Source organism: Streptomyces sp. NPDC001194, assembly GCF_042896985.1.
In the GTDB taxonomy this organism is placed as follows: Bacteria; Actinomycetota; Actinomycetes; order Streptomycetales; family Streptomycetaceae; genus Streptomyces.
Genome location: NZ_JBIAXU010000011.1, coordinates 1 through 57,671 on the forward strand (window position 1 = coordinate 1; position 57,671 = coordinate 57,671).

The following is a 57,671-nucleotide window of genomic DNA, read 5'->3' on the forward strand; positions in this document are numbered from 1 at the left end:
CCCGCGGAGCGGGTACCCAGGCGCTGCGCGCCTGGGAGAGAACCGCTTCGCTTCGCTCAGCGGTGGCGCCTGCGGCGCCAAACCCTCCGCTTCGCTACGGGTACCTAGGCGCTGCGCGCCTAGGAGAGACCGGGGGCGCTTCGCGCCCCCATAGCTCCCTTCGGGAGCTGACCCTCCGCTTCGCTACGGGTTCTTGTGCGCTGCGCGCACAAGAGAGAACCGCCCTCGCTGCGCTCGGGCAACGGACCGCTTCGCGATCCTACGACCGGCCCCTCGGGCCTGTGTCCTGCCCTTCGCTCCGGACTGGTTCGGAGTTCCGCTTCACTCCACCCCGAACAGCCTGCTCCGCAGGCTTGAGTGACCCCGTTTCACGAGGTCGGGGCCTACGGCTCGTTGGGGGGTTCGCTCCGCTCCCCCACCTGGGTCCTTCCCACTCCGTCTCCAGGACTTGCCCGCTCCGCGGGCAGGTGACAGTAAAGGGGGTTAGCCCTGGAAGGTAACTCAGAGAGCTCCGTACTGTCCGGCACAAGACTCATGACCAGTATCCGCCACAGTCGCATTCATCTGGGCGGGCCAAGTTGATCTCTTAATCCGTGTCCCTACGGAAGCAGCTGGAAGAGGCAAACTTAGGAAGATCGTTGCGGAAGAAGCGGATCGTCTGATCGGGTGGCTCTGGGTTCGTCAGCTCATTGACTGCTGACTCGGAAATAATCAGACAGAACTTCTTGGTCAAGGCCTTATGGGCCCCTGAACGAATTAGCTCCAGAGAACCTTCGTACTGGCCCGCCTGGTACATCCAATTGTTAGCCCGGAACTCGAATGACGGCTGTTGAGGTTTGTCCTGGCTGACAATAAAGGGGGCTGGATCGCCACTCCAGCGACTATTAACCGTATCCGAAGATGGTTCGTAATACCATACGACGCTCTCTCTCCAGTAGAAGACCGGACGCTTCGAATAAGAGACGGAGACAGTTGGGGTAAGCTGTAGGCGCGCGTCACGGATTACCTCGACCTCCTCGCTCTTGACCCTGGTGGAAATCGTCGGCTGCACATAGAACCGCACGTCATTTCCCAGCTTCTCGAGACGCAAGAGATGAGGAATTTCCAGGTCGACGTCCGGCTGACGCTGCAGCTCGGCGAAATTAAAGGACGAAATAGCCAGGGCCGCGACAGCTGTAGCCGTGGCAGACCACTTGTGCACGGCCTCGAACCGTCTCCTCCTACGAGACCTCGCCGGCCTCCTCAGAGCGTCTTCCATTCCTCCACTCTGCCCGCAGGGCCCAAAATTTAGTCTGCAGCTTACTCCGAATGGTCAGCAACTTACATCTGACCGTCGGGCTAACTGGACCGGTGGCGGCGTCTTCGCCGCCACCGGTGCCGCTGGAAATTCCGCTTTGCCGCGCCGCAACCACTGGCTCCGTACTGTCCGCCCTGTAGAGGTGTGGCGCACCCCAGGTGGAGTGTGGCAACCGCCCCCCGAGTGGCGCCTCATCAGCGCCCCGACGGCGGTCGCGTAAAGATCTCCCGGCGGCCCGTGCCTCGTACTCCAATCTCCACGGCGGTTCAGTCTCCCGCCTTGCTTCATTTTTACCACCAGATTTACTTTGGAACGAGGCACCTCTGGGATCAGGCTCGCCGTGGTCTCGTATCGCGGCTCACTGAACCTGCGCAGCACTCACACTCAAAGATCCACAGGTCAAACGGCTGCCCTACCCAGGAACTGCGCAGATTCAGTGAGCCAACGTAGCTGCAGCCCGCTCATCAGCCGGCGGGCCGAGAACGAGATCACCGGCCTCCACGCCGTCCCGTACGACGTGGAGGCCGAGGTCGGTGTCACCAAGGCGTTCCCCCCTTGGCCGGTGGGTACACCAACAGCGCAAAGCCGCCCTGAGGGCCGGGGAGCTCGAGGACCGGCGCAAGGTCCTCCTGGACGCGCCGGAAGCCGGAATGCTGTGGGAGCCCGGCGAGGAGGCGTGGGAGGCCAAGCTCGCCGCGCTCCGCTCCTACCGGCGGGCCACCGGACACCTCGCACCCCGGCAAGACGCCATGTGGGGCGAGGACGACACGATGGTGCCCATCGGGCAGCACATGGCCAACCTCCGCCGGAAAGGCGCGAAGAACGGGCTCGGGAGGGACCCGGACCGGGCGGCGGAGCCCGCGGCGCAGCTGACCTCGGTCGACAAGGACTGGGACTGCCCGAACAGCAGGCACGGCTAACCAAGCTCGGCGTACAGCCCAACCAGACGCCCCCTCCCGCCCCTGCAGCCAGCCGTGCGGCGAAGGGGCCAAGCAAGGCACAGCAGGCATTCCAACGTGGCCTGGGAGCCCTCACACAATGGGTAGAGCGAGAAGGCACCCACCGGCCCGTCCCCCGCGCCCACGGCGAACAGATCACGGTCGACGGTGAGGCGGAGCCGATCGTCGTGAAGCTGGGTGTGTGGGTCTCCAACGCCAAGAGCCGGCGGGACAAGCTCACCGCCGACCAGCTCGCCGCCCTCGCGAAGCTGGGCGTGGACTGGGCGTGACAGGCTGCGCGGCCCGTCGTTGAGCGGGGAGGTCAGCGAAGTGGAGGCCCTGGGGCGTCGTGACCCCCGGGGCCTTCGGCTTGTCCTCCGGCACCGAAATGGTGGTGCAACACGGCCCCTTGACAGCTGTTGGGTCACGTTTCAGCGCCGGTGTTGCACGGCCGGACGGGTGCGTTGCAGCGGTGGCGCGATCGTCACCGCTTCGGGTGGCGCGTTCGTCGCGGCCGGAGGTGCCTTGCCGGGGAGCACGCGCCACTGTCCGTCTAAACCACGGATTAGGGGTAGGGGTCGCCGACGTGGCGGCGGGCCCAGGCCATCGTGCGGCCGGTGGCGGGGTCGACGACGTCCCAGCCCGCGGCGGCGTACGCGCGCAGGGTGTCGTCCGTTCGGTCGGGCGCCGCGACTGCCCGAAGGCCGATCCGGGCGCCCGCCTGGGGCACGGCGTCGGCGAGGGTGATGGCGCAGCGCACGACGTCTTCGCGGGGCGCCGGAGCGGTGCGGGGCATCAGTTGGTCGACGTGCCACTGCCGGCCGGTGCGGAAGGCCTCCAGGCGCGCGGCGGCGTGGCGGAAGCGGTGGACGGTGCTGGAGGCGCCGGCCCGGTAGACGACGCGGCGGCGGAGACGGGGCAGCTGCTCGGAGGTGGGGGGTAATGGACATGCTGGCACTCCTGGGGTCGGGCGCGCGTGGCCCTTCGGGGCGGGTGCGGCAGGGGTCGCCGAGGCGGGCGGCGGCTGTCGGGCCGCCACCCAACCGGTGAGTGGCTCAGCTGGTGGGCGGCAGGAACTGCCGGTCCGGCTGAACGCGGCAGGTCAGGCCGGGGAACAGGCGGCGGACCTGCCGTTCGGCCCAGGGCCGGACGGTGTCCCAGGCTTGCTGCGTCGGCTCATTGGCCCAGGTGTGCCAGCCCTCCCCGCAGTTGGCGATCTGCTCGCCGAGCGAGGCCATGAGGGTCTCGGTGGTGACTCCTCGGGCAGTTCCGTGTTGTTCTCGGTGGTCCCTGGTCGTGACATCGGCCGTGCGGAGGCCGAATGGTGGATCTTGCTTGGTGAACGGCAGCTCCCTCCAGGTCGCGGGGCACCAATTGGGTGCATGTCCTGGCAGCGGACCGGGCCGTTGGTCGCAGCGCGTAGCGAAAATGAGGGGTCTCTTGATGTCCTGGCAGAACTTCCGAGCGAAGGATCCAGCCCTCGGTGGTCGGCGATCGCGTCCGTCCCTGCCGCTGGCCATGGCTGGTCTCGGACCCACCAGGCCCGGCACGATCGCGGCCGCCGCGTTGGGTCTGGCCGCCAGCCTGCTCGGCGGCGTGGCGCACGCCGACATCCCCGGTTCCGGCGGGGTCTACACCGGCTGCTACGCCGCGAGTACCGGACTGCTACGAGTCATCGATTTCGAGGCCGGACAGCGGTGCCGAGCCAATGAGCTCCAGGTCTCCTGGAACCAGACTGGTCTCCAGGGGCCTGCCGGACCTCAGGGTCCTGCGGGTCCTGCCGGACCTCAAGGCGATACTGGTCCACAGGGGCCTGCTGGACCGCCGGGTACCGCTGGCACCGTCAGCCTCATTGAAGTTAGGGCAGTAACCACAACTGTGTTGCCGGGCGAAACTGCGGCGAGCACGGCCATCTGCACGCCCGGCCATGAGGCGATCTCCGGCGGCTTCGAGCTGGGCAGCGGGGTTGAGCTATTGGAGTCCAAGCGGATCAATGTCGGTAGCCCCGACAACCTCGGCGACAGTTGGCAGGTCCGATTCCGAAACACTGCTTCGGCACCACGAACTGGCTTTGCCATCGCGTATTGCAAGCGCTGATTTGTGCCGCAAGGCCCGCAAGGGTCCAGGACATCGTCGAGATCACCGAGCTGGAAGGCCTCAAGGAGATCCGGGACACCCTGGCCGGAGCAGCGCACGGGCGACGGGGGCGGCGGCCAGGCGGGGTCGTGCGACGGCTTCTGTCCGGGCCCGCCGCCCGGCCCGCTCCCGTTGGCCGCAATGCGTGATTGCTCCGCACCGAATCCATACGGTCGTGCCCAGTTGTGTATTTGAGCGAAGGAGAACGTGACAGCCGTGTCCGCATCGGAGACCGCCCGAATCCTCGAACTGATTGCTCACCTCGATCCTCGGCTGTGGGAGATCCTGCACCCACACCAACCCGTGCTCGCCGCTCAAGTGGTACATTCCGCAAACCCTGACCCAGAGACGAGGCTCAATCCACAGCCGCTCCCACCGCGCGATCTGCTGCGGCTGGCAATCCAGAGCACGGTCAACTCCGTGGCGACCACGGCGATCGCGGTCCAAGCGGCAGGCCAGAACGCACAGGAAGTGCTGCAGGAGGTCGGGGACGACTGGTGCACCCCTGTCGACGACCGCCTCCCCTGGCCGCGCCACTGGCCTTCACCGCCTCTCAGCCGCTTCGGCCCTATCGAGCACAACACCTTGGTGGCAGCTGTCCAGGCCCAGGCGGCCCTGGCATTCCAGTCATATGCACACGGAGTCGCTGACAAACAGCTCAGCGCTGGCTTCGCCGCGCTGGCCGACCGATTGTTGAAATCGGCAGCAGATGAGAACGCCTCCGATCGATGACGGTGCGCCGATAGCTGACTGGTCGTCTGTGCGCAGAGCTGGGAGACTGTATTGGGGGCCTTCGCAGGCACCGGGCTACAGCGCAGCAGCGGGGGATGTGCCCGCCCGAACCTCTGCGTCCCGTCTACCCAGACAGCAGGGTCATCGGCGAGTGCCGCTGATGCCTGCGCGCAATCAGGGAGGACGTCAATGGCGCCTCGAACCAGGGCCCTTGCATTGGCCGGAGTGGCCGTCATCACTGCACTGCACCTCGCGACCTCGCCACAGCCCCAAGCAGCGGCAGCGGACAAAGCTGACCCTATATACATCACACTACAAAATGGGGTACTGAAAGTCAGCGCCAGCCCGGGCGTATCGATTAACCCCGTGGTTGCCAACGATGGCGACCGATTTATTATCATCTTCGATAGGGGAAAGCGCCCAATCGAAGTGCAAACACCCTTGACGGGGTGGTGGATCGTCCTCGATCACGCCTTCTTCAAATCGACTACTGACGGAGTTCGCGGCATCATTGTATCCGGCGGGGACAAGAGCGACTGGATGAGCAACGAAAGCAAGGAGCGCACCTGGTTCTACGGGGGATCGGGCAACGATACCCTGTACGGCGGCAAGGGAAAGGACACGCTCATCGGAGGTCCGGGGGAGGATAAACTGTACGCCGATGGTCCGGCCGGGGACTTGCTCAGCGGCGGACAAGGGAACGACTACCTCGAGGGTGGGGAGGGCCCCGACTATTTGCAAGGCGGAGCCGACATGGACGTCGCAGACGGAAAAGGCGGAACCGATCAGTGCGACGCCGAGTGGATGAAAAATTGCGAATCTGGTATCCGCCTCGACCCAGACCCCAACCCAGTTCCTCCTCCTAATATCCCGTTCAGCCGTCCCCCTGGCTGAAAATGCGAGGATGCGGCCACCCGGATCCTGCAGAGTGAGGCCCCCACGGCCCTACCGGCCCTGATCGCCGCCGGATGTGCCCAGCCCCCGGACCGCTCGCATCCGGACCAGGCAGGTGGAGGGCCGGGGTGCGGGTCGGCAGCGTCAGCGCCGACCGTTACGAGCAGATCGTTGCGGAACTGCGCGCAATCGTTGAAGCCCAGACCCGGGGCCAGTTTGCGTTCGGGACTACGCCTTGAAGATCGAGCCCATGCGGGAGCGGGGCCCGCAGGACAGAGGCGACGAGTTGTTCACGGTCAAGGGCTCGCTGTTCCGCTGGGCCGAGGACATCGGCTTGTCCCACTCAGCAGCGAACGAAGCCCGCTGGGTCGCTTCGCGGTGGCCCGAACTGCACTGGCAGCCCGCGTGTCTTTCACAGTCCAACGAATCCTATGACCCTGTTCGCCTGTCCCGGGCCTTCCCTCCCGTACGAGACGAGACGAGACGAGACGAGACCCAAGCATGTCGTCCTACCGCGATGTCGACCACGCCCTCGCCTCCCCGGAAACCGCCGCCCTCGCCGCTCTGGCACCGCACCGGCCCCGAGCCCTGCCTCTCACGCCCGGCCAGCAGCAGCACAACTGCGAGCTGCTGCTCCGCGCGCAGTACACCCCCCGCCCTCGCACCCCGCCCACCACCAAGACCCACCGGATCGCCCCCGACGCACCGGGCGCGCCGGCCCGGGCTCACCGTCGATGCCCTGGAGGTCCTCGAGACGGCCCCGCTGCCCGTGCTGCACGACCTTGTCCTCGAGTGCCGGGGCAGCATTCTCGTGTCCGGTCAAGGCACATACTGCTCATGGCATCCCGCCCTGGGGCCCTCGGACGCCTTTGCGGCCCGGTCACCACCGTCAAAGCTTGAGCAGCACGCCGCGCCAGGTCCAGCTGGCGCTGAGGACGGCTCGCTGCAGGGGGTTCCTCATGTCCTGGGTGCTGAAGCGAAACGTCTCGGCCTTGTGTCGGCGGCCGTCCGGCCCCGTGGTGGTCTCCCACTGCCGGTACACCGTGTCCGCCGGTCCGCGGCCGTACTGCCTGCGGGCGCCGTCGGCCGACGGCTCCCACCGCTCCTCGAGGGCGCGCACCTCGCGCGCCGCCGGGTTCAGACGCATCCGGGTCCTGAGGGTCAGGTCCAGCGCCGGATACTCGAATTCCGCCACCAGGTCGGCGCCTTCCTTGGGGGTGCCCTCGCGTACGACGAACCGTACGTCCGGGCCGTTGACCGCGAGCAGCGCAGCCCGGACCTCCGGGGCGGGCCGTACTGCGACACCGCTGCGCGGGTACCTGGTCCCGGTCCACCGGTCGGTGATGCGGCCCACGGCTACGCCTCCGCCCCGGTGTCCGGACGCACGCTGCGGACGAAATCCTGGAACGCTCCCAGAACCGCGTCGTGCTGAGCGGCGGTGGCGGTCAGGGCGAGCCGGATCACCGCACGCTTGTGCGGATCCACGACGTCCTGCAGCAACAGGTACACCTGGGACTGCACGAGGTCACGGCGCACGCCGCCGGCTGTGGTCGTGAGGGCCAGGCGCTGGGTCAGGGCCGGTGCGTCGGGGGAGCCGGCCTCGCGGCGGTGGGTCACCTCTGCCGCGTAGGCACCGTTGCGCAGTCGCTCCGCCGATGCGTCGGCGAGCCCGTCCAGCGTCTCGGCCTCGGCCAGGAACCCGCCGTCGACGGCGATGCTGGCGGCGAATCCACCATCCGGATCAGGGTGCACCGCGGCGAAGGCCACATCCTCCGCGTCCACCCCGTTCGGCTTGGCCGGGAGCCAGCCCTCCGGCAACCGGAATTCGATGGGCACGGGCAGTTCTGTGGGCATTCAGAGCCCCCTTTCCACGGAAACGTACATCAGTCGAACAGGTCGGCCAAGGCGTCGGCGGCGTCGCCGACGGCGTTGGACACCTTGCGCGGATCAACGGTGATTTCGAGTCCCACTTTGCCGCCGAGCAGGGGAGAGACACCCGCGTCACCGCCCAGCTTCCATACGCCGGTCTCCTTGTCCTTCTTGTAACCCCACCAGGCTTCCGCACCGGGGCCCGCCCACCCCTCGGCGTTCACACCGACGCCGAATCCGAAAGCCTCGGCGCCTCCGGCGAGGGTTCCCTTGGCGCCCACGAACCCTTTCGCACCGACAGAAACCTCCTCCTTCGTGGCCTTGGCGCTGACGCTGCCCTCGATGCCGGCGAATCCCTCCGCCCGCGCGTACTGCCCGACATAGCCGTACTCGGCCCGGCCTTCGGCCAGTGCCCGTACTCCTGCGGATGCCTCTGCTTTGGAGGAAAGGCCCTGGTCGGTGAATCCGAAGTTCGCGGTGGCTCTGGCCCCGCCGTAGATGTCGGCGGTCCCGGAGAGCGTCAGGTCTCCCTCGGCTATCGACCCCTTCGCGGTTTCGTGGAACAGGTCCGCGTACGCCTTGACCGAGGCTTCCTTGCCGTACTTGGGCCCGGTGACGGTGACGCCCGTCTTGCTGTCCGGCTTCGTCCCGACGCTGGATTCATCGGGCTTCATGGCCTTGGCCAGATCGCCCTCGGCGCCGGCGTTGAATCCGCTGAGGGTTTCGTCGGCGCCCTTACCGAAGGCGTCCTTGTTGCTGTCGACACTGGCCCGGCCGAGGGCGACCTTCACACCCTCGTCGAGCTCGGAGAGGGCTTTCACGCGGTCGTCGATGTGGTTCTGCCACTTGGTGACGGCAGTGCGTATGGAGGCTTCGCCGTCGGGGTCATGGTGGTAGGCGCTGCGCTCAGCAGGGGTGAGCTTGGCGTAGTCGAAGGCGACTTGGCCCTGCTCGGAGACGGTCATGCCTGCGGCTACCGCATCGTCCCGGGCGCTTTCGAGCTTCTTTCTGAGCTCGGTGAACTTCTCGTAGGCGCCCCGCAGCAGACTCGCGATCGCCTTGGCTTGGATCTGTGCGGCGGAGAACTCATACCGGGTCCCCGCGAAACTCGATTGGGCGACACCGGAGCTGACACCGGACCAGCTCCCGCCCAGGGTGATCTTCTGGACGCTGCCCCGTAGCGCGTCTCGACCTTCTTCAGCTCACCCGCCATTTCCTCCCACTTGGATGCGGCTGTCGTCAGCACACCCAGATCGGTGGTCATGGCTTTGTGATACGTCAGCACTGCAGCCCCCTACAGACCGTTCAACTCGACCTCAGGACCCGGTCAACCCCCGTCGACGGAGTCCGATCACATGCACGGCAACCGCACCAAGACCGGCAGCCTGGACTTCAGGGTCAGAGTGAAGTGCCAGCCGATTGAGGATGCCGCGCGAGTACAGCGGGTACGACCGTCTCGCTCCGGCGCTCTTCCTCCGGAGCGAACGGGTCCGGGCGGCGAGCGTGGCACGCGCTGACCAGTGCATTCAGCGGGGATCCTGCGAGAGCCTTGCAGCGCCCCTGAAACGAGCGTTCCGGATGGCGGTCTGCTTCATGACCAGGTCGGCGCGATCCCCCGCCGATGTCTTGCCCGCCGAACCCCGCCCGAGCTCCGGCCGTCCGCCGTGGAATCGCGGTGGGGTGGGCGAACCGCGGCGGTGGTCCGGGCCGCGGTGGCGCCTACGGAGCAGATGTTCCAGGCAGCCGAGAGAACTCCGGAGTTCGTCAGTTCAATGCTGACGGATGACTTTCGTGACGATCAGCCCACAGTCCTCCAGCGGAATACCCCACGGCCGGCCTCGCGGAGCGATATCGGCACCTTCGCACCGCAGCGCACGCACCACCCGGTTGAACTGGCGGAGAGCCACGCCAGCGAACGGGGCCATCCGGACACCTCAAGCGCCTAACTCGTCAAACCGCGCTCCTCGGCCCGCTCTGTAGCCTGTCGATCTGCTCGAACGGGATGAGGGTGGACATGGGGACGCTGGTGGAGGGAACCGTCTCGGAGTCGCTCCGTGACGTGTCCTGAGGCCATGCGGCGCTCACCGCCATGTGCATGCTCGACCAGAACGTTCCAGGGGCGCGCTTCCTGGCCGAGGAACAACGGCTCCAGTCTCTCTCGATGTGCGGTGACCCCTCAGGTCTGTGGGACGCGAGCCCGTCCGCACCGAGCGCTGAACACGGTGGAGGAGCGCGAGGCTCTCGCCGCGCGGCGCAGGCCACCGGCCGAGCCGCCCGCGTTGGCTGACCGAGCACGGCATCGGCGCGGGCCGGCTCCCGGTCCGCGTCCACGCAGGCGCAGGCGCAGGCTGGGACACCTGGCAGCGCGGCCGGTCCGCGGATACCGGAGCCCGCCGGCGGCCGGCGCGGTGGGTCTCAGGCCGCGGTGTTCGGGTTCGCCGATTCGGCGGCGCGGCGGTAGTCGGCGTTGATGCGCTGGGCTTCCTCGAGCTGGTCTTCGAGGACGATGATGCGGCAGGCGGCCTCGATCGGGGTGCCCTGGTCCACGAGCTCGCGTGCGCGGGCGGCGATGCGCAGCTGGTAGCGGGAGTAGCGGCGGTGCCCGCCCGGTGAGCGGAGCGGGGTGATCAGGCGGGCTTCGCCGAGAGCGCGGAGGAAGCCCTGGGTGGTGCCGAGCATCTCGGCGGCCCGGCCCATCGTGTAGGCGGGGAAGTCGTCGTCGTCCAGGTATCCGCCGAGCGGGCCGGTAGGACTATCTGCTGTCATCGAACCTCTCTCGTGGAACACGTGGAGGGGGCCTGGTGCCGTACGGCACCAGGCCCCCGAAGGAACAGTTACACCATCTGCCGGCCCTGATACGGCGCCGGGCTACTGTTTTCCGCTGACCCGTCCGAACGGGAACGAGTGCTGCGGGGATCGCGGTGCTTGACCGGAGACCACCTCGCTATCGATGTCCTGCGGTACCCGGACTCGCGTGGCGTCCGGGCGATCCTGATGGCGTCCCAACTCCTCCGTTCTTCCCTCTAGTGATCAACTACTTACCTGCAGGGAACTGCCGTACTGCTGATACTGCGAACTGCGGGTACTGCTCCACTCGGCACTACTGGTACTGCGAACTGCGGGTACTGCTCGCGGCCTGACCAAGCGCCACGCTCCGGCAGCCAGCCCCGTCGCCCATCCTGCATCTGCTCTGGCTTAGAACCCCACTGCCGAACTTCCCGGTGCGCGCGCCCGCAGCCGACGCCATTCACCGAGGTACTGCTCACTGACTTCACTGCTGGGTACTGCCAACTTCACCACTGCGTTAACTGCGGTACTGCTCACGGCGGCCCCTGATCACTGCGGGCCACCCGGTCCGGCCGTCAGCCCCGTCACCATCCTGCACAATCCCGGCTTCGGAACTCCACCACCGCACCGTCCTGCGCACTGCAACTACCTGCACTGCGGGTACTGCTGCCCGGCAGTTCGTCTCTGCCGGGCCCTTCTCGACTGGGCTACGAGAGAAACCTTAACCACGTCACAGCCCAATGTCTACTCCGACCGACATAGATTTTTAGGTCCGTGTCTTCAAAATAATCGAGTGCCGTCGGGGTTTAACTGCTGCGGCCAGGGGCACAACGACCGGGCAGGCAGGGCGGGATCCCGACCACAGGCCCGGAGGGCGTTATGGCCACGACGAGCGCCAGGCGCACGGCTCCTCGTCCTCTGGCCGCCGTCGCCGAGGCGCGCCGGGCCGCTCGGCGGTTCCTCGAGGCCCTCGGGGAGCCGGCCGTCGGTCGGGAGCAGGCCGACACGGTCGTCCTGGTCGTCTCCGAGCTCGTGACGAACGCCCTGCGCCACGGCGGTGGCGCCTACACCCTCCGCCTGACCGCGCATCCCCACTGCATCGAGGTCGCCGTCGAGGATCCCAGCCCACGGCTGCCGCGGACACGGACCCCCGACCTCGTAGACGGGACAGGGGGATTCGGCTGGCACATGGTCAACGACCTCTCCCTCGCCACCGTCGTCACTCCCGGGCCCGAAGGCGGCAAGACCGTCCGCGCACTCCTCCCCCGGTAACGCGTCGGCGAGCGGCCCCGTCGCCGCCGACTCCGTTTAAGAACGCTCGCGGCGGCCATACGGGGTTGCGTAAGGCGTTTCCACCCAAAAGGGAGTGATCAGCTGTGTCTGGTGAGCAGAAGGCCGAAGCAAAGGGCGAGCAGGCCAAGGGCAAGCTCAAGGAGACCGCTGGCCGCCTGACGGGCAACGAGCGGCTGACCGCCGAAGGCCGCGCGGAGCAGGCCAAGGGCGACGCACGCGAGGCCAAGGAGAAGGTCAAGGACGTCTTCAAGCACTGAGCGTCATGGGGCGGGGCCGGGACCGCAGGAGCGGTCCCGGCCCCGCCCCATGTCCGTGTGCTGTTCGGCGTAGCCACGGGGGCGAGCTCGGGCCGGACGCGGCGCGCAGGGTCCGGCAGCTGAGCAAGGTCATCGCGGCGGCCTGGGGCCTTGCCGCGCGCGTCCCCGAAGAAGAGGCCCACGCGCTTGGCATCGACCGGAAGACGCCGGTAGCTGGCGGGATCCGGGACGGTTGAAGCCCCGTCCCGCTGTGACCGGGTCGACGGTGGTCGGCCTGGCTAAGCGGTGAGCATGCCGGTGCGCAGGTGGGTGAGGATGCGGGTGAGCAGGCGGGACACCTGCATCTGTGAGATGCCGAGTTCGGCGCCGATCTCGGACTGGGTCATCTCCTGGGCGAAGCGCATCCGGAGGATCCTGCGATCGCGTTCGTCGAGCGCGCGCAGGAGGGGGGCGAGGGTGTGGAAGTCCTCGAAGAGGGCGATGGCCGGGTCGAGGTCGCCGGCTGTGTCGCTCAGCGGGCGGCCCTCGCGGCGTGCGGCCGTGCGCTCGGTGGCGCCGGTGGCCGAGTCGATGGAGTCGCTGGTGTAGCCGTTGGCGGCCACCAGTCCCTCGATGACGTCCTCCTCGGAGAGTTCGAGGTGCTCGGCGATCTCCTTGACGCTCGGTGCACGTCCGAGAACCTCGGTGAGGGTCTCCTGGGACTTGGCGAGCTCGACGCGGAGTTCCTGCAGGCGGCGGGGGACGTGGACGGCCCAGGTGGTGTCGCGGAAGTACCGCTTGATCTCACCGGTGATGTAGGGGAGGGCGAGGGTGGAGAATTCGACCTCGCGGTCGGGGTCGAAGCGGTCGATGGCCTTGATCAGGCCGATCGTGCCGACCTGGATGAGGTCGTCGAGTTCGATGCCGGCGTTGATGCGGGCGGTGAACCGGCGGGCCGCGAAGCGGACGAGGGAGATGTTCATCTCGATCAGGGTGCTGCGCGCGTACTGATAGTCCCGGGTCCCCTCTTCCAGCTCCCTCAGCCGCACCAGGAACAGACGCGACAGCTCCCGCGCGTCCGCCGGCGCCACCTCACGGGCGTTGTCGATCCGCGGCAGGGGCTCCGCGAGCTGCCCCGTGGGGGCTGCGGGTTCGGCACGGGTGAAGGCATCCGGGGCGGTCTCCAGGGCGGGAATGGCGGCCGTGGCGATCTGAGACATGAAATCGTTCCTCCCCTGCACGAATGGCTTGCGCGGCCGTCTGCCCGCACAAGCGGAATCCCAATCAGACGGACGTCGAAGTCGTGGTCCGATCACAGCGTCACCGGCAGGAGTGCTTCAAGCCGAAGCCGGGCCACACTTCGGCCCGGCCACGCGTGTGTCCGGGGGCGGTGCCGAGCCCTCAGGCGGCTGAGCCGCGCAACTGGGGCTGGCGCAGTTCGGCCTGGCCGAAGAGGAGGGCGTAGCCGCCGGGGAGCCGGCGCAGGATGCGGGCGAGGAGGTCGGGGCCGGCGAGGCGGGCGACGACGGCGAGTACGGCGCCGGTGTCCCAGCGGGCGACGGCCGGGCTCATGCCGGTGAGGGCCGCCAGGTCTTTCACGAAGCCCCAGCCGGTGAGGTGACGGGTGTCGGGGATCTGGGCGGTCAGGGTGAGGGCGGCCTCGACGGGCAGGCACTGGGCGAGGTCGACGCGTTCGTCGCCGGTGAGCTGGCGTCCGAGGGCGGCCAGGACGTGGTGGACGGCCTCTGCGGCGCGTTCGCGGTTGGGGTAGGCGCCTTCGTAGCGCACGCGTTCCAGCACCTGCTCGAACGTCATGGCGGGGGTGGCCCGGTTCGGTCGAGGCTGGTCGTACATGATGCTGCGGCTGCCTTTCTCTGCGAAGGGTCCGGCCGCCGGCCGGTGGAGGTCAGGGGTCTGGTTAGTCAGGTGGGCTGGGGGTGGCCGAAGAGGAGGTCGTAGCCGTGCGGGAGCTGGAGCAGGACCTCGCGGGTGAGGACATCGCCCGCGGCGGCGGCCGCTGTGGACAGGACCGCGCCGATGTCCCACAGGGCCGTCTTCTCGGTGGCGCCCTCGATCCAGGCCGCGGTCGCGCGGACGAAGCGTTCAGGCGAGAGCGGCTCGGCGGCCTGGAGGGGGTTCAGGAGGATCAGGGCGTAGGTCTCGGGAAGGCGGGCGGCGAGTTCCGCCCGTACGGTGCCGACCAGGTGTGCGCCCAGCAGTGCCAGGACGACGCGGGCCACGCGATCGGCCTCTGCTGGCGTCTCGTACTCGCCGCGTTCCTGGACGTGAGCCAGGAACGACTCCCTGCGCATCGACATCACGTCACCTCCGGGGAGGGGTGAAGAGGCCTGTAGAGGGGTGCGGAGGGCGGGGTGCCGGAGGGGGGAATCGGCTCTCCCCCGCCCTCCGCTGCCGGCTGGTACGGAGGGTCAGCCGGAGATCTGCTTGCGGCCGCTCTCGCCGCCGATGCTGATCTTGCGGGGCTTGGCGCGCTCCGCGATCGGGATCCGCAGGGTCAGCACACCCGCGTCGTAGTCCGCCTCGATGCGCTCGGTGTCGAGGGTGTCGGCCAGGACGATCTGGCGGGAGAAGACGCCCAGGGGCCGCTCGGAGAGCTCCACCTTCACGCCGTCGGCCTTTGCGACCGGGCGGCGCTCCGCCTTCACGGTCAGCATGTTCCGCTCGACATCGATGTCGATCGCCTCGGTGCTCACTCCGGGGAGGTCGAAGGCGATCACGTACTCCTCGCCCTCACGGTAGGCGTCCATCGGCATGACCGACGGCTTCGACCAGGTCCCGGACGTCCCCGACAGCTGCTGGACGATCCGGTCCATCTCGCGGAACGGGTCAGTGCGCATCAACATCGCGAAACACCTCCAGTTGGTTCAGGCAGGAACTGCCAATGCGCTTCAACGTGCATCCGTTGTAACATGTCATCGAAACGATGACAAGCACAGAGTCATCTGGAGGATGACGAGAGACGGAGAATCCCGTGATCGAACCCGCCCCGTCGGCCACACCCGTTCCCTTCCCCGCCGCAGCGGCGGCACTGGAGGCCATCAACCAGTCCGTAAGAGACGCTCAGCAGTCCTCCGCGCAAACCCCGCTGCCCGCGGCGGATGCCGGCCCACACCCGGCCCTGACCGCGCTCCTGATGCTCCGAGAGATCCGCGAACAGCTCGCCGCTTGGGAGAGCGGCCTGATCGAAACCGCCCGCGAACAAGGAGCCAGCTGGGCCGACCTCGCCGGTCCCCTCGGCGTCGCCAGCCGCCAGGCCGCCGAACGCCGCTACCTGCGCCTGCGCCCCGGCAAGGCAGGGAGCACCGGCGAGCAGCGCGTACAGGCCACCCGCGACTCCCGTGCCGCCGATCGGACCGTGACCGCCTGGGCGCGCGACAACGCCGCCGACCTGCGCCGCCTCGCCGGCCAGGTCACCGCCCTCACCGGCCTGCCCGCCAGCGCCCGGAGTGCCGTCGAGGACCTGAACGCAGCGCTCGGCGACAACGACGCCGCCCACCTCGTGGGCCCACTGACCGACACCCGGCCCCACCTGAGGCCCGAGGACACCGCACTCGCCGAACACATCGACGCCATGACCCGCCACACCCGACAGCTCCGGCAAGACACCCACGACCAGCGCAGCACGTGACCCGCCTCAACACCCCTTCTCCAACGTGCCAGAAGCACCACCCGAGGCTTGTGCCGCCCCCGGTAGACCCCACACCCTCGTCCGCTGCGCGGCCGGAGGCAGCCCTGCGCTTCGGATCCCCCGTGGGTCGGCAAGACCTGCGGGAAGGCGCCGGCTGATCGGCGGCGTGCGCCATGGCGGGCAAGGACAGGGCGAGCGCAGTGGCCGCCACGACGACCCGCACCATGATCATCACCGGGCGGTCCTATCCGCCCCCACCTCATCAGGAACAAGACCCAGAGCCGGGTTCACCCGTCAGGTTCACCTTGAAGCACCCACGAGTACCCGATGCGCGAAGGGCCCCGACCGGTCCCGGGGAGAAGGCCAGTCGGGGCGGGCCCGGGCCAGCCGGGGGGTCCAGGTCCGCCCCGTAGGTGTTACGTGCCCGCCCGCGCCGGCCTCACCTCTCCTCGCTGCTTCCCGCAAGGCGTCGCCGGCGGGGGCTGCCCGCCCGGGTCCAGTCGGCGAACCACCAGGCTGCGGTGACAACGGCAGCCCAGAGCAGCCCGTGCAGCACGGCTTTTGGCCACGCCGCCGACTCACCCCATCGCTCGACTCCCGTCAGCACCCCCCAGGCCACCACGAGGACCACGGCCGTACGTACACGTCGATGCTTGAACATGCGCACAACCTGCCCCGGACGCCGATGGCCAACAGAAGTCAGCGCGGCATTTTCGCAGCAGGCCGTCGTGAAGAGTGCAGCTGATGCCCCTGTCGGCCGCATAGAGCCGCAGATCCCGGTCAGGTGCGCGGGTGAGCGACCGACTACGTGAACGGAGGCATGACGATGGACTGGCGCCACCAGGCGGCTTGCCGCGAGGAAGCCCCGGACCTGTTCTTCCCCATCGGGAGCAGCGGCCCCGCCCTGCTCCAAATCGAGGAGGCCAAGGCCGTGTGCCGCCGATGCCCGGTCTTGGAGCGCTGCTTGGAGTGGGCTCTCGAAGGGGGCATGGACATGGGCGTGTGCGGGGGCCTCACCGAGGAGGAACGGCGCGCCGTGAAGCGCCGCAGGGCCCGGGAGGCGCGGGCTCGCCTCCACTCCTGACCCGTCTGCCCTGCCGTGCGCTACGGGCGACTTGTTCAGGCCGGTCCCTTCGGTCCCTGTCAGTCCGGGCCTACGCGACCGGGACGGCCGCCGATCATGGAGGTGAGCAGGTCCCCTGCTGCCTCACGACGACCGCCCGGCTGATCCCGCGCATACCCGGGGCAACGGCCATCACCCCCGCCCCCGGCTTCGGGGAATCCGTGTGGCGGGAGGGCCCGCACGCGGCGGTGGGCCGCTCCCCCGGTCGGGGAGCGGCCCACCATGGCCTGCCACCGCAATTTACGCAGGCCGCGCTACCAGCGGTACCAGCGGCCGCTGCTGCCCTTCGGCCGGGCGACGAACCCGATGAGCCACAGAACCAGGACCGCGATCGCGATCCACCAAAGAATCTTCACCGCGAAACCGGCGCCGAACAGGATAAGGATCAGCAGGAGAACCAGAAGCAGGGGAACCATAGTTATCAACCTCCGAAGCGGCGACTGCCCGCCCCGACGACGGTCATGCGCTCGATTCTTACCCGGTTCTTATGCGTCTGGCCGGGCAAGAGCGACGGCCGCTACGACGTGGCGTAGCCCCTTCGCCCCGTCGGCGGCAAGAGGGGGTTTGCGGTCGCCGGTCCGGAGCGGGCCGACGGTCACAGCCAACTCGTCGGCGAAGCACGGAAACCGACCCGGCAATGCGCTGCCTGGCCGTCAGTACCGTGTCCCTCCCCGCATCCTGTGGTCAGACCCCGGGCCGAGCGGTACCGGTTGCCGTCGCGCAGCGTCCAGCCGCGCAGGTTGACGGCATCGCGGGTGATGTCAAGGACAGTGGCGGCGATACGAGGGACGGAGGAAGAAGCAGCGGCGATTTCGGCGTACGCATGAATGTGCTCGGGCTCGTACCCGTGTGGTTCGGCCGAGAAGGTGACGGCTCGCGATTTCCGGTACGTGGGTGGGGGCGCTATGGGGCGAATCGGCGGTCGCCTGTGAGCGACCACACGCCGGAGATCCGCCCATCAGTGATGGAGAACATGTCAATGCCGCTCTTCGTGACGGGTACGCCTGAGCCGTCAATGTAGGTCGCAGTCCACCGGGATGCGAGCTGTCCGTGAGCACCGTCGATGACGGGCGGACCATCGAGGTCGTAGGTCAGTCCGGTAAGGGCCTGGCGGTGGGCGGTGATGAAAGCGACGAGGGTGCTGCGTTCGAGGGTGGAGTCGGTGCCGGTGCCTTCAACGGTGTTTGCGAAGCGCAGCTGGAAGCCGGGGTCGATGATCTGCTCCGCGAGGGCGAGATCGCCGTTCCACAGCGCCGTCCACCCCTGCAGCAGCTTCGTGCCGCTCTGTCGATTGGGCAGGGCGGCTTCGGCGGTGGCGGGCTGGGTTTTCAGATGCACGGGGTGCCTTTCCGTTGTCGTGGGGCACCAGCTTCTATGCGTTGGGCGACAGCCCTATGTCGGTGTTTACAAGTTCGTCGAGAGGGACGAACTCCCAGCCCAGGGTGTCGACGGCGGCAAGATCCACGGGGCGCGGCGGGGCCGTCTCCGCCAGGGCGTTCGCCTGCTGGATGCGGTCGAGACGGAAGCCGCGTACCGCGGCACGGAGCCGGCACCAGCCGATGAGGTACCAGTGGTCGCCACCCAGGAAACCCATGGGTTCGACGATGCGATCGCTACTGGCGCCCTGCGCGTCGGTGTAGTGCAGGTGGAGGACCTGTCGAGTGGAGAGCGCCTCACGCAAGGTGTGGGGGACGCTGGTCGGTTGCCGTCGGGAGGCAGTGAGCCGGACACGGTCGGCGAGCTCGTGCGTGGCGTGGCGCTCGCGTCGGGGGATGACGGCGAAGACCTTGCGCAGCGCCGAACGGGCATCGTCTGCGAACGGTGTCCCGGACAGTGCGTGCAGTCCCACCGCCAGAGCGGTCGCTTCCGCCGGGGTGATCGCCAACGGTGGCAGGGTGTGGTCCTTGTCCAGGACATATCCACCGCTGCGGCCGGGCTCGGCGTAGATGGGCACACCGGATTGCTGCAGGGCGTTGAGGTCGCGCTCGATGGTGCGGGAGCTGACATCGAATCGCCCGGCCAGCCACCGGGCGCTCCGCGGGCGGGGCGAAGCCGCACGCAATTCTTCCACCAGCGCATACAAACGGTCAGTACGGTTCACAGGAACGGACCGTAGCCCAGAGCCACAGCGTGACCGGTATCCCGACCGGCCGGCCCACCACCCGCACATGGAGCCATCGATCACTCTCGCCGGCACCCTCATCTGGTTCGACAAATGATCGACAAGACACCCCTAGCGGTCCTGAGGGGGTAGGCAGGGTTGGTGGTGCCTGCATCGTCTTTCGTCCGGGCTTCCTTCTCGGCGTCCGCCCCGCGCCGGGCGCGGTCCAGGAGCAGCAGGGCGTCGGCTCTGTACGGGCGGTGGCCGGGCTCGGTCAGGCGTGCGGCCGCCTGCTCGGCCCGCCGTGCGGCGGGCTCGAACTCGCCGCCCTCCAGGGAGACCTCGGCCAGCAGGGACAGCGCCCTGGCCTCGAAGAGCCGTGGCGATGGCCTCGCCGGTGCGGAAGCCCGTACTGCGGCCGAGCTCCGCGCATTGCCCGCCGTGGCGCAGGGCCTCGTTCAGGTCGCCCACGTACCACGTGACGAGGCACAGACTGTTGCGCGCGGCGCTCTGCCCCTGCGTCGATCCCGTAATGCGGTACAGCTCCAGGGCTAGCCGGTCGTGCGTCACTCTCCCGAGGAAGAGGGGGCCCTGCGCGCCGGGCTGGAGACGCTCTCGTCACTCACCGGGGCAGCGGCCCCTGACGGGTGCTTCGACGCCGTGGCCGGGCGGCGGCCGGGCGGGAAGAGCGCCGGAACCGTGAGCAGGCAGGCAGCGGATACCCATGCCCATTCCACGCCGTACCCCATGAGAACGCCTCCGAGCGCCGGTCCCGCGATGAGGCCGGTCTTGCTGGCGAAGACGTGGAGCGCGAGGATGCGGGGTCGATTCGTCTCGGACACGGCTTCGGGCAGCTGCGGCACGAGGCAGGCCGTGTGGAGGCACTCGGTGAGGGAGAAGAGGAACACGGCGGCCCAGGCGATGATCAGAGCGGCCGTGCGGCTGCCGAGCTGGAGGCCCACCACCAGGAGGAGCCAGGCCGCCGAAGCCCCGAGGAAGAAGATTCGCACGGCCGTCGGGCGGTTCAACCTCCCGGCGACGCGGGAGACGGGCAGCTGCAGACAGATGATGATCACCGTATTGGCCGCCAGGAGTACCGCGACCTGCCGCAGGGACAGCAGCTTCGCCTCGCTCGCGAGGAGCGGCAGCAGGAGAAGGAACCCGATGCCGAACGTGAAGTAGATGCCGTCGGCGATGAGGAGCCGGCGGGGGTGAGGCTGACGCAGCACTTCCCGGTAGGAGCCCGTGGCGTCCTCGCGCGTGCCGGGGGCGGCAGGGCTGTGGCGCGGCAGCACCACGTACACGACCGCGGCGAAGAGGGCGAACGTGGCGGCGTTGACGAGGAAGACGGGGCGCATGGTGTCGGCGAGGTTCCCGGTGACCATGTAGCCCCCGGCGAGGAAGCCGAGTCCCTGGCCCAGGTTGAGGACGACCTGCAGATGGGACCAGACCCGGTCCTCTCGCCCGCCGGCGAGGGTGAGGGAACCCAGGACCGCGGCTTGCGCGGCCGAGGCGATTCCCTGGGCCGACCCCAGGAGGAAGAGCAGGACGGCGGCGGCGGGAAGGCTGCCCGCAAGCGTGAGGAGAAGGGCCGCCAAGGCCGACAGGGAGAGCGCGCCGGCCAGCACCTTGCGAGGAGGGACCAGCGTGAGCAGGCGACCGGCGTACAGGGTCGCGATGAGTTGCCCGGCCCCCGTCGCGCCGAAGAGGATGCCGGCCACCCGCGTGGATCCGTGCGGAAGCGCGGCCAGCCAGCTGATGACGTAGGGCGTCATCAGCCCGTTGCCGAAGGCGTTGACCGCTACGCCTGAGAGTGTCGCGCGGTAGGTGCGCGGGGGAACTGGTGTGGGCACCGGCGCTCCTGGGCATTCGGCGGATCAGCGGGCTCGACCCGTCAGGGCGTGCGGGTGGCGGTGAGTCCGATCAGGGCGAAGGGCCGGGTGATGCGGTTGTGGCACTCGGTCAGAACGTAGTCGCGCACGGCCTCCCTCAGTGCGCTGCGCGCGCGGTCGTCCATGCGCCGGAAGGCCCCGTAGGACTCCAGCGCCGCAACGAAGCCGTCCGCGTCGTACTGGCGGTTCTGGACCTCACCCGCCACGGTCACGGGCCCGAACATGTCCTCGACCGGGACGAGGTCGGCTTCCAGGGGCTTGCCGAACTCCACGTACTCGAGGGCACGGCCGATCGAGTCCGGGTGGGCTTGCAGACCCTCGAAGAGCTCCTCGGCCGTCCGGGTGCCGAAGCGCGGTCCCTTGTGGTGGGGGGCGTGTCGGGTGAACAGGGTTCGGATGTCGGCGCAGCGCCGTTCCCACTCGTCGTCGCCGATGAGTTCGGAATAGGTGACGAAGACCAGCTTCCCGGCGGGCTTGAGCAGCTTCCGGGCCAAGGAATAGGACCGGGTGGGATCGGTCCAGTGGAATGCGGACGCCGAGAAGACGCAGTCGTAGGTACCCGTGTGCCAGTCCTCGAAATACGACTCGTGGACGTCGACGTTCGGGTGGCCGGCCATCCTGTCCTGGGCCTGGCGGCACAGGTTGCTGCCGGGCTCGATCGCGGTCACGCGGCTGAACAGGTCCAGCAGAAGGCCGGTGGCCTGGCCCGTTCCGGCTCCTACCTCGAGCACGTGCGCGTCCGGCGCCACCGGGGTGACGAGCGAGTGCAGGAATTCCGTCGGGTAGGAGGGGCGTCCGACGGAATAGACGTGGGAAAGCGTCTCGAACTGGTCTCCGCGTTCGCGTCGATCGAGGCCCAGTTCGATGGGTGGCGCGGGAGGGAATTGCGTGTCGGCCATGCTCGACTCCTGGGAAGTGCGGATCGTGGGTGCGGAAGCCTAGTGGTCCGGATGTCAGGTGAACGGATCCGGAGGTACGGCTCGACCCTGTCTCCGGCGGGCCTTGAGGGTGTTGGCGCCTTCGGGGGCGACAGCCCTGACGAGGGACACGCCTTCCCATTCGACGAGCTGATAGAGCGTGATCTCCTCGCCGAGCGGCTCGCCGTCGGCGCTGGGCCGACCACCACCCACCAGTCGGGCGGCGAGGTGGCGGGCACGGGGCAGGTGCAGGTCGCCCCGCAGGGACTCGTACCGGCCCCGCGAGAGCGAGGTGTGGTAGCGAGGGGTTCTGCCTTCCCACACGCCGTCGTACACCATGACCGCCTCGCTCAGTGCGTGCTCGACGGCCTGTTCCCGGCTTTCCCGCACCGCGGAGCCGATGACGAAGATCTCGCTGTCCGGGTCGTGCCAGGCCGCGAGCGAGAAGAACCCGAGCCGGCAACCGAACGTGTACGTCCGCATGCGGCCCCTGGTCACACAGGAGTGGTCGGTGATCTCGCTGGGGAGCGGTTCGGTGCCGTACCAGACGGTCGCGAGCAGGCTCCGCTCCAGGAGCTCTCGTTCGGCGGCGAGCCGTGCGGCCGGGGTGGTGGCGTGCACCGCAAGACCGGTGGCGTCCAGACCCGGACGATAGGTGCTGTGCCAGGGGCGCGGCACGATGTCCTCGAACGGCCGGCTGCCGGTGGTGGCGCCGCTCCGCGTCGTGCCGTGGACCGGTCGGCCGAGGCTGCCCGAGATCTCCGCGACCATCAGCAGGCGCTCGTACGTTTCCCACAGCGCGGAGTCACGACTGCGTTCGGGGCTGCGCGAGCACCCGAACCCGAGCGCGGCGTGCCGCTGCCCGCCGATGGAGAATCCCAGTCCGCTGGAGACGCTGAGGAACTCCGGGGCACAGGCCGGGGCGTGTTCGTGCCGCCTGACCGGTAGCCTGCGGAGGTCCTCAGCGCTACGCAGCAACGATCTCCTTGCAGGAGGCGGCCACGCTGTGGCCGGCGGGGGTGAGGTCGGCGTGCTCCATGACGGTGCTGTAGCCCATGCCGAACCTCTTCAGGGCCACGTCGCGGGCCGCCCGCGCGCCCGGCGCGCCCGTGGCGTCCGCGTACCGGGCCAGGACGCGGTGGATCCGGCTCAGGACGAACATGGCGTGGTAGATCCCGTACAGGGGGCGGCGGTCATTGCGGATCGGAGCCTGGTAGCGGGCGCTGAAGCCGTTCGTCAGCAAGGGGTCGATGCCCATGATGGCGTGCAGCAGGATGTGCGAGGACTCGTGGACCAGGTGCTCGAGGAAGAAGAGCGTCGGGTCGGCCTCCTCCTCGGCGTCGGGGTGGCGCAGGTACATCTGCCCCCAGTAACGGAGGCTGGAGATGCCGGTCGTGGTGGAACCGGTGAGCGTGGACCGGTCGAACAGACGTACGCCGGCGACCAGGTCGGCGAACTCCGCGTGCATGTCCGGGTCGAGCTCGTGCAGTATCTCGAGGCTCTCCCCGATCCGCCTGCGTCCCTCGGTCAGACGGGCGTCGGAGACCGCGGTGATCTCGACCACCTCCCCGCTCCGGGACCGGGGTCCGTCCTTGCCCAGCAGGAAGCTCGACACCTCGGCGTCGGCCAGGTCCCAGGAGACGGTGTCGACGGTCAAGTCGGGTCGGTGAAAATCTCCCGCGTCCCCCATCCGGGAGATCCGGCCCAGGGCCGTGAGGACGCCGCCCGGGTCCTGCGCGCGAAGAGCCCGTCCCAACCCCCAGTGCAGCGTGAACAGCTGCGGGTTGAGTCTGCTCTCGGTGCTGATGTGGCGCAGGGTCCGGGCGGCCGCCTCGGATGTCCGCGGCAGCAACGTCGATGCCACGGTGGTGTACTGCCGGAGGTCACGGACCAGCGTCGCGTTGATGCGGGACCGCAGCGCCGGCGTTCTGCTCGCCTGGGGTCGCGCGTGGAAGGAGAGGTCCGCGGTGGGTTCGACGATGGTCACGTGAGAACTCCGGTGGTGGGTTTCGTCGTGCTGGAGCGAGGTCGCCTCAGAGCTCGGCTTCGACCAGTTCGTGACACGAGGCGAGGACCATGCGGCCCGCGTCGGTCAGGTCGGCGTGCTCGAGGATCGTCTCGTAGCCCTTGCGGAAGCGCTGCACGGACTCGTCCCGCAGGGCCCGGGTGACGGGGCGCGGGTCGGCGGCGGCGTGGCGGGACAGGACGCGCGAGATGCGGCTCAGTACGAACGTCGCGTGGAAGACGCCGTAGAGGGGGCGGGCGTCCCTGCGGATCGGGGCCGAGTGGCGGGCTTCGAAGGGGTTCTTCAACAGCGGGTCCGCGCTCATGAGGGCGTGCAGCATCAGGTGGCCCGACTCGTGGACCAGGTGGTCCAGGAAGTAGTTGACCGGCTCTGCCGACTCCGCGCCCGGGTCGGGGACCCGCAGGTAGTTCAGGCCCCAGCAACGCGAGCTGGTGGCTCCTCGGATCACGCTGCCGTGGACGAGGCGCAGCCGGGAGACCAGTTCGTAGAACTCCTCGTGGAGCTCCGGGTCAAGCTCGCGCAGCGCTTCCAGCGCCTGGGAGACCCAGATCTTGCCGGTGCCGAGCTCCGCCGGAGTGACCGGAGCGATCTCGACGAGCCCTCCGCGTTCCGAACGGGGGCCGTCCTTGCCGGTGAAGAAGCCCGCGGCCTCCGCGTCGATGACGTCCCAGTCCATCGTCTCGACCCGGAACCCGTCGCCGTACACCTCGCCGTCGGTCCCCAGACGTGCCAGGCGGCCGAGGGCGGCGGAGACGGCTCCGGGCTGCTGCGTACGGAGTCCCTCGTTGAGCTGCCAGTGGAGCGTGAACAGCAGGGGGTTGAGCTTGCGGGTGACGTCGAGGCCCTCGAGGGCGGCCGCAGCGGCCGCGGCGCTGTTGGGCAGCCGCCGCGCAGCGGAGTCCACGTAGACGCGGAGGTCTTTCGCGAGGACACCGTTGATGCTCCGCCGGAGGCGAGCGGCCCGTGCGCGGTCGGGGTGGGCCCCGAAGAGGATCTCGGTGTCGGCGAGGGGGGCTGTGGCGGTCATGCTTCTCCTGGCGTGATGGCGGCTGGCGGACCGGGTGGCGCGACGGGAGTCGCGCCACCCTGTGGTGCCGCGGTGGGGTTGTCAGTCACCCTGCATGAGCTGCGAGGACTCGGACAGGTAGCTGTCCGGGATCTCGTCGAACGCGATCTCCGCCTGCTCGGCGGTCTCGGTCTGAAGGTCCTTGTTCTCCATGTGGCATTCACCTCCTCGTGGGTCAGGAGACCCTCAGGTCAGAGGAACTCCTGAAATCTGCTCGCCGGGGACTCGACGTCCGCTCGGCCCGTATGCCTGAAAGACTCCTCCAGACGGCTCGGGAGGCGACGGAGTCCCGCTCGAGACGGGCTCAGGCGGACTCCGGGGCTCGCGTTCGCGCGCGACGCTCCGCCCGCGCGGTCCTGCCCCCCTGCTCAGCTGCCCGGCAGCAGCACGGGCTTGATGGCGGTGCCCGCCGCCGAGTCCCGTTCGGCGTCGTTGATCGCGCTGAGCGGATAGGTCCGCACGAGCCGGTCGAAGGGGAAGCGGCCCTGCTGCCACAGCTCCAGCAGTTGCGGGATGAAGAGCTGGGGCACGGCGTCACCCTCCAGGATCCCCCTCACGTTCTTGCCCTGTGCCAGGGCGGCGGGGGGAAGGGTCAGAGGCCGTGACGGGACGCCGATCAAGCCGACGGTGCCCGTGGGTCTCAGGGCTTCGACGGCCGTGTTGATGACGTCGGGGACACCGGTGGTGTCCAGGGCGTACTGGGGCCCTCCCCGGGTGAGTTTGCGCAGCTGCGCCACGATGTCGTCGTCGCCGCCGTGCACCGTGGCGGTGGCCCCGAGTTCACGGGCCAGGGACAGCCGGCTCTCGTGCAGGTCCACTGCCACGATCGTGGCGGCCCCGGCGACCCGGGCGGCCATGATCGCGGACAGGCCCACCCCGCCTGCCCCGAAGACGACGATGCTGGATCCTGCCCCGGCCCGCAGGGAGAGGAGGACCGAGCCGGCGCCCGTCTGGATCCCGCAGCCCAGCGGGCCGAGCAGTTCCAGCGGCAGGTCCTTGTCCACCTCGACGATGCTGCGGACGGTGGCCAGTGCATGGGTCGCGAACGACGACTGACCGAACCAGCGGGCCGCCACGGGGTGCCCGTGGCGGTCGGTGGCCGGGCCGGCACCGTCGGGGCCGGAGCCGGTGAGGTTGCGGCGGAAGAAGTCCTCGCAGTAAGCCGGTTGTCCGCCAAGGCAGTTCCGGCACGCACCGCAGGAGTCGAAGGAGAGCACGACGTGAGCGCCGGGGGCGATGCCGGTGACGCCGGGGCCCACTTCCTCCACGATCCCGGCGCCTTCGTGTCCGGTGATGATGGGCGGCTGGGCCATGAACCCGGGCGTTCTCGGCATCATGTCGGTGTGGCAGAATCCCGCTCCCACGATCCGTACGAGCACCTGGCCGGGGCCGGGAGGTGCCAGCTCGACCGGCTCGATCGCGTAGGGGGCACTCGCCCCGCGCAGCACCGCGGCCTCGATCTTCATTCGATTCTCCTTCGTCTGATGTCATGCGCGGTTTTCCCGCCGCCGCCGGCGGGGGCGCACGGACGCGCGCGGTGCGGTGTCCGCGCTCCCGTTCGCTGCGCCTGGCGACGTCGGTCGCTTCGGGCTTGAGGCCCTCTCAGGCCAGCGGCTTTGCGAGTACGGCCTTGCGGTGGCTGAAGGTCTCGATGGAGTGGTGGCCGTGGTAGCTGCCCGTACCGCTCTCCCCGACGCCGCCGAACGGCAGGTCCAAGACCATGACGTGGGCGACGGGCAGGCCGTAGCCGAGGCCGCCGGAGGAGGTTTCGGCGGCGATGCGGCGCCGGGTGTCGTCGGACTCGGTGAACACGTACAGGGCGAGCGGCTTGTCGCGGTCGTTGACGAAGTCGATCGCCTCGTCGAGGCCGGTCACGGTGACCATCGGCAGGATGGGGCCGAAGATCTCCTCCTGCATGACCGGGGAGGTGGGGTCGACGTCGGCCAGGACGGTCGGGGCGATGAACTTGCTCGTCCGGTCGCTGCCTCCCCCCACCACCACGCGGCCGGAGCCGAGCAGGCCGGTGAGACGGTCGAAGTGGCGCTCGTTGACGATCCGCCCGTACTCCGCGGACGTCGCGGGATCGGTGCCGTACAGGTCCTCGATGGCTCGGGTGAGGGCGGGTTCGAGGGCGGCGGCGGTCTGCGGGTCGGTCAGTACGTAGTCCGGAGCGATGCAGGTCTGACCGGCGTTCAGGAACTTGCCGCGGGCCAGCCGTTCCGCGACCACCTCGAGATCGGTGCCGCGGTCGACGAAGACCGGGGACTTGCCGCCCAGTTCCAGGGTGACGGGGGTGAGGTGTTCGGCGGCGGCCCGCATGACGATCCGGCCGACCAGGCCGTTGCCGGTGTAGAAGATGTGGTCGAAGCGCTCGGCCAGGAGTGCCGTGGTCTCGGGGATTCCCCCCTCGACGACGGCCACGGCTCCGGTGTCGAGGTAGGCCGGCAGCAGCCTGGCCAGCGCTGCGGAAGTGGCCGGAGCCAGCTCGCTCGGTTTGGCCACGACCGTGTTCCCGGAAGCCAGCGCGCCGACCATCGGGGCGAGCAGCAGCCCGGCCGGATAGTTCCACGGGGCGATGATCAGTACGACCCCCAGCGGGTCGTACTGCGTCCAGGCCGATGCGTCCGGCCCCAGCACCGGCGGGACCGCCACGGCCTCGGGAGCCAGCCACGCCTGAAGGTGGTCGAGCGTGTGGTCGATCTCCCGGATCGTGAAATCGATCTCCGTGCGGTACGCCTCGCCGGAAGGCTTGCCGAGGTCGGCGTGGAGCGCCGCGGCCAGATCCGCGCCGCCCTCGGTGAGCATGTCCCGCAGCCCGCGCAACTGTGCCGTGCGCCATTCGAGGGACTTGGTACGGCCGGTGCGGAAGGCGGCACGCAGCCGCGCCACGATTTCGGTCGGTGACTCGGAGGAGGAGTGATTCACGGGGGGACCTTCTGAAGAGTGCGGCGTGAGCGAAGCGGGTCACGCACGGGGGCGGGTTCGTCCGGTGTTCACCGCTGCGGAGCGGCGCCCACCTGGAAAAATGTGTTGGGCGAGCATTCATCCGAGGCGTTCACGCCTCTTCGGCCGTACCGGCCGTGCTCGGGGCATTCCTTCGACCGACCCCTTCACGGTGCGTCGTTCGATGTGGCCAACACTCCGCCGGGGAGCTGCTCACTTTCCAGCGCCAACCGGGACGAGGACCGTCCACTCCTGTCCACTCGCGCCCGCCGCCGATCGGCAGTGGCGAAGGGTGAGGGTCCCGGAGGGGTGGCGGCCGCGCGGATCCCTTGCGCCGGTCGACGGTGCGCTCGGCGAGACGTCGAGTCGGCGCTCACCGTGCTCCACACGACGACATCGCTGATCTCAGCTCGCAGGAGATCCCCGTCCGGAATGAACACGAGCGGACATGAGTGAGCGGCAGTCGTCCTCATTTGCTCTGGAAAGTGGACGGCGTCCCGTCGGAATCTCGGTCATGCCGAACGAGGCGCCGTACTGGCGGTCGATCGGAGGGCCGGGCGAGCACGGCACGCCCTGCACGAAGAAGCGCGGATGTGTGCTTCAGGCGAATCCGAGACGTTGAAGAAGGAAGACCATGGCAACGATCACACCGACCGGTGCGCGGGCCCACGCGAAGCCCAAGGGCGCGCCCGAGCACGGAGGCGGCCACGGGCAGGCGCCCATGACGCATCGGCAGATCATGAAGGCGCTCTCGGGCCTGCTGGTGGGCCTGTTCGCCGCGCTCCTCTCTTCGACGATCGTGGCCAACGCACTGCCGGCGGTCATCAAGGACCTCGGCGGCGGCCAGTCCGCATTCACCTGGGTCGTCACGGCGGCGCTGCTCTCCCTGACCGCCTCCGTCCCGATCTGGGGCAAGCTCTCCGACCTGGTGAGCAAGAAGGCACTCGTCCAGATGTCCCTGGTCATCTACATCGTCGGCTCCGTCATCGCCGGTCTGGCGCAGAACCCGGCCACGCTGATCAGCGCCCGTGTGGTGCAGGGCCTGGGCGCGGGAGGTCTCACCGCCCTGGTCCAGGTGATCACGGCCGCGATGATCTCCCCGCGTGAGCGCGGCCGCTACTCCGGCTACACCGGCGCCACCGTCGCCGTCGCCACCGCCGCCGGCCCGCTCCTCGGCGGCGTGATCACCGACAGCGACTGGCTCGGCTGGCGATACTGCCTCTTCGTCGGCATCCCCTTCGCGCTGATCGCACTGGCCGTCCTGCAGAAGACGCTCCACCTGCCCCTCGCCAAGCGGAAGGTCAAGGTCGACTGGACCGGCGCGTTCCTCATCACCGCGGCCGCCTCGCTGCTGCTGATCTGGGTGACCTTCGCCGACCGCACGTACGAGTGGCTGTCCTGGCAGACCTACACCATGGTCGGCGGCACCGTCCTGCTCGCCCTGCTGTTCGTCCTCACCGAGACCCGGGCCGCCGAACCGATCATCCCGCTCCGCCTGTTCCGCAACCGCACGATCACCCTCGCCTCGCTCGCCTCGCTGTTCGTCGGCGTCGGCATGTTCTGCGGCACGGTCTTCTTCTCCCAGTACTTCCAGCTCGCCCGCAACGAGTCGCCGACCATGTCGGGCGTCATGACCATCCCGATGATCGCCGGTACGTTCGTGTCCTCCACGCTCTCCGGCCGGTTCATCACCGCCACCGGACGCTGGAAGGGCTGGCTCGTCTCCGGCGGCGTCTTCCTCACCGCGGGCCTGACCCTGCTCGGCCTGATGCGCTACGACACCCCCTACTGGGAACTGGCCGTCTACATGGCGCTCCTGGGGATCGGCGTCGGCATGATGATGCAGAACCTCGTCCTGTCCGCCCAGAACCAGGTCGGCCCCGCCGACCTCGGCGCCGCCTCCTCCGTGATCACCTTCTTCCGCTCCCTCGGCGGAGCGGTCGGCATCGGCGTCCTCGGCTCCCTGATGGCCGGCCGCATCGCCCACTACGCCGCCGACACCATCGACGGCCTGTCCCCCGAGGCACGGGCCGCGGCCGCCCGGGCGACCGGCAGCGGCTCGCTGCCCGACATGCACCTGCTGCCCGCCCCGGTCCGCACCTGGCTGGAGAGCGCCTACGGCCACGGCATCGCCGACGTCTTCCTCTACGCCGCCCCTACCGCACTCCTCGCCTTCCTGCTCTGCCTCTTCATCGAGGAGGCCCCGCTGCAGACGTCCGTCGGGCCGGCCCGGCCCGCCGAGAAGCAGGCGGCGTAACCCGCGCCACCCGGTCGCGTCGTGGCCGGGTGCACGCCCGGCTCCTCTCACGCCTCCTGCCCCTCGGTGTCCGACGGCCACCGCGTGCGGTGGCCGTCGGACGCTGCTGTCGTGGTGGGGCGGTCGGTTGAGCCGCGTGCGCGGGCCGTGGGCCGGCCGGTTCCCGGTCTGTTCAGGACGGGCGGCATCATCCGCTGTTGCTGCTCCGCAGCCTCAGGGACGGCTTCGAAGATCAACCAATTCCAGCCACGGTGACATGAATCGCTTCGCGCGCCGCGCGGCCATGCCGAACCCTGAAGACCACCAGAGGCCACGTCCCGTCACGCCGAGCGGCGCACCGAGATGACACACGGCCTCGAACCATTCCTGACCGGCAAGCCATGGACCTCAAGGAACCACAGGTATGAACCCCGACGACCTGATGAACGAAATCGGCGGCGTGCCGTTCGTGGACGACACGGCGCGCGACCCGAAGACTTTGCTGACGGCTGACGTGGCCGTGGTGCGGCGCAGCGCCGACCCCACCTCGGTCCTCATCCCGCAGACCATCCACCTGGGGCCGGGGGCCTTCAAGGACGAGGAGACCGTGCGCGAGACGCTCATCGTTGAACTCATGCAGAAGTCGCTCACCCGCGGGCACCACGAGCCGGCCCAGGCAGCCGCAGCCACCGCGGGGGCCGGGCGTTGACGGCAGAACAGCGCACCATCGAGAGCGGCGCAGCCGAAGCAACCCGTACCGGCGTCCGGGACTTCGCCCTGCTCCAGGCCACGGGCTTCTTCGGCAGCATGGCGACGCGCTGCCTGGAGATCGCCGTTGCATGGTGGGTCCTGGACCAGACCGGCAACGATGCCCTGCTGGGCATCGTATTGGGCCTTGGCGTCGCCGCAGACGTACTGTCCCGGGGGGCCCTGGGCTGGGTCGGTGACCGGTTCAAGCCGCAGACGGTCATCCTTTGCTGCTTCCTCGTGTCCGCCGGCGTGAGCGGCGTTCTCACGGCCATGGCTTTCGCCGGCGTCTACCACCTGTGGGTCGTACTCATCGGCGTGAGTCTGCTGGGCATCAGCCTGGGTGTGCGCGAGCCGCTCCTGATGTCCACGATCCGCAGCTTGATGGACACCTCTTCGGTGGCCGGCGCGGTGCGGGTCCGCAGCGCCATGATGTCGTTGTCTTCCTTCACCGGACCCGTCGTCGCCGGCATGCTGATCGGACCGCTGGGGTATTCGGCCGTACTCGGTGCCGCGTGCGCAGTGGTGGCCGTATGCGCTGTCCTGGTTGCGGCGCTACGGGTACCGGAAAGCGAGCCTCACGATGACGGCGCACGGGACAGCGGCTTCTCGGTTTGGGCGAGCGAGGCCAAGGCGGGGTTCGTGGCCATCCGCCGGGTCGTGCCCGAATGGCGGCTGGCGATGCTGACCATGGTCGTCGACTTCGCGCTCTTCCCCGTGTTCGCGGTCGTCATCCCGGTCCTGGTCGCAGCCCACTACCCTGACCGGACCTGGGTGCTGAGCATCGTCGAGTCGGCGTTCGCAGTGGGAATGATCCTGGGCAGTGCCGTCCTGGCCCTCAAGAGCAACGCGCTGCTGGGGCGCCGTCGTACGGTGCCGGCAGGATTCGCCGCACTCGGAGCCGGCTTCGTGGGTACGGGTCTGCTCTTCAGCGTCACCGGTCCGAGCATGCCCGTGGCGTTCACGGCGGGCGGCTCCGTTCTGCTGGCGCTGTCCGGGGCGGGCCTGTGCATGGTGACCATCAACACCGGCACCGTCCGCCTGCTGGCCACTCCGTCGGCCTTCCGGAACCGCATGGTCGCTGCGGCGTCCTTCCTGTCGGGCATCGTGATGCCCCTCGGTTCCGTGAGCAGCGGCTTGATCTCCCGCGCCTCCGGTGAGCAGTGGGCCCTGCTCGTCCTCGGCGCCGCCATTTGCGTCTGTGCCGTCTTCGCCTCGCGGGACAAGGCGATTGCCCGCTTCCTCAGCCTGCCGGACGAGCAGCTCGACGAGGCTTACCTGCGGGAGTTTCCCCACGCCTTCGGCGCCTCAACGTCACCGACAGAGAAAGCCCAACCGTGACATCCACCCCTCACCCGGGCTCATCGCCGTGTACTCGACGATGTTGGATAGGGGCATGGTGCGACGCAAGAAGGAGAGGAAGAAGCGGCCCGACTGGGGCGTTCCGAAGGGGATCGTTCTGTTGGCGACGCCGGAGGGCTGGCGCACCAGCGTCCTCACCGCGGAAGGTGGAATGCTCTGCGGGCGCCTGGACGTGCCGATCAACACCGACCCACAAGACGCGCGGGCTGCGGCGGCGGTGATGGTGGTGGAACTCGCGCGCGACTTCCACGACACCGACGTCGAGGTGAGCTGGGATCCGCCCGAAGAACCCTGGTCATGGACCGCCCAAGTCACCCTCGCCGCCGAAACCGATCCGCCTTCGCCGGACGCCGACGGCTGAACGGCAGGCTCAGCACTGAAGTCACCGTCCTGACGCATCAGATGCGGGCGGTCCCCATGGGGACGAGCAGGATCCGAGTCTCCCTGCGACAGGTCGCCTGCTCGCTTCGGCCCGCTTCCGCTGTGGGCTGCCGCCTCTCCCTCAGCCTTCGCGGCCGCCGACGCTTCCCTGCGTCCGGCGCTCCCCGCAGCCTCCTCACCCATACGCATGCCCGTGCGGGCTCCACCCAGCATTCCCTTGGTACCAAAGAATTCGGGAAGCAGGCGGCCGACGCCTTCGCTGAAATCGCCCCTGAAGCTTTCGATGATGCCTGTGGGGATGCGTTCCGGGCGGGCGGCCGTGGATACGAGGCCTGCGAGAGTCATGCTGAGGTGCTGCTGGTACTCGGCGGGGTGGGTCAGGTTGTAGGGGTCGGCAGGGTTGAGACCGCTGCCCTCTCGGTAGAGGTCGATGGCTGCTTGCGCTTGGTTCTGCGCCCACAGCAGTGTCTCCGCGTAGCCGTTGAGCGCGCTCCCCGCGCTCTCGCATGCGTAGGCGGCGCGGAACCAGTCATTGGGGTGCATCGCGAACTTCGCCCGGAACGCGTCGGCCGCGGCTCCTTTCCAGTGGCCGGAGTCGAGGGCTTTCATCCCCTGTCCGACCCGGTTGAAGGCAGTCTGAAGTCCTGGAGATGGGCCACCGAATCCCAGATCGCGGCAGGCTTGCCGTGTGACAGCTCAGCGGCCTGCTGGGTCTGGCCGAGCTGCTTCTCGGGCATGACTCCCAGGTCATGGGCGATGTCGTCGCCGAAATCCTCGACCTTGTCCACCCAGTCGTGTGCACCCACGTAGTCCAGGCCGGCTCCGATCCCGTCGGTCGCCACATCGACGCCGTGGCCGATGGCCTTCTTGGCAGCGTCCACGCCATGGCCGAGCTTGTCCATGCCCTCAGCGACCAGTCCGCCGAAGCCCGTCATCAGCGGTCACCACCGGTGGGGGGCTTCGGTGCCGGCCCGGCAATGCCTTCGACGGTCCGGTCCAACTCCTCCCCGCTGACCCCACGACCTACGACTATGCGGGCGCGGTCCTGTTCAGCGCCCACGCCTCAGCGCTGTGGGCCCGCTTCACGATCTACCTGCGCCGCGAGATCGCAGCCCGACTCGGCCTCACCCAGATGGCCGCCCGCGCCATCCTGCGGGTCTGCTTCACCAAGGTCGCCGAGTACCAGAAACGCGGCCTGGCCCACTTCCACGCCGTCATCCGGCTCGACGGCCCCAACGGCAGCACACAGCCCCCACCTCCGTCCGTCACTATCACCCTGCTCGCCGATGCCATCCGGGCCGCTGCCGCCCGCGTCCGTGTAACCGTCGTGTCGGACGCGATCGGGGAACGCGAACTCGCCTGGGGCGAACAGCTCGACGTACGCGAGATCGCCGCCTTCGGCACCGACGCCGAACTGACCGACCAGGCCGTCGCCTCCTATGTGGCCAAGTACGCCACGAAGTCCGCCGACGCCTCCGGCACCCTCGACCGGGCCCTGTTCTGCCGCCCCTGCCAGGGACGCGGCGTAACCCTCCTGCCCCACGGAACCCCGCTCCCATGCACCGCCTGCAACGGCACCGGACAGGCCCGGCCCCTGCCCCGACTCGCGGTCGCCCGTCACGCGCGGCAGATGATCCGCACCTGCTGGGAGCTGGGCAAGCTCCCGGAGTTCGCGGGCCTCAAGCTCTGGAAGTGGGCACACATGCTCGGCTTCCGAGGCCACTTCTCCACCACTTCAGCACGCCGGCAGGAGGGCCGATTCGATCCCGCGAACCTCAATCGCCACTTCCGTGTGCTCCTCGACCGAGCAGGGCTCCGCCGCATCCGCTTCCACGACCTACGGCACTCCACCGCGACGCTCCTCCTGGAGCAAGGCGTCGAACTCGTCGTGATCAAAGAACTCCTTGGACACGCCCACATAGGCGTCACCGCCACCGTCTACGCCCACGTCCGGCTCCGCCTCCAGCTGGACGCCATCGACCTCCTCGGCCGCACGCACGACGGCGACAACCCGCTGCCCTGCGCAACACCTGTCCGCTGACGTTGCCGCTGCGTCAAAGCCCCAATACCCATACAACAGAAACTGCTGGGGAGTGCTTCCACGCACTTCCCAGCAGTTTTTCCTATCCATTAGCTCTATCGGCGCCCAGCGTCAGGAAATCTGTTCACGATTTCCCGGCCAGTACGCCATCCCGGCAGGCATCGTTTCGAACAGGCATTTCAGATCCCCGCATTTCGTTCCCGTTGCCTCGCAAGGGAAGACGGGCGAGCCGAAAGGCGCAGTTCACCTCCCGGCATGAAATCTAGCGTCACAGCGTCAAGGAGGTCGCCTACTGGAGGCAATTCGGCTGACGTCAAGTGCCGCACATCATCACTCAGCATGACGAAATCGATGAACGCCGTAACGTTCGATTCAGGATCAATGACTGAGACTTCTACGCCGAAACGACCTCGATGTCCCGTGACGACACAGCGCACGACCTGGAACTGCCGAAGCCCACTGAGCTGCCACATCCGGTCATGATCGTCCATCGAACCCTCCATCAGAAGTGGACACCTTTCTTCCAGGGTACCCATTCAGTTTTGCCGTGATCGATGAAGGAATTGAAATCATCGAAGTCCATGTCTTCGATGATCCATTGAAGTCCACCACCATCGTCATGGAATCGACGATAGACGCTCGGATGGAATTCATCCAAGAATCCGGGCTTCATCGTGAACACGTGGCACCCATCCTCATACACGCCTTGGCCAGCATACTGCCGAACCACTGAGTGAGAATTTCCCAGGTAGGCGAAGTTGCGTCCGTTCAAGTCGGTCGCTCGGTGATTTTCCGCATTCAGTCCGCCCACCTCTGAATCGCGATTTCCCTTCTGAGGGGATCGGTACAGCTTTACCGGCTCGTCGACATCCCCACAATTGTGAACCAGTACCGGCGTAGCCCCCGCCAGCGCATAGTACGTGTGCGTGCTGAGGTGCTGTCAGCTGTGTTTTCGCAGGTCAGCGGAATTCGGCCAGTCCGTGGGTGTGCGTGGAAGTGCCGTGTTGTGCGCCCCTGTTGCCGTCGGCGTTGCCGTCAGACGGCTACGCGCGTGAGGGCGGCGGAGTGGGCTTTGGCCGGTGTCCTGTTCGGGTTGGGGTCGGGCATGGTCAGGGGGCCATACGCTGACCGGCAACTCGGGCAGGTTTTGGGCCTGCCGGAATTTGAACGAGTGGCCCCCTGGCCTTGCCCGACGCGGGCCCCGAGCCGAACAGGTGGGTAAAGCCCACGGAGCCGACCGGCCCCACCCGTGAGCTGCGCACCGCCCAATGCCCTGTCGCTGCCTCATCGTCGGCCTGGCCTCGACGTGCGGGAACGTCCGGACTTGCTCGCGCTTCTGGTCATCCGCTGCGCTGTCTTTGCGCGGCCTGGTCGCTGGCCGGCCTGCGGTGGCGGAGCCGAGAGCGGGCCGGGTGAGCGGCCGTGCCGCGCGCGACCCGCGTCAGCGGGTCGCCTTGAAGACGTAAAGAAAGTTTGGACGCGCCAACGGCCCCGGCGGTAGGCCAGGACCGTTGGTTGGGCAGCAGGTGTGGTTGCTCGTCCGACTCAGACGCCTGGGTGCGGTCCACGTCCCGTGACCCCAGGCCTGTGCAGCGCCACCAGCGTTGCCGTCACGACTGCCGTCAAGCCATCAAACGGCGATCCCTGCCAGCGCCTCCAGCTCGTTTGCCGAAATTCAAGAGGTAAGACCACGCATGGCTCTCAGTGCATCAACAGACCGCCGAAGTGTGGCCACCAATCTGGCAGCCTGCTCCCGAACCTCATTACGACCGTCAGGGCGCGCACCGTGCGGAGACAAAAGCGTTTCAAGCGGCTTCCACGCCTCAAAGACGAGACGTGTCTGCTCAAGCGCTTCCCCTGAAAGGCGCACAGCCATCTCCGCATCGCCCTGCTTGGCTTCGTGAAGCCAAGCCGAAAGGAGCGATTGCTCCACGATGAAGCGGCCTGTCCATTCTGAGATCTTAGCTCCGACAAGTTCGGACGAAAGGATCTTGATAGCTAGATTATTTTCGATGGAGTTTGATGGGGCCAACAGCTCCGCTGGAGGATCCCATTCATCCGGCATCTCATCCAGCCATCCCCAGTTCGGCGGTACTGACACTCCGCTCCTTTCATCAACCATGATGTTCTCGGAGCCAGTCTGTCGCGCGGCCCGTAGTCTTGGGAAGTCCTTCGATTCCGCCAGCCTCAAGTACGTTCATGCAGTACGTTACACAGCTCTGCCTACCGAGACTGTAGGGCGGGTACGTCCCCTTAGCCGTTCGGCTGATCTGCGTTTCGATGTAGGCCAGGGCCCCTTGAACTCGCGGAAGTTCAACTCGTACGTTGATGGTGAACGGAGAAAGGATCTCGGGTTTAAAATGCCTGACTCCGTTGGTGGCCACATCAACCCCTCCCCACTGCTCAGTGTGCATGACTTCGCCGTCATGCGCCTGCACGGTGATCAAGGCGTGTTTCTTCTCCGGGTCCAAATGGACCGTTGCCACCCCATCACAGTTATGGACTAGGACTGGTGCGGCGCCTGCGAGCACATAGTACGTGTGGAAGTCGTTGACGGTGAGGTTGTGCGTGGTTACGGCGTACGGGTAGTTGCGCTTGGACTGGACCGTGAGGGTCGTGCCGTCGGGGCGGCGGAGTTGGTCGCCCTGGGTGAATTCGCCCGCGTCGACCCACTGGCGGCGGGTCTCGTTCCAGTGCGGGTGGTGGGAGGTGGAAGTGAGCTGGACGGGCGGGGCGCGGGGGTTGGACTCGTCGGTGAGGGTGAGGTCGGTGAACTCCTTGTCGTCCGGGGTGGTGATGGTCGCTGTCACCTGCTGGGGACGGGTCTCACCGGTCTGCGGGTCGGTGGCGAGGACCTTGTCGCCGACGTGGACGTCCTGGATCTCCTTCGTCGTGCCGTCGGCCATCTGGACACGGGTGCCGGTGGGGAAGCTGTTCGTCTTGACACTGCAAGAGCCGCCCGACTCCGAGCCGCCGCTGCTGTGGGATTCGCTGGAGCCTGCGCCGGCCTCGGCGTCGGAAGACTCTCTGCCGGCTTTGCTTTCCGTGCCCGCGCTGTCGGTGGCGGTCTCCTTGCCGGCCTTCTCCGGAGCCGAGTCCGCGGCCTTCGCTTCGGCCTCGCGCGCTTCCTTGGCAGCCTTCTTGGACTTGGTCACCGCCTCGGCCGCACGGGCCGCTCCGCGTTCCGCCTCGTGGATCGCGTCGTAGGACTTGTTGATTTCCTTGTAGATCTTGAAGGCCTTGATGCCGATCTTGACGGCCTTGAACAACTTGCCCCAGGGGACGAAGTTGAGGGCTGTGTTGATGCAGGCCATCGCGTCGCCCTTGGTGAAGCAGTCCCGGGCGTCGTTGTAGCCGATCAGGTCGCCGACCAGGTCGACGACTTCGCTGATGAGCTTGTCGCGCTTGCGCTTGGCGTCGTGGACCTTGTTGTTGGCGTCGTTGAGCGTCTTTTCGCCGTCATCGTCCGAAGGGGGAGTGGTCGGCTTGGGGCTTGTGCCGTCCCGCCTCTCGGAGTGGCCGGTGCCGTCGTCGATGTAGAGGCCGCTCGGGTCGGACGCGTTGATCGGACTGTTGTTGGAGTACGCGTAGGCGTTCCACTGCTGCGGGTCTCCGCCGTCGATGATCGGGTCCGGGCTGAGGAAGCGGCCCGTCGTGGGGTCGTATTCGCGGGCGCCCAGGAGGGTGAAGCCGGTGGACTTCTCCTTGGTGCCGCCCACGAAGCCCTTGTCACCCGCCCACGTGCCCGGAGAAGGCGGGGCGCCGCGGTCGTTGCCGAAGGGGTCCGTGGCGCGGCGGACCTGGGCCAGGTCCGTGGCGTTGAACTGGACGCCGCCCGTGCCGTGGTGGTCCGAGCCCTGGTAGGTGAGGGCGGACGTGCCGGCGGTGGTGGTGCGGGTGATGGACAGGCCGCCCGGGGCCGCGTACGTGCGGACGTTGGAGACCTTGCCGGTGGCGGTGTCCAGGGTGATCTGGTCGGTGCCGAGGTTGAGCGTGGTGCTGCCCGGGTCGCGGCGGATGAGCTGGTTGCCGCCCGTGTCGTAGAGGTAGCTGGTGCCCGCGCTCTCACCGGTGCCTGTGATCTTGTCGAGCTTGCCCTGGTCGTTCCAGGTCAGCTTCTTGGTACCGGGCGTGTTCGTGATCGAAGCGGTGTTGCCGCCCGCGTCGTACGTGTACGACGTGACCTTCGTGCCGGACGGGCCGGTCTCCGTGGAAGTCATCAGAGCGTGCGGACCGCCCGTGCCACCGCCCGTCTTCGGATCGGTGGAGGGGGTGTTCTGGCGGCCGCCGAAGGTCTGGGTGACCGTGGTGTCCTTGGCGGCGTTGCCGGTGACGTCCTTCCTGACCAGCTTCGTGCGGTTGCCGAGGAGGTCGTACTCGTACTGCTGCCAGTACGGGGCGGGGCCGCCCACGCTGGGCTTGCCGGTGCCGTCGACGGCCGGGCCATTGGTATTGGTGCAGCCTCCGAGGCCGCGGACGTTCGGCTGCGGGGCCGTGGCCTGCGTACCGGTGTCGGTCCAGGCCTGGGTCAGCCGGCCCAGGTAGTCGTGGGTGAAGCACTGCAGGTCGCGGGTGGCCCCGTCCTGTGTGTTCCCGACGGAGGTCAGCTGCCCGACCTGGTTGTAGGTGTAGTCGACGACGTCGACGCTGGCGGTGGCCGCAGTCTGCTTGTCGAGCGTGGAGCGGATCGGGCGGCCGGTCGCAACGTCGTAATCGACGGTCGAGACGATCTGCAGGGCGCTCTCGCCCACTGTGGTCCGTACCGCCTGCCCGTAGGGGTCGAAGAACGCCTGCGCGATGTACGGAGTCCAGTTCCCGGCGATGCTTCCGTCGAGCGACGAGAGGTTGCCGGCCTCGTCAGTTCCGATGGTCAGGGTCTCGGCGCCGAGACCGGCCTTGGGAATGGCGGGCAAGACCGATTGCTTCGGCTGACCGTACGAGTCGTAAGTGTTCGTGGTCTCGTAGACGCCAGCCAGGCCCTTCTCAGCCGCCGGGATCGTGGTCTTGGTACCAAGGGGGCGGTAGCCGCCGTCGTACCCCGTGACCTCGGAGACGTACGCGCTGCCGCCGGCTCCGCCAACGTAGCGGGTGCTCGTGGAGGGCTTACCCAGGGCCTTGGAGTCGTAGGTGAAGGCGCCGACCTGTTTGGCGGGGTCGACGGCCTTGCCCTCGTAGGTCGCGGTGGTGCGGCCGAGGAGGTCGGTAACCGTAGTGGCGCTCTTGTTCCTGCTGTCGGTGACGGTGGTGAGGTTCTTGTCGTCGTCGTAGACCGTGACACTGGTCCCGGAGTCCGGGTCGGCGGTCTTCACCGTTCGGCCGAGCAGGTCGTAGGCGAAGGTCCACTCGTTGCCCGCAGGGTCCTTGCGCCGGAGTTCCTTGCCCTGCGTGTTGGTCTCGTAGGTCGTCTCGTCGTATGCACCCGTGGGGGTGTTGGCCTTGTACTGGCGCAGCAGCGAGGTGGTGCCGTTGGTGATGGTCGCGGTGGCGTAGCCACCGTTCGGCGGGATGGTGCGGGTCTCGTCAACACCGGGGTACTCGGTCTTGGAGCGCCACTGTTCCACGCCGTACGACTGGAAAACGGAGGCCGTGGGACGGCCCAGACCGTCGAAGACGGAGAGGGTCTGGGCAGGGATCTTGCTGTCGGGGTTGACGCCCCCGTTAGGCAGGAACAGCGTGCCCGAGGGGGCGCCTTCGTCGTTGTAGTACTGGCCGCTGGTCTTGACCTGGCGGCCGTGGGAGTCGAACAGGGCATCGGTGATCAGGCGGCCACGGGAGCCTGACGCCGTGTTTGCCTGCGTCTGGCGGACACGGCCGAGACCGTCGTAAATCGTGTAGCTGGCGCTATAGAGCTGCCTCGTTCCCACGAGTGCCTGGCTCAGGACGGTGGACGGCGCGTTCGTGCCGTTCATCGCGTACGAGAACTTGCGTACGGGCACGGCGCCCCTCGCGCGTTCCTGGCCGGGCTGCCAGATGGAGGTGACGCGGCCGAATGCGTCGTACTCGCGTTCGGCGACGTGCTTGTTCTCGTCTGTCGTCTTCAGCGGCAGCGAACGGCCGGTGTCGAGGGTGGTGACGGTCTTCCAGCCGAGCGGGTTGGTGTGGGTGACCTCGGTCGGTATGGAGCCAGTGGCCGGCTTGTACTCCGTGGTGGTCACCGCGCCGTCGGGGTGGGCGGCGTCCTTGCGGGTCTTGTTGGTGTTGCTGGTGACGCGCCCGTACGCGTCGTACGTCGCGGTCGAGTTGAGGCGGTACACCGGCTTGCCCGCGGCGTCGTACTTCTCCAGGACCGAGGTGCCGGTCTGGTCGCCGGTCGACCCTGCCTGTCCGGCGGGCAGGTTGTCGAAGGAGGCGAGGGTGTCGCCGACCGTGTTCGCGGCGGTCGGGGTCTGCCCGCATGCGCCCGAGAGCACCAGGGTGCGGGAGGCGAGCTGGGTGAGGGCGCCCCCTGGGCCGGTGGCGTAGTCGAACGTGGTGCACAGACGCTGGTCGGGGCGGGCCAGGTCGGCCTTGTCGTCGACCTTGGTCGGGCGGGACAGGAGGGTGTCGTCGTACTCGGAGGTGCGCTCGCTGACGCGCCAGGTTCCGTCCGCCAGCTTGGCCCGGCTGGTGATCTGCCCCGTGTTCTGGGCGCGGGCGGTGATGGCGGGCAGGTCGCCCGACTGGGCGCGGGTCGCGGTGACCTTCTTGCCGAGCCAGGGGGTGGTGACCTCGTCGGCCACGACGGTTCCGCCGTCGCCGTCTCGGTCGTACGTCTGCGTCTGGCGGACCCGGCCCGAGAGGACGTCCTCGTCCTTGATGTGGCCGCCCTGCGCGTCGTCGATGGTGACGCTGCGCTTGGTGCCGTTGGAGAGGACGTCGCCGTCCATGCCGCGCAGGTAGGTGGTCACGCTCTTGGTGCGCGGGGCCTCGGCCGAGTTGCCGTTGCCCGTGCGGGTGGTGACCGTGGCGTAGCCGCGGAACTGGTCCCACGTACGGGTCTTGGGGTCGGCGAACTCGGAGTCGTTGCGGTGCCAGGCGATGCCGCCGCCGTACTCGTAGTCGGTCACCGTGGTGACCTGGCCGGCGACCATGTCCTGCTGGGTGACGGACTGGACAACGATCTTGTTGAACCAGTCGTTCACCGGATCCGGGAAGGACTGCTTGGGCAGGTACCACTTGACCGGCATGCAGGCCATCGTGTTGCCGTCCTCGGAGGACGGCATGGTGCCCCTGACCCGGGAGCACTCCGGAGCCTTGTAGACGACGTTGATCAGGCCACCGGTCTCAGTGGTGATCTTCTCGATACGGGGACGGTAGTAGCGCGGAGCCGAGGCGTCCGAACCGTCGGGCCGCCGCACGACACCGTCGACGCGGTTGGCGATCTGCAGCGGCTGGAAGGAGACTTCGGGCAGCTTCTTCTCGGGCTGGCCGTTGGAGGCCTTGCGGACGATCGAGTCGAGCCAGAGCGTCGGGGAGGTGCCGTCTCCCGGGTCCGGGAACGACTGGTTGAGGACGTAGGAGTCGACACGGCGGTAGTCCGTGCCGGCCAGGACCTCGGTGTCGATCTGCTCGACCCGCTTGGTGGAGAAGTAGGTGGGCGACAGGTTCAGGCACTGGCCGGTGGCCGCGCACTCCTGATCGACGGGGGTGTCGGGCCAGGACGTCGTGTTGGTCTTGGTCCGCTGCGCCGGGTCACAGGTGATGGCGCCGCCGGGGAAGCAGCGCTCGGCGCCGCGCAGCCACACCTGGGCGGCGGGCTTGGCCGCGCCCTTCGCTGTGATCTGCTCGGGCAGGCGTTGGCCGTAACCGATCCAGGTCGGGACGCTGGCGCGCTGGTACCGCGTGTTGGTGCCGGTGCCGTTGTTCTGGCCGCCGCCGCGCCCGTAGTGGTTGTCTTCTTGCTCGTAGCGGTAGGAGACCAGGTTCTGGTGCGGGTCCACGACGTAGTCGAGGTTCCACTGCCAGCCCAGCTGCTGCCAAGTTCCGTTGGCGGGGGTCTGCGCGCCGAGGCACTTGTCCTGGCCGCTGTTGAAGTAGACGGGGACCGTGGAGACGGACTTGGCCTCGGGGTCGGTGCCGTCACCTCCGGGCAGGCGATTGGAGCCGAAGTAGTACTGGGTGCCGTCGGTCGTGGTGACCTTGAACCCCTCGCCCTTCCAGGCCGGGTTCCGCTGGCCGGTCAGGCGCTCGATCTTGGTGCCGTCGTCGCCCTGGAGCCGGTAGACGCAGCTGGTGTCGTCGCGGACAATCTGGCCGGCGTGGCCGGCCAGGTTCAGGGAGAGGATGTCGCCGGCCCAGCACTCGTCGCCCGAGTCCGTGATGCCCGCGTCCTTGCACCCCTTGTACGAGCGCGAGATCGAGCCGGGATGCCACTCCCAGCCCTCACCGAACGGGCCGGCCTGAGCGTTGGTGGATGCGGTGCGGCCGTCGACGGAGGAGGAGTCGTAGCCGAGGGAGATGCCCGGGCCGGCGCCGGCGATGCCGTTGGGCACCTCGACGGTGTAGCCGTAGGTGAAGTTGGCGGCGTTCGCCCCGGCCTGCCATGAGGCCGAGGGCAGGAGGGGGGTGGCGCTGTAGTCGCCGCTGGCGCCTCTGGGGCCCGCCTCCATCGCGATCGCCACGTCCTGGGCGGCGAGCATCTGCGGGGCTTGCGGCGCTGCCGGCTTGGCGGCCGCGCCGGGCTGCGTCTTCGGCGCGAAGGAGGGAGCCGCGGGGCTCTTGGGCGCGTCCACCTCCGCGACCAGGCGCCCGGAGGCGTCCCGGTGCGAAGCGAGGGGCGTACGGGTGGTGCAGCCGGGGGCGCCGGGGGTGATCAGGGCACACGTGGGCAGCTGCACCAGACGGGCGCGGTCGGCCCAGTTGGCTCCGGCGGCCTTGGCCCATGCGGAGACGTCGAGACCGACTTCCACCTTGCCCGAGGGACTCGCCCCTGAGGCACCGCTGAGGGCGACGAGCGCGCCGTTGACTCCGGCGGCACGGGCCTTGGCCGCGTCCTTCACCTCGACACGCAGTGCGCTGTCGTGGCTGGAATTGGTGTCCGGACCCCCGACGGCGAGAGACGACAAATTCGCCGAACGATTCACGCCATTCACAGGCGCAATCCAGACAGGGAGCTTACCGGCCCGCACAGCTCCGGACCCGGTGACACCTCGGGCCGTTCCCCGCTTGGGTTCTAAAGAGACACTCGCCGAGCCCGATGGAATCTTGGCGTTCGAATCTGGGAGCCATTTCCGGCCAGTCGGCGCCTGCTTGGCCGGAGCCTTCGCGTTCACCCCCTTGACCGGTTTCACATCCGGTAGCGGCGTATTGGGTGGGACCCACACCTTTGGCGGTTTGTCCGCAGCCTCAACAGCGGGAAGACCCAGGCCGGAGAAGAGAACTGAGAGCGTGGCGACGACCGCGACACGCGATCGTCTGGTGCGCGAGCGCGCGGCGGAGCCACTTCTACGAGACAACCGAATCCCCCCACAGGAAACTGAAAGCGCGAACTCCGGACCGGCAGGGTCCAGAACAAGCGCACCTTACGAAGAGTCCGTTCGATTTTTCAGCGGAGTCTCACATTCCCCACCCGTGACTCTTGTCACTCACAGCACACCTCGGGCGTTCACTACCCAAACCGGGCGCCCGAAGTCCAGAAACCCGTTGACAGAGTTGCAGAAGTGAAGCCATGGTGCCGCTGACTTCTGTCCATCTCACAGCTCAGGGGGGCCATCACGTGAGATCTTCATTTCCAGCATTGCGGAAACCAAGGCCGGGGGGCCGCGGTCGGCGGGCTTGGCGCGTATCGATGCTGCCCATCGCAGGAGCGGCCGTACTCTCACTCGGAGCCGGCCTGATCGCGGCTCCGCCCGCCGTGGCCGCCGACAGCGACCGCGGCCACGGGCCAGGGCAGACCGCCTGGCCCGCTCCTACGCCGAAACCGGCGCCGAGCGCCGAGGAATCGGCCATCACCAAGGCCCTCGCCGAAGCCAAGAGCAGCGGCAAGCGGGTGGCCATCGCCGACCTGACCACCGCAGGCTCGCAGACCTTCGCCAACCCGGGCGGCACCCTGACCACCGATACCGCAGCCGTACCGGAGCGCCTCAAGGGCGCGGACGGGCAGTGGCGCCCGCTCGACGCCACGCTCCACACCACTGCCGACGGCGCGGTCGTACCGGCCGCGGTCTCCTCGAAGCTCAGCTTCTCCGGCGGCGGCACCGGGCCCATGGTCTCCATGGCCACGGCTGATGGCCGGAAACTGGCCTTCAAGGCGCCGTTCCCGCTTCCCAAGCCCGCGCTCTCCGGGGACAGTGCCCTCTACCGCAACGTCCTTCCGGACGTGGACCTGCGCCTGAGCGCCGACCGTCAGGGCGGCTGGAGCCAGGTCCTGATCGTCCGCAGCGCGCAGGCAGCCTCGAACCCGGCGGTCAGGAAGCTGCGGCTCGACATCGAGGCCGACGGGCTCACCGTCGCCGGCGACTCCGCCGGCAACCTCGACATCAAGGACACCGGCGGCCGGACCCGCTTCAGCAGCCCGACGTCCTTCATGTGGGACTCGGCCGCCGCATCCGCTCCCGCGGGCGCCGAACAGCAGGGCAAGTCGACCAGGGCCGCCCCGCAGTCCGCCCCGTCCCCAGACGCCCCGCCCGCGGCGTCCACCGCGGACGGCCCGGGCGCGGGCGCCGCCGTGAAGCCGGTCAGGACGACGGCCGACGCGAAGGGGATCGAGCTCGTCCCCGATGCCGAGCTGCTGGGCAAGGGCACCGGTCCCTGGTACATCGACCCGGGCATCAACCCGGTCCTCGACAACACCAACCAGGCGTGGGCCCAGGTCCAGGAGGCCTACCCCGACACCAACGAGTTCAACGGCACCGAGTACGGCCAGGACAAGCCGGCCACCGGCTACTGCGGCTACAACATCGGCAACCCGCCCTGCACCGGAATCGGACGCACCCGCACCTACTTCCAGATCGGGGTGGACTCCCGGCTCTACAACGCCCAGATCATCAACGCGACGTTCTCCGCGACGGTGATCTCCTCGTCCAGCCCCAGCACACCCACCCCGATGGGCCTGTACTCCACCAACGCCATCGGCAACCCGACCAGCTGGAACCGGCAGCCTTGCGGCACCGGCTCCACGATGCAGGGCTGCGGCCAGGTCGGGCACACCAGCATGTCGGGCACCGGCCAGATCGACTTCACCGTCACGGACCTGGTGAAGAACGCCGCCCGGTACCAGTGGCCCACCATCACCCTCGGCCTCGCGCCCGACGACGAGTACAACAAGTACTACCGGCAGCGGTACGAGAACACCCCGCACATCGTCGTCGAGTACGACATCACGCCCACCGTCTGGTGGCCGCGTACCCGTCCCACTCCCGGATTCGCGAGCTCGGCTTCGTACGCCGACTGCCGCACGCCCGGTACCGCGAACCCGTGGGACAACCCGGGCTGGGTGGGTGCCAACAACAACGTCACCCTCACCACCCAGACGTACTCGGCCACCAAACGGCAGCTCCAGACGACGTTCCAGTACTGGGACGACGACGCCAACGGCAAGACCGAGACCCCCCAGACCGGCTGGAACGGCGACTACGAAGACGCAACGGTCGACATCGGCCCGCTGACCGACGGGCACCAGTACGGCTGGACGGCGCGCACCACGGACGGCACGCTGACGAGCGCGGCCACCGAGTGGTGCTTCCTGCGCGTCGACCGCACGCCGCCCACCGCAGCGGTCAGCTCCACGGACTTCCCCGCCTCCGGCACCATCGGTGTCCACCCCAAGCAGACGGGCGACGAAGGCACCTTCTCCCTCACCGGCACCGACCCTGCACCGGCAGCCGGCGGCCGCTCCTCCGGCCTGGCCTGTGCGCGCTGGACGACCGACCCCGTCAGGGCCTTGGCCGGGAACTGGAAGTGCACCGACACGGACACGGTCAAGTTCACCGACGGCAAGGCCGACATCAAGGTCAAGCCTCAGGGCTGGGGTACCAACCACCTGTACGTACAGACCCAGGACAACGCGGGCAACCTGTCCCAGCCCGTCGTTTACAGCTTCTACGTTCCGTCCAACCCGAACAGCCCGAAGCCGATCTTCGGTGACATCACCGGCGACCGGAAGGCAGATGTCCTCCTACCCGACAGCACGGGCGCGCTGCGCGTGATCGGCGGCGGCGCGGACCCGGCTGCGGCTCCCAAGGCCGACGTCGAATCCGCTCCTGGTACCAACGGCTGGAACACCATCCAGACCAGCCACCGTGGCAGCCTGGGTTCAAAGACGGTGGACGATTTGTTCGCCCATGCGCCTGAGGACAGATCGCTTCTCATCTACCGCAACAACTCATTCAGCGGCCGGTTCGACAGTCAGGCCCCCGTTGCCGTGGACAAGCCGTCCGGCTGTGCCACGCCCGCCTCCGCCACTGTTGATTGCTCGGCCCACGGCTACGGCTCCGACTGGTCGAAGGTCACCCAGATCGCTGCCTTCGGATCCGTCACCGGTGACTCCGACGCCAAACCGAATGCCCTGCCCCGTACTTCTCTGCTATTCATCGAGAACGGGAGGCTCTGGCTGGCTTATGCCAACACCGCCGACAGCCTCAAGCCGCAAGCCATCCTCCTCTCCGCCAACGACACCCGGTGGGACGGCTACGACCTGATCACCCCCGGCCGCGCCCAGGGAACCGACTTCCCCACCCTGTGGGCCCGTTCCAAGACCGACGGCACGCTGCACGCCTTCTCTGTCAAGGGCACTGCGCAGGCACCCGACCTCACCGGCTTCACCGACCCGGCCGCGGGCCTGATCTCCGGCAAGGTCGAACCGAAGGCCTACCCCCGTGTCGGCTCCGACGGTGACCTGAACGGCGACAGCATTCCCGACCTGTGGGCCGTCGACAGCAATCAGCAGCTCGTCGCCTTCAACGGCGTCGGCACCATGACCGGAAGCACGGGCGCCTCCTACCCGATGGCCAATGGAGTCGGCACAGACGCCGTAGCTCTGGGCAATCTCAACATCCCCACGGGCCAGTGGCCGCTGACCGGGCAGACCGGGCAGACCGGGCAGACCGGCGCAACCACCCCCGATACGGTCGGCAAGAACGACGCCACTACGGTCGGCATCACCTACCAGGACGACACGATCGGCGGACGCGCCACCAAGTACGCGAGCTTCCACGGCTCGAAATCCGAGGCGACCATCACCACCGCCCGACCGGCCGTCGACACCAGGAAGAGCTTCACCATCAGCACGTGGGCCAAGGCGGGCGCGCAGGGGAAGGTCGTCGCCAGCCAGGACGGCAATCGGACCAGCTCCTTCATCTTGTACGCCGACGATTCCTCGAACTGGCGCTTCGCCCTGGCCCATGCCGACGCCGACGGATGGCCCTTCGACTACACCAACATCGCCAATGACGCCGCCCGGTTCATCCCGGGTACGTGGATCCGTCTGACGGCCGTCTACAACGCGGACACCGGCCTCATGAGCCTCTACGTCAACGGCGTACTCGCCGGCACTGGAGCGCACCGGGCCTCTACGAGCCCTTCCCCCAGCGGACCCCTCATCCTTGGCCGGTTCAAGGCCAACGGAACCGTTCGGGACGTGCTTGACGGCGGTATCAGCGACTTCGCTGTCCACCCTTATGCCGTCACCCCCACCGCCCCTGGCGCCGCCAGCCCGATCGCGCTGTCCGCTTCGGCCACCAACTGCGTCGACAACGACTTCAACCGCCCCAGCCCCGGCAACAAGATCCAGATCGCCGCCTGCAACGGCAGCGACGCACAGAAGTTCCAGATCCGGGCCGACGGAACCATCCGGACCAACGGCATGTGCCTCGGAGCGGCGAACGCAGGCACCGCGAACACGACGCTCATCGAACTCCAGGTCTGCGACAGCAGCGCCCCGAGCCAGCGGTTCCTCCCCCGAGCCGACAACAGCGTCTACAACCCGGTCTCCGGCCGCTGCCTCGACCTCGGCAACCTCGACACCCGTCCCGGGACCCCGCTCTGGCTGTTCGACTGCAACAGCAGTCCCGCCCAGCGCTGGACCATCCCCACCCTCGGCACGGCGCCTCTCCCCGCCCCCGCCCCGTAGAAGGGACCACCGGAACCCACGTGGCGGCCGCCCTCCCGAAGCCGGGAGGGCGGCCGCCGCCGCCATTGCGCGGGGGGAAGCCGCGTCCGCCCGTCAGGTGGTCGTCGGGTGCAGTTGGGCGAACTCCTCGGCGAGCAGGCCCGTCACCACGACATCGCGGTGCCGGCCGGAGAGGTACACGAGCTCACGCAGTCGGCTCTCCTCCACTAAGCCGAGCCGACGGTGGAGAGCCAGGGATGCTTCGTTGTGCGCGAAGATGCGTACCTGGCACTTGTGGAACCGGTGCTCGGCGAACATGAAACGAAGCAGCAGCTCAGCGGCTTCTGCCGCGTAGCCCTTGCAGCGGTGCTCGGCGCCGATCGTGATCCCGTGCTCGCACCAGCCCGAGCGCGCTTCGGCCTGGTGCGAGCCGATGGCGCCGGCCATCTCCCGCGTACCGACGGCTTCGACCGCCAGCTGGAAGCGGTCGTTGTCCCGGTTGCCCGTCGCCTGTTCGCCGGCCCGGGCACGGTGTCCCTCTGCGGACCTAGGCGGGCTGACCAGGTCCGTCCAGGTCTCCGAGAGGCCCGTTCAACGGTCAGTCGGCTGTCGGGCGCCAGCGGTGTGTCAGGCGGGCCGCGCCGTAAGCGCCCCAGAGCCATACGAGCAGCGCCATCGCGAGGGTGGTGGCGAGTACGAGGGCCAGTACGGGCCAGGAGTGGGTCGCGCCGTCCGCGTAGGAACCGGCCGTCATGGGTGTGGCCAGCCAGTAGTGGGTGGCCAGGCCGATCAGGGACGCGGCCGCGAGCGGGAGGAACAGGGTGAAGAACGCGGTGCTGAGGTAGATGGTCCGGTTGCCCGAGAGCACGCTCAGCGCAGTGATCTGGCGGCTGAAGCGGACGAATTCGGCAAGGTTCGAGACCACGATGGACACTGCGATCACGATGACGGCGAACGCGCCGAACAGCAGCACCCACAGCCCTTGGCGGTCGTCCAGGTTCGCCGCGGTCAGCCATGAGCCGGCGATCGTCTCGACCGGTACGCCCATGCCGAGGTGCCGGTTCGCGGCCTCCTTCACCGCGGGTACGGAGATCTGCTGCCCCGGCCGGCCCACGAGCACGATGACGGAACCCTTCGGGGTCTCCGTCTGCCGGGCGAAGAGGCCCTGGCCCGGCGTGTCCCAGCTGTAGAGCTCTTTGACCCGTACGTCCGCGTTCCGCGACTCGACCGCCGTGGGGCGGTCCGCAGTGCAGGGAAGGGCGAGCCGTTGCAGCGCTTCGCAGGGGCCGCCCAGTTCGGCGGTCCCCTTCGCGTGGTCGACGCCCAATCTCAAGGCCTGCACGCCTGTGGGGAGTTCCCCGAGGAATGCGGGCGGTACCGGCTTGTCGTCCCGTAGCTCCACCAGGACCGTGCTGGTCCCTACGCGTTCGACCGTCTGCCGTGCCTGCACCGCCGGGCCGGTGTTGCGGGTCACCCACAACTGCGTCTGTCCCACGAGGACGAAGGCGATGACGACCCCGGCGGTGAGCCGCACCGTCGCGCCGGGCCAGGCCGCCGCCCAGCGTCCCGAGACGAGGGCGCCGGAGCGGCCCGTACGGCGGCCCAGGGCGGCCAGGCCGTGCCCGCCGGCCACCGCCGCGAGGCCGATCAGCGAGGGCAGCGTGAGGATCGTGCCGCCCACCCCGACCACGTAGATCAGCAGGCGCGCGGGCGGATTCGGGGCCAGTCCGGGCCCCCGCACCGCGATGAACACCATGAACGGGCAGAGGTACGGCCACCACCGCGGCAGGCGGCTGCGCAGGAGACGGGGCCGCACGCCCCCGCGCCGGTCCTGCGGAGGATGGGTGAGGACGACGCCCAGCAGGACGAGAGCGGCGGCGAGCAGTGGCGCGGCCGTCATGGCCCAGGCCCACCGGCGCGCATCGGCCACGGCGAGGGTGTAACCCACCCAAGGGAGTCGGGTGTCGCCGGAGAGGATCCACAGGCTCACCGCCACGCCCGCGCAGGCCCCGACCGCCACCGGGAGCGCCGCCTCGCCCGTGTTGACGAGGGCCCGGGCCCGCCGGCCGCCGCCGAGGGCGCCGAGGAGTGCCGTGCGCTGGTCGCGGGCGTCCGATCCGGCCCGCGCGGCGGACACCGACAGCGCGGCCGCCGGAATCGCGCCCATGAAGACCGCCATGCCGATCAGCAGGTACAGGGGTTTGACGAACAGTCCCTCGCCGATACCGGAAGGAGACGGAGCACCGAAGCCGGTGACGGGCCACATCCTGGCGGTGTCGTCGAGGTCCGCGGGCGGGCGGACGTACGCGAACCGCTCCCCCGGGCTGGCCAGCCCCTGCTCCCCGATCGTGCTGGCCACGGCGCCGTACCGGGTGGCGATGCCCTCGTCCCGCCCCGCGGCGATCAATGCCGGTGAGAGGACCGCTTGACCCGGCTGCGGCCACGCCGACACCCCGGGCGGCAGCGGCGCGTCGTCGCGCAGGGGCAGCAGGTACACGACCTGGAACTGCAGGTTGTCGACCACGTCGAACGTGGGCCGGTACAGCAGCGGCGCATCCGGCCTGCCCGTCTCGCCCGAGGCGTGGAGCGGTGACCGGGCGGCGTCGCGCAGGTCGCGTCCCTCGTACGCGGCGAAGATCAGGGTGAGCGCCGAGATCACCAGCCCTACGGCCAGGGTGGCGCAGGCGAGCGCGACGAACCGGGCCCGCCCGGCCGACGCCTCGCGGCCCGCGGCAGCCCCGACCCGGAGCAACTGCCACCACAGGGGTGCGCGGCGCGCGTGCACCGCGCGGGCTGCGCGCGTTGTCCGGATCACGAGGTGCTCCGCGTCCGCAGCCGGCCTTCAACGAGATGCAGTACGCGATCGGCCCGGGCCGCCACCTGCTCGTCGTGGGTGACGACCAGCAGGCCGCACTCCCATGTGCGCGGGACCTGGAACAGCATGTCGGCGACGCTGTTGCGGTTCGCGTCGTCCAGGGCCCCCGTCGGCTCGTCCGCGAGCAGCAGCGCCGGCTTGTTGATCAGCGCACGGGCCACCGCGGTGCGCTGGCGCTCACCGCCCGAGAGGGTTCCGGTCGAGCGTTCCGCTCCGGGCACGCCCAGTTCGGCGAGCAGCTTCTGCGCGTCCTCGTAGGCGTCATTGCGCGAGGCGCCGGCGAGGAGGCCCGCCAGTGCCACGTTCTCGACCGGCGTGAGTTCCGGCAGCAGCTCGCCGAACTGGAACACGACCCCCGTGTGGGCGCCGCGGTGGCGCGCGAGCTCCCGCCGCCGCATCCGCGTGATGTCGGTGCCCGCCACCCTCACCAGCCCCTGGGGCGTCACCAGGCCCAGGGCACAGGAGATCAGCGTGCTCTTCCCGCTGCCGCTGGGGCCCATCACGGCGACGGACTCCCCCACCGGCAGCCGCAGATCGAGGCCGTCGAACAGCGTGCGGCCACCGATGGCGTACCGCAGCGACCCGAGCTCCAGCGCCGCGGATCCTCGCACCGTCTCCGGCCCGGCGTGCTTTCCCACGTTTCCCTCGCTCACTGAAAGGGACGTGGGGTTACCGGGACCGGTAACCCCACTCGACATCCGTGCCGTGATCAGCCGATACGGTCGATGTCACACCGGTCCGGCTCCCACGACAGGGAAATGCACCCCGCCAGGTACCAGACCGCCGAGCCGGCACCGCTGGTCGCGGTCGTACCCAGACCGCTCTTGTTGTGGAGCGTGTACCGCCCGGACTCGGCCTGGCGGCCGTACTGGACATAAACCGAGTGGCCGTCCTGCTTCGTGTCGGCCACCGCGGCTCGAGTGTTCGTCCCGTACGAGTAGGCGTGAACCGCGTCGTCCTTGTACGAGTGGATGTCGATGGCCATCGCGGGCGAACTTCCGAGAATTGCCGCCACCCCGAGCAGAACAGCGCTCCTCGCTGCCGTCTTCCTGTACCTCACACGCTCCCCCTATGCAGTGAAGTGGATCCGATCTTGAGAACAGGCCTGTGAACAGGCCTTCAGTCCGTCTTCAGTCCCGCACTCTTCCCGTGTGATCCGTTGTACGGACTCACTCGCGTTTGGAGTCGCAGCTGTCGGGCCAGCCATCTATGGACACACACGCCTGGATGACGTAGATCGCGCCGGCGGAGGCACTCGTGATGGTCGTTCCGTTCCCGCTCTTGTTCCACAGCGTGTACAGCTCGGTGCCGGTCTCGCGCTTGTAATTCACATAGACCGGGTGACCGTCCTGCTTGGTGTCGCTCACCGCGACGCGGGTGTTCGTCCCGTACGAGTATGCGTGGACCGCGCCGTCCTTGTAGGAGTTGATGTCGTACGCCATCGCCGGCGAACTGCCCAACAGGGCCACTGCCCCCAGTGCCATTGCGGCTGCTCTTTTGATCTGCATACCCACCCCTCGTTGCAGACGGTTATCCCCACGCCAGAGAATGGGGAGCCCGAGGGACGCTACATCTCTGATCGACCGGAGGAAAACGTCAATTCGACGCCCGGACGACGAACAGCCGAACGCAGCCCTCGACTCACGTGGAGCTACCTGCCGATTGACGGTATTGCGCCAAATCCGGTGAGGGCCGGCTCCGATGGCTCGAATCGAGCCGGAGCGCGGGCCTCCGGCGCGTGGGGGCGGCGCCGGAGGCACTGTGCCGGTCGGACGGCCGGGGCGAAGCGTCGGCGGTGCCGGTGTTCAGGAACCGGTGGCGCGGAGCGAGCCGGTGCTCGGGCCGGTGCTGTCGGCCAGGAAGCAGGTGACTTCGCGGTCGCCGAGCGTCCAGGAGGAGAGCTGGGGATAGTAGTAGTACACGTCCACCTTCTCCGAAGGCTCCGCGTCCTTGCCCACGTAGTCGGCCAGCTTCGAACCGCCGCACTTCTCCTCGGCGATCGAGACGACCTTCGCCGTGCCCGGGTACGTCCCGTCCTCCAGGTGGAAGACGGCGTACGCCTCCCCCTTGTGGGGCTGGTCGCAGGGCACGATGCGCACCGAGCGGCGGGCCTGGCCGCCGTCCTTGTCCTGGACTCCCGCCAGATCGTCGTCCATGTTGAAGCAGTCACCCGTGCGGATGTCGTTCACCTGGCCGGAGCCCGAGCCGGTGACCTGGCCACTGGTGTCGCGCTCCGGCGCGGGACCGTCGTCCAGTGATCCGGTGAGCCCGAGGATCACGAAGACCGCGTAGAACGCGATCGTCGCGCCGTGGACGGCGATGGCCGCGACGGCCAGGCCTTTGCCCTTCTCACCCCGATGGCGGATCTGGGACAGGGCGACGATCCCGAGGACCAGGGGGACCAGCGGAATCGCGCAGACGAGCGACATGATGAGCGCGACGATGGCCAGTACGTTGGTCTTCTGCGGCTCCGCCGGCGGGTACCAGCCCTGCGGAACTCCGTACTGCCCCGGCTGTCCGTACGGTCCGGGCTGCGGGTACGGCCCAGGGGACGACTGCGGGTGCGGTGGTATGGACATGCGGGGTGGAGCTCCTCGATCAGGGGGCCGAACGCGGCCAACGGCCAGGGGCCGGCGGCCGGATGCGCTGCGGAGCAGCGGCCTCGCGTCAAGTCGCCGGAACGGGGGCCGCCTGCCGGATGCGTTCGTCCGGGGCGCAACCTGCGGAGACTACCAGTACGGCGCCCGCTGCCCCCGGCAGGCATCCCCGCAGGGCCGAGGAGCGGCCGGCTCGGCTACCGCTGCTCCGTGCCCGGCCGGATGCGGTAGCGCGCTCCGATGGCCGCGCAGGCGGCCATCGTCGCCACCCCGGCGCCGACCAGTACCGCCCGTGGCCCGAACCGGTCGGCGCACACGCCGAGCAGGAGTGCCCCGACCAGTCCGCTGCCGTAGAACACCGTGGTCTGCAACGCGATCACACGGCCCCGCAGTCCGGGGGCTGCGGACAGTTGCAACAGCACGGCGGAGCAGGTCGTGAACAGCATCGAGGCGAATCCGGCGGGCACCAGGAGCACCAGGAAGACCGGATAGTTCGGTGCGAGGCCGCATACGGCGCCGGTCAGCCCGGTGGCTGCGGCCGCCGCGAGGACGGTGACCGGGGACGGACTCGCGGCGCGGCCCGCGACCAGGGCGCCCAGCAGGCAGCCGACCGTCACGGCCATGGCCAGGGAGGCGAACCCGGTCGCCGTGAGCCCGAAGGCGCGCGTCGCCATCAGGGTGTTGGTCAGCGTGAACTGCACGCCGATCGAGCCGACCACGCCCGACGCGAGGACGACGGCCGCCAGCCGGGGCACGCGTCCCGCCTCGGCCAGGGCGTCCCGGAGGCCCCCGCCCCTGCCCGCGCCGGCCGCCGTCGCGGTGTCGTCCGTGGCCGGGTCGGGCAGGGTGAGCAGCACCGCGGTCATACAGGCGAAGGTCGCCGCGTCCAATACGAAGATCCAGCCGACGTGCGCCCAGCCGACGATGAGTCCGGCCACCAGCGGGCCCAGGATCTGACCGGTGTTGAGCAGTGCGGTGTACAGGCCGAGCGCGCGCGACAGCCGGGTCTCGCCCACCAGGTCGGTCAGGAAGCGCTGCCGCGCGGGATTGTCGACCACGGTCACCAGGCCCGCCGCGAAGGTGAGCAGGTAGATCTCCCAGACCCGCACCGGGCCGAGGAAGACCACCACGGCGAACATCGCGGACAGTGCCGCGTGCGTGCTCTGGGTGGCGATCAGCAGCCGGCGCCGCCGGTACTGGTCGGCGATCCGGCCGCCGCGGCCGCCGAACAGCAGCAGGGGCCCGAGCTGGAACGCGGCGAGCAGCCCGACCAGGGAGCCGTTGCCGCCCGCCGACGCGGCGAGCAGCCACGACTGGGCCACCTTGTACATGGCGTTGCCGAGGCTGGAGACCAACTGGCCCATGGCGAGGTGACGGAAGCCGCGCAGGCGCAGCGGGGAGAGGGCACCGGTGGTCCGTGAGGCCTCGGCAGGGCGTGAGTCCATGGGCTCTCCAGGGAGGGAAAGGACAAGAAGACATCGGGCGGAACGCCGATGCGGCGGGAGGACGGGAAGGCTCCGGTCCTCCCGCCGCGAGGCCCCTCGGGGGGGGTGGGGGTCGGGACCGGCCACGGGGTACGGCGGGTGGCCGGTACGGGCGTCAGGCGATGGCGTCGAACCAGAGCCTGCGGATCACCCTGCGGCCGTTGAACGGCCGGCGGCGGTGCAGCATCGTCCAGTTGTCGACCAGCAGCACCTCGCCCGGCGCCAGCTCGCCGACCGTGACGACCTGGTCGGCCGCCGCCTCGACGGCGCGGTGGGCCGCCTCGACAGCGGCGGTGTCGTCGACCGCGATCATGCGGTCGCGCCGGTAGCGCAGCAGCGGACCCTGCCCGTCGGGCAACTGTTCGAGGATCGGTGCGACCTGAACGCCCTCGACGGTCAGATAGGAAGCCCGCGCGGCGAGCGGTTCCGGGTCGATGTGCTCGACGGGCAGCAGGTCGAGCCCGCCGCCACCGTCCGCCTCCAGGACGGCTATGGCCATCCAGCGGGGCGGCACGGGCAGGAACGCCGCATCGGTGTGGAACCAGAAATCGCCGTGCTCGGCGACGAGTTCGATGTCGGTGTCGCCCGGCATGCCGATGGTGACGTCCCGGATCAGCCGCGCCTTGCCGCCGGTGAGTTCCTGTACCCGGTGCAGCAGCGTGCCGGAGGATCCGCCGGAGGCGAACCGCACGGCGCGGGCCGGCTCGCCCGGCCGCTCGGCGCCCTCGGCCGGCCACAGGCGGACGCCGGTGGTCCCCTCGTCCGCCCCCCTCACTTGGTGTACCCCAGCTTCAGGTAGTACATGGCGTCGGCGTCGCTCGCGACGGCGTCCAGGCCCAGCAGCGAGGCGGCGCGGCTCTCTGCGATGGCCGGCGTCAGCCATCCCGCGAGCCCGAGCTGGTACGCCGCCTGCAACACCTCCTGCGCGAACTCGCCCATCTGGATGAGAAGGTTGAGGTAGGCGCGCGAGTGGCGGTACAGCCACTGGTAGCGGTCCCACTGCACGGTGACGAAGAGGCTGACGCCGCCGCCGCCGATCCAGTTCTGCCCCTGGATGGTGGCCGCGACCTCCTCGTCGGTCGGCTCCCCGCCCGTGGCCAGCAGGGTGTTGCGGACGGCGTCGTACTGGTACACCCCGCGCGGCACACCCTCGACGCCCTGCACCACCACATAGACGTGCAGCCAGGTGTAGAAGGAGTTGAGCAGGAAGTACGGGTCGCCGGAGGCCTTGGACTCCTCGGCCATCCGGACGTTGGCCGTCGCGTGGTACAGCACGGCACCGAGCGTCTCGGCGGTGACGGGCCCGTCCGCGAACTTGCGGACGCTGCGGCGCCCGAGCATGGAGTCCAGGCTGTAGGTGATCGGCTCCTGCGGTGTCGGCAGCGCGATCTCGTGGACGGGGTCGATCCGGAAGCGCTCCGGATATCCCCGGGCCGACTGGAACCCGGCGATCTGGCCGCGCCGGAAGTCGGACAGCGCGGTCAGCTTCTCACCGCGGCCGACGGGCTCCACGTAGGGCAGGTCCTGCTGGGAGTAGAGCAGATAGGCGGCGCGCGACCAGCGGTGCTCCTCCCAGCGGAACATGTCCTCGGTGGCGGTGGCGTCCGCGTCGACCAGCAGGCCTGCCGCCAGTGCCTGTTCCCGTTCGGCCGGGCCGAATCCGGCGGCCGCCGCCTCGGACCCGGTGCGCGCTTCGAGGTGGAAGTAGAGGAGCTCCCAGGCGCGGGCACCCACGGTCCGCAGCCGTTCGCGGGCCGCGAGACCGAGCGCGCTGAGCTGGTCGCCGCGGCGCTCGTGCGCGAAGAAGAAGGGGGAGGAGACGAGCCGGGCCGGAGCCGGGGCCGTGGTGTCCGTGGTCTGAGGCGTGCTCATACGAGGGTCCCGAGGAAGAGGGGTGTCATCCGTTCGACGTTGATGCCGAGCAGCGAGGCGATGCGTTCGTCACTGAACTTCTGGTACGTGTAGCCGCCGACGCCGAGCCGCTGGATCACGGTGCGGTACGCCATCAGCGTGTGGCCGACGT

46 protein-coding genes and 4 pseudogenes (1 of these 50 running past the window's edge) are annotated in these 57,671 nt (G+C 68.7%); 14 read left to right on the top strand and 36 right to left on the bottom strand.

Annotated elements, in window-relative coordinates:
* Window positions 1-586: 586 nt before the first annotated feature.
* The gene (locus tag ACFY1T_RS21715; RefSeq protein WP_390789581.1) at window positions 587-1,201 is read right to left on the bottom strand and encodes a hypothetical protein; all 615 of its coding nucleotides are present in this window, start codon (window positions 1,199-1,201) and stop codon (window positions 587-589) included.
* A gap of 556 nt (window positions 1,202-1,757) precedes the next feature.
* On the opposite strand from ACFY1T_RS21715, the pseudogene ACFY1T_RS21720 reads away from it, so the two are divergent.
* Window positions 1,758-2,525: pseudogene (locus ACFY1T_RS21720) on the top strand (helicase associated domain-containing protein); the annotation flags it as partial.
* A 275-nt stretch (window positions 2,526-2,800) separates the two neighbouring features.
* On the opposite strand, the gene ACFY1T_RS21725 reads toward ACFY1T_RS21720, so the two are convergent.
* Window positions 2,801-3,193, bottom strand: coding sequence for a hypothetical protein (locus ACFY1T_RS21725; RefSeq protein ID WP_390789582.1), 393 nt, complete (start codon window positions 3,191-3,193; stop codon window positions 2,801-2,803).
* Between the two features lie 97 nt (window positions 3,194-3,290).
* The gene (locus ACFY1T_RS21730) at window positions 3,291-3,473 is read right to left on the bottom strand and encodes a hypothetical protein (RefSeq protein WP_390789583.1); all 183 of its coding nucleotides are present in this window, start codon (window positions 3,471-3,473) and stop codon (window positions 3,291-3,293) included.
* A gap of 1,114 nt (window positions 3,474-4,587) precedes the next feature.
* Here ACFY1T_RS21730 and ACFY1T_RS21735 point away from each other — a divergent pair.
* Window positions 4,588-5,103, top strand: a complete 516-nt coding sequence (locus tag ACFY1T_RS21735) for a hypothetical protein (RefSeq protein WP_390789584.1) — start codon at window positions 4,588-4,590, stop codon at window positions 5,101-5,103.
* A 225-nt stretch (window positions 5,104-5,328) separates the two neighbouring features.
* Window positions 5,329-5,997, top strand: coding sequence for a hypothetical protein (locus tag ACFY1T_RS21740; protein ID WP_390789585.1), 669 nt, complete (start codon window positions 5,329-5,331; stop codon window positions 5,995-5,997).
* An 889-nt stretch (window positions 5,998-6,886) separates the two neighbouring features.
* Here ACFY1T_RS21740 and ACFY1T_RS21745 read toward each other — a convergent pair.
* The 4 genes from ACFY1T_RS21745 to ACFY1T_RS21760 form a co-directional block, all read right to left on the bottom strand.
* Window positions 6,887-7,351, bottom strand: coding sequence for a hypothetical protein (locus tag ACFY1T_RS21745; protein ID WP_390789586.1), 465 nt, complete (start codon window positions 7,349-7,351; stop codon window positions 6,887-6,889).
* Between the two features lie 2 nt (window positions 7,352-7,353).
* Entirely contained in the window at window positions 7,354-7,851 is a 498-nt protein-coding gene (locus tag ACFY1T_RS21750) for a hypothetical protein (RefSeq protein ID WP_390789587.1), read from the bottom strand.
* A 29-nt stretch (window positions 7,852-7,880) separates the two neighbouring features.
* A complete protein-coding gene (locus ACFY1T_RS21755) occupies window positions 7,881-8,831 on the bottom strand; it encodes a hypothetical protein (protein ID WP_390789588.1) in 951 nt (316 codons plus the stop codon).
* A gap of 1,450 nt (window positions 8,832-10,281) precedes the next feature.
* Window positions 10,282-10,632, bottom strand: coding sequence for a MerR family transcriptional regulator (locus ACFY1T_RS21760; protein WP_390789589.1), 351 nt, complete (start codon window positions 10,630-10,632; stop codon window positions 10,282-10,284).
* Between the two features lie 900 nt (window positions 10,633-11,532).
* Here ACFY1T_RS21760 and ACFY1T_RS21765 point away from each other — a divergent pair.
* Together ACFY1T_RS21765 and ACFY1T_RS21770 are read left to right on the top strand one after the other, a co-directional pair.
* The gene (locus ACFY1T_RS21765) at window positions 11,533-11,925 is read left to right on the top strand and encodes an ATP-binding protein (protein WP_390789590.1); all 393 of its coding nucleotides are present in this window, start codon (window positions 11,533-11,535) and stop codon (window positions 11,923-11,925) included.
* Window positions 11,926-12,029: 104 nt separating this feature from the next.
* Complete coding sequence (locus tag ACFY1T_RS21770; protein WP_078848521.1) at window positions 12,030-12,203, top strand: CsbD family protein; 174 nt, start codon at window positions 12,030-12,032, stop codon at window positions 12,201-12,203.
* Between the two features lie 278 nt (window positions 12,204-12,481).
* Here ACFY1T_RS21770 and ACFY1T_RS21775 read toward each other — a convergent pair whose 3' ends face one another.
* The 4 genes from ACFY1T_RS21775 to ACFY1T_RS21790 form a co-directional block, all read right to left on the bottom strand.
* Window positions 12,482-13,402: a SigB/SigF/SigG family RNA polymerase sigma factor gene (locus ACFY1T_RS21775; RefSeq protein ID WP_390789591.1), complete on the bottom strand. Its 921-nt coding sequence runs from the start codon at window positions 13,400-13,402 to the stop codon at window positions 12,482-12,484.
* Window positions 13,403-13,583: 181 nt separating this feature from the next.
* Window positions 13,584-14,036, bottom strand: a complete 453-nt coding sequence (locus ACFY1T_RS21780; protein WP_390789592.1) for a DUF2267 domain-containing protein — start codon at window positions 14,034-14,036, stop codon at window positions 13,584-13,586.
* A gap of 68 nt (window positions 14,037-14,104) precedes the next feature.
* Window positions 14,105-14,500 (bottom strand): DUF2267 domain-containing protein, encoded by a 396-nt coding sequence (locus tag ACFY1T_RS21785; RefSeq protein ID WP_390789593.1) that lies wholly within the window; start codon window positions 14,498-14,500, stop codon window positions 14,105-14,107.
* A 111-nt stretch (window positions 14,501-14,611) separates the two neighbouring features.
* Window positions 14,612-15,046 carry an Hsp20/alpha crystallin family protein gene (locus ACFY1T_RS21790; RefSeq protein ID WP_390789594.1) on the bottom strand — a complete coding sequence of 145 codons (435 nt, stop codon included), beginning with the start codon at window positions 15,044-15,046 and terminating at the stop codon, window positions 14,612-14,614.
* A 128-nt stretch (window positions 15,047-15,174) separates the two neighbouring features.
* Between ACFY1T_RS21790 and ACFY1T_RS21795 the strand changes: the two genes are divergently transcribed.
* Both ACFY1T_RS21795 and ACFY1T_RS21800 read left to right on the top strand, forming a co-directional pair.
* Window positions 15,175-15,831 (top strand): HSP18 transcriptional regulator, encoded by a 657-nt coding sequence (locus ACFY1T_RS21795; protein WP_390789595.1) that lies wholly within the window; start codon window positions 15,175-15,177, stop codon window positions 15,829-15,831.
* Window positions 15,832-16,657: 826 nt separating this feature from the next.
* The gene (locus ACFY1T_RS21800; protein WP_390789741.1) at window positions 16,658-16,915 is read left to right on the top strand and encodes a WhiB family transcriptional regulator; all 258 of its coding nucleotides are present in this window, start codon (window positions 16,658-16,660) and stop codon (window positions 16,913-16,915) included.
* A gap of 293 nt (window positions 16,916-17,208) precedes the next feature.
* On the opposite strand, the gene ACFY1T_RS21805 is transcribed toward ACFY1T_RS21800, so the two are convergent.
* The 10 genes from ACFY1T_RS21805 to ACFY1T_RS21850 form a co-directional block, all read right to left on the bottom strand.
* Window positions 17,209-17,370, bottom strand: coding sequence for a hydrophobic protein (locus tag ACFY1T_RS21805; protein WP_134067084.1), 162 nt, complete (start codon window positions 17,368-17,370; stop codon window positions 17,209-17,211).
* 487 nt (window positions 17,371-17,857) lie between these two features.
* Entirely contained in the window at window positions 17,858-18,292 is a 435-nt protein-coding gene (locus ACFY1T_RS21810; protein WP_390789596.1) for a hypothetical protein, read from the bottom strand.
* Window positions 18,293-18,326: 34 nt separating this feature from the next.
* Window positions 18,327-19,055 (bottom strand): helix-turn-helix transcriptional regulator, encoded by a 729-nt coding sequence (locus tag ACFY1T_RS21815; protein ID WP_390789597.1) that lies wholly within the window; start codon window positions 19,053-19,055, stop codon window positions 18,327-18,329.
* A gap of 566 nt (window positions 19,056-19,621) precedes the next feature.
* On the bottom strand, window positions 19,622-20,908 hold the full coding sequence (locus ACFY1T_RS21820) for an MFS transporter (protein WP_390789598.1): 1,287 nt from the start codon (window positions 20,906-20,908) through the stop codon (window positions 19,622-19,624).
* A 41-nt stretch (window positions 20,909-20,949) separates the two neighbouring features.
* Window positions 20,950-21,846, bottom strand: a complete 897-nt coding sequence (locus ACFY1T_RS21825) for a class I SAM-dependent methyltransferase (protein WP_390789599.1) — start codon at window positions 21,844-21,846, stop codon at window positions 20,950-20,952.
* Between the two features lie 54 nt (window positions 21,847-21,900).
* Window positions 21,901-22,842 (bottom strand): hypothetical protein, encoded by a 942-nt coding sequence (locus ACFY1T_RS21830; protein ID WP_390789600.1) that lies wholly within the window; start codon window positions 22,840-22,842, stop codon window positions 21,901-21,903.
* Window positions 22,832-23,851: an aKG-HExxH-type peptide beta-hydroxylase gene (locus tag ACFY1T_RS21835; RefSeq protein WP_390789601.1), complete on the bottom strand. Its 1,020-nt coding sequence runs from the start codon at window positions 23,849-23,851 to the stop codon at window positions 22,832-22,834. The genes ACFY1T_RS21830 and ACFY1T_RS21835 overlap by 11 nt, the downstream gene beginning before the upstream one ends.
* A 46-nt stretch (window positions 23,852-23,897) precedes the next feature.
* On the bottom strand, window positions 23,898-24,917 hold the full coding sequence (locus tag ACFY1T_RS21840) for an aKG-HExxH-type peptide beta-hydroxylase (RefSeq protein ID WP_390789602.1): 1,020 nt from the start codon (window positions 24,915-24,917) through the stop codon (window positions 23,898-23,900).
* Window positions 24,918-25,324: 407 nt separating this feature from the next.
* Window positions 25,325-26,422 (bottom strand): NAD(P)-dependent alcohol dehydrogenase, encoded by a 1,098-nt coding sequence (locus ACFY1T_RS21845; protein WP_390789603.1) that lies wholly within the window; start codon window positions 26,420-26,422, stop codon window positions 25,325-25,327.
* Between the two features lie 136 nt (window positions 26,423-26,558).
* Window positions 26,559-27,881, bottom strand: coding sequence for an aldehyde dehydrogenase family protein (locus ACFY1T_RS21850; RefSeq protein ID WP_390789604.1), 1,323 nt, complete (start codon window positions 27,879-27,881; stop codon window positions 26,559-26,561).
* A 652-nt stretch (window positions 27,882-28,533) separates the two neighbouring features.
* On the opposite strand from ACFY1T_RS21850, the gene ACFY1T_RS21855 reads away from it, so the two are divergent.
* The 4 genes from ACFY1T_RS21855 to ACFY1T_RS21870 all read left to right on the top strand — a co-directional run bounded on the left by ACFY1T_RS21855 (window position 28,534) and on the right by ACFY1T_RS21870 (window position 32,605).
* Window positions 28,534-30,156: an MDR family MFS transporter gene (locus ACFY1T_RS21855; protein WP_390789605.1), complete on the top strand. Its 1,623-nt coding sequence runs from the start codon at window positions 28,534-28,536 to the stop codon at window positions 30,154-30,156.
* Window positions 30,157-30,559: 403 nt separating this feature from the next.
* Complete coding sequence (locus tag ACFY1T_RS21860; protein ID WP_390789606.1) at window positions 30,560-30,844, top strand: hypothetical protein; 285 nt, start codon at window positions 30,560-30,562, stop codon at window positions 30,842-30,844.
* Window positions 30,841-32,223 carry an MFS transporter gene (locus ACFY1T_RS21865; RefSeq protein ID WP_390789607.1) on the top strand — a complete coding sequence of 461 codons (1,383 nt, stop codon included), beginning with the start codon at window positions 30,841-30,843 and terminating at the stop codon, window positions 32,221-32,223. Before ACFY1T_RS21860 ends, ACFY1T_RS21865 begins: the two co-directional genes overlap by 4 nt.
* Window positions 32,224-32,278: 55 nt before the next feature.
* Complete coding sequence (locus ACFY1T_RS21870) at window positions 32,279-32,605, top strand: hypothetical protein (RefSeq protein WP_390789745.1); 327 nt, start codon at window positions 32,279-32,281, stop codon at window positions 32,603-32,605.
* A gap of 476 nt (window positions 32,606-33,081) precedes the next feature.
* Here ACFY1T_RS21870 and ACFY1T_RS21875 read toward each other — a convergent pair.
* Window positions 33,082-33,527: pseudogene (locus ACFY1T_RS21875) on the bottom strand (putative T7SS-secreted protein); the annotation flags it as partial.
* On the opposite strand from ACFY1T_RS21875, the pseudogene ACFY1T_RS21880 reads away from it, so the two are divergent.
* Together ACFY1T_RS21880 and ACFY1T_RS21885 are read left to right on the top strand one after the other, a co-directional pair.
* Window positions 33,422-34,363 (top strand): annotated as a pseudogene (locus ACFY1T_RS21880) (replication initiator); the annotation flags it as partial. The pseudogenes ACFY1T_RS21875 and ACFY1T_RS21880 sit on opposite strands and share 106 nt — an antisense overlap.
* A gap of 21 nt (window positions 34,364-34,384) precedes the next feature.
* A pseudogene (locus ACFY1T_RS21885) lies at window positions 34,385-34,666 on the top strand (tyrosine-type recombinase/integrase); the annotation flags it as partial.
* A gap of 179 nt (window positions 34,667-34,845) precedes the next feature.
* Here ACFY1T_RS21885 and ACFY1T_RS21890 read toward each other — a convergent pair.
* The 4 genes from ACFY1T_RS21890 to ACFY1T_RS21905 all read right to left on the bottom strand — a co-directional run bounded on the left by ACFY1T_RS21890 (window position 34,846) and on the right by ACFY1T_RS21905 (window position 43,710).
* A complete protein-coding gene (locus tag ACFY1T_RS21890; protein ID WP_390789608.1) occupies window positions 34,846-35,157 on the bottom strand; it encodes a hypothetical protein in 312 nt (103 codons plus the stop codon).
* 11 nt (window positions 35,158-35,168) lie between these two features.
* Window positions 35,169-35,348 (bottom strand): hypothetical protein, encoded by a 180-nt coding sequence (locus ACFY1T_RS21895; protein ID WP_390789609.1) that lies wholly within the window; start codon window positions 35,346-35,348, stop codon window positions 35,169-35,171.
* Between the two features lie 993 nt (window positions 35,349-36,341).
* A complete protein-coding gene (locus ACFY1T_RS21900) occupies window positions 36,342-36,767 on the bottom strand; it encodes a hypothetical protein (protein WP_390789610.1) in 426 nt (141 codons plus the stop codon).
* A gap of 13 nt (window positions 36,768-36,780) precedes the next feature.
* Window positions 36,781-43,710 carry a polymorphic toxin-type HINT domain-containing protein gene (locus ACFY1T_RS21905; protein ID WP_390789611.1) on the bottom strand — a complete coding sequence of 2,310 codons (6,930 nt, stop codon included), beginning with the start codon at window positions 43,708-43,710 and terminating at the stop codon, window positions 36,781-36,783.
* Between the two features lie 722 nt (window positions 43,711-44,432).
* Here ACFY1T_RS21905 and ACFY1T_RS21910 point away from each other — a divergent pair.
* Window positions 44,433-48,713 carry a ricin-type beta-trefoil lectin domain protein gene (locus ACFY1T_RS21910; protein WP_390789612.1) on the top strand — a complete coding sequence of 1,427 codons (4,281 nt, stop codon included), beginning with the start codon at window positions 44,433-44,435 and terminating at the stop codon, window positions 48,711-48,713.
* 93 nt (window positions 48,714-48,806) lie between these two features.
* Here the strand turns inward: ACFY1T_RS21910 and ACFY1T_RS21915 are convergent, their stop codons facing one another.
* The 10 genes from ACFY1T_RS21915 to ACFY1T_RS21960 all read right to left on the bottom strand — a co-directional run.
* Entirely contained in the window at window positions 48,807-49,256 is a 450-nt protein-coding gene (locus ACFY1T_RS21915) for a GNAT family N-acetyltransferase (protein WP_390789742.1), read from the bottom strand.
* A gap of 34 nt (window positions 49,257-49,290) precedes the next feature.
* Window positions 49,291-51,507, bottom strand: coding sequence for a hypothetical protein (locus ACFY1T_RS21920; RefSeq protein WP_390789613.1), 2,217 nt, complete (start codon window positions 51,505-51,507; stop codon window positions 49,291-49,293).
* A complete protein-coding gene (locus tag ACFY1T_RS21925) occupies window positions 51,504-52,205 on the bottom strand; it encodes an ABC transporter ATP-binding protein (protein ID WP_390789614.1) in 702 nt (233 codons plus the stop codon). The genes ACFY1T_RS21920 and ACFY1T_RS21925 overlap by 4 nt, the downstream gene beginning before the upstream one ends.
* Before the next feature lie 71 nt (window positions 52,206-52,276).
* Complete coding sequence (locus ACFY1T_RS21930; protein WP_390789615.1) at window positions 52,277-52,552, bottom strand: hypothetical protein; 276 nt, start codon at window positions 52,550-52,552, stop codon at window positions 52,277-52,279.
* Window positions 52,553-52,736: 184 nt separating this feature from the next.
* Window positions 52,737-53,051 (bottom strand): hypothetical protein, encoded by a 315-nt coding sequence (locus tag ACFY1T_RS21935; RefSeq protein ID WP_390789616.1) that lies wholly within the window; start codon window positions 53,049-53,051, stop codon window positions 52,737-52,739.
* A gap of 321 nt (window positions 53,052-53,372) precedes the next feature.
* Entirely contained in the window at window positions 53,373-54,146 is a 774-nt protein-coding gene (locus tag ACFY1T_RS21940; RefSeq protein WP_390789617.1) for a DUF4190 domain-containing protein, read from the bottom strand.
* A gap of 215 nt (window positions 54,147-54,361) precedes the next feature.
* Entirely contained in the window at window positions 54,362-55,609 is a 1,248-nt protein-coding gene (locus ACFY1T_RS21945) for an MFS transporter (RefSeq protein WP_390789618.1), read from the bottom strand.
* Between the two features lie 154 nt (window positions 55,610-55,763).
* Entirely contained in the window at window positions 55,764-56,423 is a 660-nt protein-coding gene (locus ACFY1T_RS21950) for a TauD/TfdA family dioxygenase (RefSeq protein ID WP_390789619.1), read from the bottom strand.
* Window positions 56,420-57,520, bottom strand: coding sequence for a SagB/ThcOx family dehydrogenase (locus ACFY1T_RS21955; protein WP_390789620.1), 1,101 nt, complete (start codon window positions 57,518-57,520; stop codon window positions 56,420-56,422). The genes ACFY1T_RS21950 and ACFY1T_RS21955 overlap by 4 nt, the downstream gene beginning before the upstream one ends.
* On the bottom strand, window positions 57,517-57,671 hold the 3' end of the coding sequence (locus ACFY1T_RS21960) for a SagB/ThcOx family dehydrogenase (RefSeq protein WP_390789621.1). Its footprint extends 931 nt past the window's final position; only the last 155 of its 1,086 coding nucleotides appear in the window; its start codon lies beyond the right edge, outside the window; its stop codon occupies window positions 57,517-57,519. The genes ACFY1T_RS21955 and ACFY1T_RS21960 overlap by 4 nt, the downstream gene beginning before the upstream one ends.

Bases quoted from the DNA above. Each gene is read 5' to 3' on its own strand.
- ACFY1T_RS21755 (WP_390789588.1), bottom strand. From the start codon at position 8,831: ATGACCGTCTCCGAGCAGGGCCAAGTCGCCTTCGACTACGCCAAGCTC.
- ACFY1T_RS21760 (WP_390789589.1), bottom strand. From the start codon at position 10,632: ATGACAGCAGATAGTCCTACCGGCCCGCTCGGCGGATACCTGGACGAC.
- ACFY1T_RS21935 (WP_390789616.1), bottom strand. From the start codon at position 53,051: ATGGCACTGGGGGCAGTGGCCCTGTTGGGCAGTTCGCCGGCGATGGCG.
- ACFY1T_RS21730 (WP_390789583.1), bottom strand. From the start codon at position 3,473: ATGGCCTCGCTCGGCGAGCAGATCGCCAACTGCGGGGAGGGCTGGCAC.
- ACFY1T_RS21790 (WP_390789594.1), bottom strand. From the start codon at position 15,046: ATGTTGATGCGCACTGACCCGTTCCGCGAGATGGACCGGATCGTCCAG.
- ACFY1T_RS21805 (WP_134067084.1), bottom strand. From the start codon at position 17,370: ATGGTTCCCCTGCTTCTGGTTCTCCTGCTGATCCTTATCCTGTTCGGC.
- ACFY1T_RS21780 (WP_390789592.1), bottom strand. From the start codon at position 14,036: ATGTACGACCAGCCTCGACCGAACCGGGCCACCCCCGCCATGACGTTC.
- ACFY1T_RS21800 (WP_390789741.1), top strand. From the start codon at position 16,658: ATGGACTGGCGCCACCAGGCGGCTTGCCGCGAGGAAGCCCCGGACCTG.
- ACFY1T_RS21825 (WP_390789599.1), bottom strand. From the start codon at position 21,846: ATGGCCGACACGCAATTCCCTCCCGCGCCACCCATCGAACTGGGCCTC.
- ACFY1T_RS21870 (WP_390789745.1), top strand. From the start codon at position 32,279: ATGGTGCGACGCAAGAAGGAGAGGAAGAAGCGGCCCGACTGGGGCGTT.
- ACFY1T_RS21955 (WP_390789620.1), bottom strand. From the start codon at position 57,520: ATGAGCACGCCTCAGACCACGGACACCACGGCCCCGGCTCCGGCCCGG.
- ACFY1T_RS21765 (WP_390789590.1), top strand. From the start codon at position 11,533: ATGGCCACGACGAGCGCCAGGCGCACGGCTCCTCGTCCTCTGGCCGCC.
- ACFY1T_RS21930 (WP_390789615.1), bottom strand. From the start codon at position 52,552: ATGGCCATCGACATCCACTCGTACAAGGACGACGCGGTTCACGCCTAC.
- ACFY1T_RS21855 (WP_390789605.1), top strand. From the start codon at position 28,534: ATGGCAACGATCACACCGACCGGTGCGCGGGCCCACGCGAAGCCCAAG.
- ACFY1T_RS21910 (WP_390789612.1), top strand. From the start codon at position 44,433: ATGCTGCCCATCGCAGGAGCGGCCGTACTCTCACTCGGAGCCGGCCTG.
- ACFY1T_RS21890 (WP_390789608.1), bottom strand. From the start codon at position 35,157: ATGGACGATCATGACCGGATGTGGCAGCTCAGTGGGCTTCGGCAGTTC.
- ACFY1T_RS21940 (WP_390789617.1), bottom strand. From the start codon at position 54,146: ATGTCCATACCACCGCACCCGCAGTCGTCCCCTGGGCCGTACCCGCAG.
- ACFY1T_RS21945 (WP_390789618.1), bottom strand. From the start codon at position 55,609: ATGGACTCACGCCCTGCCGAGGCCTCACGGACCACCGGTGCCCTCTCC.
- ACFY1T_RS21785 (WP_390789593.1), bottom strand. From the start codon at position 14,500: ATGTCGATGCGCAGGGAGTCGTTCCTGGCTCACGTCCAGGAACGCGGC.
- ACFY1T_RS21775 (WP_390789591.1), bottom strand. From the start codon at position 13,402: ATGTCTCAGATCGCCACGGCCGCCATTCCCGCCCTGGAGACCGCCCCG.
- ACFY1T_RS21750 (WP_390789587.1), bottom strand. From the start codon at position 7,851: ATGCCCACAGAACTGCCCGTGCCCATCGAATTCCGGTTGCCGGAGGGC.
- ACFY1T_RS21840 (WP_390789602.1), bottom strand. From the start codon at position 24,917: ATGACCGCCACAGCCCCCCTCGCCGACACCGAGATCCTCTTCGGGGCC.
- ACFY1T_RS21860 (WP_390789606.1), top strand. From the start codon at position 30,560: ATGAACCCCGACGACCTGATGAACGAAATCGGCGGCGTGCCGTTCGTG.
- ACFY1T_RS21845 (WP_390789603.1), bottom strand. From the start codon at position 26,422: ATGAAGATCGAGGCCGCGGTGCTGCGCGGGGCGAGTGCCCCCTACGCG.